This window comes from Taklimakanibacter lacteus (genome assembly GCA_003576695.1).
GTDB lineage: Bacteria > Pseudomonadota > Alphaproteobacteria > Rhizobiales > Aestuariivirgaceae > Taklimakanibacter > Taklimakanibacter lacteus.
Window position 1 is genome coordinate 114015 of the sequence record QOZQ01000006.1, and the last position, 55431, is coordinate 169445.

The 55431-nt window shown below is 63.2% G+C and carries 58 protein-coding genes and 1 tRNA gene (2 of these 59 running past the window's edge); 27 read left to right on the forward strand and 32 right to left on the reverse strand.

Annotation, left to right across the window (positions count from 1 at the left end; genetic code table 11):
- The 8 genes from DT068_RS13470 to DT068_RS13505 all read left to right on the forward strand — a co-directional run.
- Window positions 1-674, forward strand: the 3' portion of a protein-coding gene (locus DT068_RS13470; protein ID WP_119390367.1) for a LysR family transcriptional regulator. Its footprint begins 256 nt before the window's first position; the window shows 674 of its 930 coding nt (coding positions 257-930); the start codon falls outside the window, past its left edge; its stop codon occupies window positions 672-674.
- A 109-nt stretch (window positions 675-783) separates the two neighbouring features.
- Entirely contained in the window at window positions 784-1275 is a 492-nt protein-coding gene (locus DT068_RS13475) for a formate dehydrogenase subunit gamma (protein ID WP_119390368.1), read from the forward strand.
- Window positions 1272-2825: a formate dehydrogenase beta subunit gene (locus tag DT068_RS13480; RefSeq protein ID WP_119390369.1), complete on the forward strand. Its 1554-nt coding sequence runs from the start codon at window positions 1272-1274 to the stop codon at window positions 2823-2825. The genes DT068_RS13475 and DT068_RS13480 overlap by 4 nt, the downstream gene beginning before the upstream one ends.
- A gap of 11 nt (window positions 2826-2836) precedes the next feature.
- Window positions 2837-5722 (forward strand): formate dehydrogenase subunit alpha, encoded by a 2886-nt coding sequence (gene fdhF / locus DT068_RS13485; RefSeq protein ID WP_119390370.1) that lies wholly within the window; start codon window positions 2837-2839, stop codon window positions 5720-5722.
- A 4-nt stretch (window positions 5723-5726) separates the two neighbouring features.
- Entirely contained in the window at window positions 5727-6530 is an 804-nt protein-coding gene (fdhD, locus tag DT068_RS13490; RefSeq protein WP_119390371.1) for a formate dehydrogenase accessory sulfurtransferase FdhD, read from the forward strand.
- Window positions 6531-6597: 67 nt separating this feature from the next.
- Entirely contained in the window at window positions 6598-6813 is a 216-nt protein-coding gene (locus DT068_RS13495; RefSeq protein WP_119390372.1) for a formate dehydrogenase subunit delta, read from the forward strand.
- Between the two features lie 73 nt (window positions 6814-6886).
- Window positions 6887-7690: an SDR family NAD(P)-dependent oxidoreductase gene (locus tag DT068_RS13500; protein ID WP_119390373.1), complete on the forward strand. Its 804-nt coding sequence runs from the start codon at window positions 6887-6889 to the stop codon at window positions 7688-7690.
- Between the two features lie 100 nt (window positions 7691-7790).
- Window positions 7791-8504, forward strand: a complete 714-nt coding sequence (locus tag DT068_RS13505; protein ID WP_119390374.1) for a glutamine amidotransferase — start codon at window positions 7791-7793, stop codon at window positions 8502-8504.
- A 253-nt stretch (window positions 8505-8757) separates the two neighbouring features.
- Here DT068_RS13505 and DT068_RS13510 read toward each other — a convergent pair whose 3' ends face one another.
- Both DT068_RS13510 and DT068_RS13515 read right to left on the reverse strand, forming a co-directional pair.
- Window positions 8758-8967 carry a tautomerase family protein gene (locus tag DT068_RS13510; protein ID WP_119390375.1) on the reverse strand — a complete coding sequence of 70 codons (210 nt, stop codon included), beginning with the start codon at window positions 8965-8967 and terminating at the stop codon, window positions 8758-8760.
- Between the two features lie 9 nt (window positions 8968-8976).
- On the reverse strand, window positions 8977-9894 hold the full coding sequence (locus DT068_RS13515) for an SMP-30/gluconolactonase/LRE family protein (protein WP_119390376.1): 918 nt from the start codon (window positions 9892-9894) through the stop codon (window positions 8977-8979).
- A gap of 203 nt (window positions 9895-10097) precedes the next feature.
- On the opposite strand from DT068_RS13515, the gene DT068_RS13520 reads away from it, so the two are divergent.
- Entirely contained in the window at window positions 10098-11108 is a 1011-nt protein-coding gene (locus tag DT068_RS13520) for a hypothetical protein (RefSeq protein WP_119390377.1), read from the forward strand.
- Window positions 11109-11165: 57 nt separating this feature from the next.
- On the opposite strand, the gene DT068_RS13525 is transcribed toward DT068_RS13520, so the two are convergent.
- Together DT068_RS13525 and DT068_RS13530 are read right to left on the reverse strand one after the other, a co-directional pair.
- Window positions 11166-11984: a PfkB family carbohydrate kinase gene (locus DT068_RS13525; RefSeq protein ID WP_368904706.1), complete on the reverse strand. Its 819-nt coding sequence runs from the start codon at window positions 11982-11984 to the stop codon at window positions 11166-11168.
- Between the two features lie 160 nt (window positions 11985-12144).
- Window positions 12145-13158, reverse strand: coding sequence for an SIS domain-containing protein (locus tag DT068_RS13530; protein WP_119390378.1), 1014 nt, complete (start codon window positions 13156-13158; stop codon window positions 12145-12147).
- 152 nt (window positions 13159-13310) lie between these two features.
- Here DT068_RS13530 and DT068_RS13535 point away from each other — a divergent pair, with 152 nt between their 5' ends.
- Window positions 13311-13817 (forward strand): DUF1801 domain-containing protein, encoded by a 507-nt coding sequence (locus DT068_RS13535; protein ID WP_119390379.1) that lies wholly within the window; start codon window positions 13311-13313, stop codon window positions 13815-13817.
- A gap of 78 nt (window positions 13818-13895) precedes the next feature.
- Here DT068_RS13535 and DT068_RS13540 read toward each other — a convergent pair whose 3' ends face one another.
- The gene (locus DT068_RS13540; protein ID WP_368904707.1) at window positions 13896-16250 is read right to left on the reverse strand and encodes a DEAD/DEAH box helicase; all 2355 of its coding nucleotides are present in this window, start codon (window positions 16248-16250) and stop codon (window positions 13896-13898) included.
- Window positions 16251-16551: 301 nt separating this feature from the next.
- On the opposite strand from DT068_RS13540, the gene DT068_RS13545 reads away from it, so the two are divergent.
- Window positions 16552-16854: a type II toxin-antitoxin system TacA family antitoxin gene (locus DT068_RS13545; RefSeq protein WP_119390381.1), complete on the forward strand. Its 303-nt coding sequence runs from the start codon at window positions 16552-16554 to the stop codon at window positions 16852-16854.
- A gap of 102 nt (window positions 16855-16956) precedes the next feature.
- Window positions 16957-17367, forward strand: coding sequence for a GNAT family N-acetyltransferase (locus DT068_RS13550; RefSeq protein WP_438816432.1), 411 nt, complete (start codon window positions 16957-16959; stop codon window positions 17365-17367).
- Window positions 17368-17422: 55 nt separating this feature from the next.
- Here DT068_RS13550 and DT068_RS13555 read toward each other — a convergent pair.
- Window positions 17423-17498: transfer RNA gene (locus tag DT068_RS13555), tRNA-Ala, on the reverse strand.
- A 120-nt stretch (window positions 17499-17618) separates the two neighbouring features.
- On the opposite strand from DT068_RS13555, the gene DT068_RS13560 reads away from it, so the two are divergent.
- The 3 genes from DT068_RS13560 to folD are packed head-to-tail and all read left to right on the forward strand — an operon-like array spanning window position 17619 to window position 19107.
- Entirely contained in the window at window positions 17619-17906 is a 288-nt protein-coding gene (locus DT068_RS13560) for a YggT family protein (RefSeq protein WP_119390383.1), read from the forward strand.
- Window positions 17903-18229, forward strand: coding sequence for a DUF167 domain-containing protein (locus tag DT068_RS13565; RefSeq protein ID WP_119390384.1), 327 nt, complete (start codon window positions 17903-17905; stop codon window positions 18227-18229). Before DT068_RS13560 ends, DT068_RS13565 begins: the two co-directional genes overlap by 4 nt.
- Entirely contained in the window at window positions 18226-19107 is an 882-nt protein-coding gene (folD, locus tag DT068_RS13570; RefSeq protein WP_119390385.1) for a bifunctional methylenetetrahydrofolate dehydrogenase/methenyltetrahydrofolate cyclohydrolase FolD, read from the forward strand. The genes DT068_RS13565 and folD overlap by 4 nt, the downstream gene beginning before the upstream one ends.
- A gap of 27 nt (window positions 19108-19134) precedes the next feature.
- On the opposite strand, the gene DT068_RS13575 is transcribed toward folD, so the two are convergent.
- A complete protein-coding gene (locus tag DT068_RS13575; RefSeq protein WP_119390386.1) occupies window positions 19135-19566 on the reverse strand; it encodes an Lrp/AsnC family transcriptional regulator in 432 nt (143 codons plus the stop codon).
- Between the two features lie 121 nt (window positions 19567-19687).
- Here DT068_RS13575 and DT068_RS13580 point away from each other — a divergent pair, with 121 nt between their 5' ends.
- A complete protein-coding gene (locus tag DT068_RS13580; RefSeq protein ID WP_119390387.1) occupies window positions 19688-20791 on the forward strand; it encodes a saccharopine dehydrogenase family protein in 1104 nt (367 codons plus the stop codon).
- Here DT068_RS13580 and ppa read toward each other — a convergent pair whose 3' ends face one another.
- The gene (gene ppa / locus DT068_RS13585) at window positions 20792-21328 is read right to left on the reverse strand and encodes an inorganic diphosphatase (protein WP_119390388.1); all 537 of its coding nucleotides are present in this window, start codon (window positions 21326-21328) and stop codon (window positions 20792-20794) included.
- Between the two features lie 46 nt (window positions 21329-21374).
- Between ppa and DT068_RS13590 the strand changes: the two genes are divergently transcribed.
- Window positions 21375-21980, forward strand: coding sequence for a hypothetical protein (locus DT068_RS13590; protein WP_162914186.1), 606 nt, complete (start codon window positions 21375-21377; stop codon window positions 21978-21980).
- Window positions 21981-22291: 311 nt separating this feature from the next.
- Here DT068_RS13590 and DT068_RS13595 read toward each other — a convergent pair whose 3' ends face one another.
- From DT068_RS13595 to DT068_RS13615, 5 genes are all read right to left on the reverse strand, one after another.
- Window positions 22292-22561, reverse strand: coding sequence for a chaperone modulator CbpM (locus DT068_RS13595; protein WP_119390390.1), 270 nt, complete (start codon window positions 22559-22561; stop codon window positions 22292-22294).
- A 1-nt stretch (window position 22562) separates the two neighbouring features.
- Complete coding sequence (locus DT068_RS13600; RefSeq protein ID WP_119390391.1) at window positions 22563-23468, reverse strand: DnaJ C-terminal domain-containing protein; 906 nt, start codon at window positions 23466-23468, stop codon at window positions 22563-22565.
- Window positions 23469-23514: 46 nt separating this feature from the next.
- Window positions 23515-25347 (reverse strand): translational GTPase TypA, encoded by a 1833-nt coding sequence (typA, locus tag DT068_RS13605; RefSeq protein WP_119390392.1) that lies wholly within the window; start codon window positions 25345-25347, stop codon window positions 23515-23517.
- Window positions 25348-25548: 201 nt separating this feature from the next.
- Entirely contained in the window at window positions 25549-26775 is a 1227-nt protein-coding gene (locus tag DT068_RS13610; protein ID WP_368904708.1) for an SLC13 family permease, read from the reverse strand.
- 402 nt (window positions 26776-27177) lie between these two features.
- Window positions 27178-28755, reverse strand: a complete 1578-nt coding sequence (locus DT068_RS13615; RefSeq protein ID WP_119390393.1) for an alkaline phosphatase D family protein — start codon at window positions 28753-28755, stop codon at window positions 27178-27180.
- Between the two features lie 227 nt (window positions 28756-28982).
- Between DT068_RS13615 and DT068_RS13620 the strand changes: the two genes are divergently transcribed.
- Genes DT068_RS13620 through DT068_RS13630 form a run of 3 tightly spaced genes read left to right on the forward strand, consistent with a single transcriptional unit; the run spans window position 28983 to window position 31161 of the window.
- Complete coding sequence (locus DT068_RS13620; protein ID WP_368904709.1) at window positions 28983-30338, forward strand: selenium-binding family protein; 1356 nt, start codon at window positions 28983-28985, stop codon at window positions 30336-30338.
- Window positions 30335-30706: a 2Fe-2S iron-sulfur cluster-binding protein gene (locus DT068_RS13625; RefSeq protein WP_119390395.1), complete on the forward strand. Its 372-nt coding sequence runs from the start codon at window positions 30335-30337 to the stop codon at window positions 30704-30706. Before DT068_RS13620 ends, DT068_RS13625 begins: the two co-directional genes overlap by 4 nt.
- A 5-nt stretch (window positions 30707-30711) precedes the next feature.
- Entirely contained in the window at window positions 30712-31161 is a 450-nt protein-coding gene (locus DT068_RS13630; RefSeq protein WP_368904735.1) for a CoA-binding protein, read from the forward strand.
- 9 nt (window positions 31162-31170) lie between these two features.
- Here the strand turns inward: DT068_RS13630 and DT068_RS13635 are convergent, their stop codons facing one another.
- The 9 genes from DT068_RS13635 to DT068_RS13675 form a co-directional block, all read right to left on the reverse strand.
- Window positions 31171-32418: an NAD(P)-binding domain-containing protein gene (locus DT068_RS13635; protein WP_368904710.1), complete on the reverse strand. Its 1248-nt coding sequence runs from the start codon at window positions 32416-32418 to the stop codon at window positions 31171-31173.
- A 25-nt stretch (window positions 32419-32443) separates the two neighbouring features.
- The gene (locus DT068_RS13640) at window positions 32444-33001 is read right to left on the reverse strand and encodes an OsmC family protein (RefSeq protein ID WP_119390397.1); all 558 of its coding nucleotides are present in this window, start codon (window positions 32999-33001) and stop codon (window positions 32444-32446) included.
- Window positions 33002-33140: 139 nt separating this feature from the next.
- Window positions 33141-33662: a gluconokinase gene (locus tag DT068_RS13645; RefSeq protein ID WP_368904711.1), complete on the reverse strand. Its 522-nt coding sequence runs from the start codon at window positions 33660-33662 to the stop codon at window positions 33141-33143.
- A 334-nt stretch (window positions 33663-33996) separates the two neighbouring features.
- Window positions 33997-35493, reverse strand: a complete 1497-nt coding sequence (locus DT068_RS13650; RefSeq protein ID WP_119390640.1) for an alkaline phosphatase D family protein — start codon at window positions 35491-35493, stop codon at window positions 33997-33999.
- 77 nt (window positions 35494-35570) lie between these two features.
- A complete protein-coding gene (locus DT068_RS13655; protein ID WP_119390398.1) occupies window positions 35571-36251 on the reverse strand; it encodes a TerB family tellurite resistance protein in 681 nt (226 codons plus the stop codon).
- A gap of 79 nt (window positions 36252-36330) precedes the next feature.
- Window positions 36331-37230, reverse strand: coding sequence for an amidohydrolase family protein (locus DT068_RS13660; RefSeq protein WP_119390399.1), 900 nt, complete (start codon window positions 37228-37230; stop codon window positions 36331-36333).
- Between the two features lie 199 nt (window positions 37231-37429).
- Window positions 37430-40615: an efflux RND transporter permease subunit gene (locus DT068_RS13665; RefSeq protein WP_119390400.1), complete on the reverse strand. Its 3186-nt coding sequence runs from the start codon at window positions 40613-40615 to the stop codon at window positions 37430-37432.
- Window positions 40612-41781, reverse strand: coding sequence for an efflux RND transporter periplasmic adaptor subunit (locus tag DT068_RS13670; protein ID WP_119390401.1), 1170 nt, complete (start codon window positions 41779-41781; stop codon window positions 40612-40614). Before DT068_RS13670 ends, DT068_RS13665 begins: the two co-directional genes overlap by 4 nt.
- Before the next feature lie 648 nt (window positions 41782-42429).
- Window positions 42430-43653, reverse strand: coding sequence for an argininosuccinate synthase (locus tag DT068_RS13675; protein ID WP_119390402.1), 1224 nt, complete (start codon window positions 43651-43653; stop codon window positions 42430-42432).
- Between the two features lie 108 nt (window positions 43654-43761).
- Between DT068_RS13675 and DT068_RS13680 the strand changes: the two genes are divergently transcribed.
- Entirely contained in the window at window positions 43762-44433 is a 672-nt protein-coding gene (locus DT068_RS13680; RefSeq protein WP_119390403.1) for a 2-hydroxychromene-2-carboxylate isomerase, read from the forward strand.
- On the opposite strand, the gene DT068_RS13685 is transcribed toward DT068_RS13680, so the two are convergent.
- The 6 genes from DT068_RS13685 to DT068_RS13710 are packed head-to-tail and all read right to left on the reverse strand — an operon-like array spanning window position 44408 to window position 47968.
- Entirely contained in the window at window positions 44408-44896 is a 489-nt protein-coding gene (locus tag DT068_RS13685) for a hypothetical protein (RefSeq protein ID WP_119390404.1), read from the reverse strand. The two genes, DT068_RS13680 and DT068_RS13685, sit on opposite strands and share 26 nt — an antisense overlap.
- A complete protein-coding gene (locus DT068_RS13690) occupies window positions 44893-45324 on the reverse strand; it encodes a polysaccharide deacetylase family protein (RefSeq protein WP_119390405.1) in 432 nt (143 codons plus the stop codon). The genes DT068_RS13685 and DT068_RS13690 overlap by 4 nt, the downstream gene beginning before the upstream one ends.
- Window positions 45321-45800, reverse strand: a complete 480-nt coding sequence (locus DT068_RS13695; protein WP_368904712.1) for a GNAT family N-acetyltransferase — start codon at window positions 45798-45800, stop codon at window positions 45321-45323. The genes DT068_RS13690 and DT068_RS13695 overlap by 4 nt, the downstream gene beginning before the upstream one ends.
- Entirely contained in the window at window positions 45793-47004 is a 1212-nt protein-coding gene (rlmN, locus tag DT068_RS13700) for a dual-specificity RNA methyltransferase RlmN (RefSeq protein WP_119390406.1), read from the reverse strand. Before rlmN ends, DT068_RS13695 begins: the two co-directional genes overlap by 8 nt.
- A 54-nt stretch (window positions 47005-47058) precedes the next feature.
- Entirely contained in the window at window positions 47059-47436 is a 378-nt protein-coding gene (locus DT068_RS13705) for a hypothetical protein (RefSeq protein WP_119390407.1), read from the reverse strand.
- Between the two features lie 7 nt (window positions 47437-47443).
- Window positions 47444-47968, reverse strand: a complete 525-nt coding sequence (locus DT068_RS13710) for an invasion associated locus B family protein (protein WP_119390408.1) — start codon at window positions 47966-47968, stop codon at window positions 47444-47446.
- Window positions 47969-48137: 169 nt separating this feature from the next.
- Between DT068_RS13710 and DT068_RS13715 the strand changes: the two genes are divergently transcribed.
- The 4 genes from DT068_RS13715 to DT068_RS13730 all read left to right on the forward strand — a co-directional run bounded on the left by DT068_RS13715 (window position 48138) and on the right by DT068_RS13730 (window position 51344).
- Window positions 48138-49826, forward strand: a complete 1689-nt coding sequence (locus DT068_RS13715; RefSeq protein WP_119390409.1) for an acyl-CoA dehydrogenase family protein — start codon at window positions 48138-48140, stop codon at window positions 49824-49826.
- A 1-nt stretch (window position 49827) separates the two neighbouring features.
- Window positions 49828-50667: an SDR family oxidoreductase gene (locus DT068_RS13720; RefSeq protein WP_119390410.1), complete on the forward strand. Its 840-nt coding sequence runs from the start codon at window positions 49828-49830 to the stop codon at window positions 50665-50667.
- A complete protein-coding gene (locus tag DT068_RS13725; RefSeq protein ID WP_119390411.1) occupies window positions 50664-50852 on the forward strand; it encodes a twin transmembrane helix small protein in 189 nt (62 codons plus the stop codon). Before DT068_RS13720 ends, DT068_RS13725 begins: the two co-directional genes overlap by 4 nt.
- Before the next feature lie 141 nt (window positions 50853-50993).
- Complete coding sequence (locus DT068_RS13730; RefSeq protein ID WP_119390412.1) at window positions 50994-51344, forward strand: YkvA family protein; 351 nt, start codon at window positions 50994-50996, stop codon at window positions 51342-51344.
- On the opposite strand, the gene DT068_RS13735 is transcribed toward DT068_RS13730, so the two are convergent.
- The gene (locus DT068_RS13735; protein WP_119390642.1) at window positions 51341-51814 is read right to left on the reverse strand and encodes an Lrp/AsnC family transcriptional regulator; all 474 of its coding nucleotides are present in this window, start codon (window positions 51812-51814) and stop codon (window positions 51341-51343) included. The two genes, DT068_RS13730 and DT068_RS13735, sit on opposite strands and share 4 nt — an antisense overlap.
- A gap of 108 nt (window positions 51815-51922) precedes the next feature.
- Here DT068_RS13735 and DT068_RS13740 point away from each other — a divergent pair, with 108 nt between their 5' ends.
- The gene (locus DT068_RS13740) at window positions 51923-52459 is read left to right on the forward strand and encodes an RBBP9/YdeN family alpha/beta hydrolase (protein ID WP_119390413.1); all 537 of its coding nucleotides are present in this window, start codon (window positions 51923-51925) and stop codon (window positions 52457-52459) included.
- Here the strand turns inward: DT068_RS13740 and DT068_RS13745 are convergent.
- Genes DT068_RS13745 through DT068_RS13755 form a run of 3 tightly spaced genes read right to left on the reverse strand, consistent with a single transcriptional unit; the run spans window position 52454 to window position 54662 of the window.
- Window positions 52454-52864 (reverse strand): ACT domain-containing protein, encoded by a 411-nt coding sequence (locus tag DT068_RS13745; protein ID WP_119390414.1) that lies wholly within the window; start codon window positions 52862-52864, stop codon window positions 52454-52456. The genes DT068_RS13740 and DT068_RS13745 overlap by 6 nt on opposite strands.
- A complete protein-coding gene (locus DT068_RS13750) occupies window positions 52861-53832 on the reverse strand; it encodes an NADPH:quinone oxidoreductase family protein (RefSeq protein ID WP_119390415.1) in 972 nt (323 codons plus the stop codon). The genes DT068_RS13745 and DT068_RS13750 overlap by 4 nt, the downstream gene beginning before the upstream one ends.
- Window positions 53829-54662: a DMT family transporter gene (locus DT068_RS13755; protein ID WP_368904713.1), complete on the reverse strand. Its 834-nt coding sequence runs from the start codon at window positions 54660-54662 to the stop codon at window positions 53829-53831. Before DT068_RS13755 ends, DT068_RS13750 begins: the two co-directional genes overlap by 4 nt.
- 140 nt (window positions 54663-54802) lie before the next feature.
- Between DT068_RS13755 and DT068_RS13760 the strand changes: the two genes are divergently transcribed.
- On the forward strand, window positions 54803-55431 hold the 5' portion of the coding sequence (locus tag DT068_RS13760; RefSeq protein WP_119390417.1) for a tellurite resistance TerB family protein. The gene runs 103 nt beyond the window's last position; only the first 629 of its 732 coding nucleotides appear in the window; the start codon lies at window positions 54803-54805; the stop codon falls past the right edge of the window.

The window sequence follows — 55431 nt, forward strand, 5'->3', positions numbered from 1 at the left end:
AGGGTCGCAAGGAGCAGCTGACCGGCCGGCTGGTGATCGGCGCCGTACCCTCCGCTTTGCCGATGGCGCCCCTCCTCACCCAGACCATGCAGGCCCAGCATCCTGGCGTCGACTTCACCGTCTATTCGCATTCGACCGCCGAAATCCTGCGTGGCCTCAATGACTTCTCCCTCGATGTCGGCATCGCCTATCTCGACAATGAGCCGATCGACGGGCTTGTCGCCTCGCCCCTCTATCGCGAGCGCTATTGCCTGTTCGTCGCTTCGACTCATCCGCTCGCCCAAAGAGAGAGCGTCTCCTGGCACGAGGCGGCGCAGGAACCTTTGTGCCTCCTGACTCCTAATATGCAGAACCGGCGGATCATCGACCGCGCCTTCCGTTCCGCCAACTGCCAGCCGCAGCCGCGCCTCGAGACCAACTCCATCGCCAATCTCTGGTCGAATGTGCGCTTCACCGGCCTCGCCAGCATCATGCCGGAATATTTCCTCGATGCGCTGGGCCCGATCACCGGCATCTCCGCCATTCCCCTGACCCACCCCGATGTCGAGCATGCCGTGGGCCTCCTGGTGGTCGACCGCGAGCCGCTGGCGCCCATCGTCGCCGCGCTGCAGCAGGTCGCCCTTGGCTTCGATCCCGCCGCTTTGCGCAAATCGCCCCCTCCTCATCGGGACTAGCAATCAATCCATCGGAACTACCGATTTGCTGCCGGCTGGCTGTTCCGGCATGAAATGACTATATTATTTGTACCCGGCGCCGGTCATCCGGCCAGGAAGGTTTGGCTCGATGTTGACGAAGCCTGAAGCATCACCGGACGGCGAACGTGCCCGTGACGTGTGCAGCCGCCATGGCAACCGCCCCGACGAACTGATCGAGATCCTGCATGAGGTGCAGGAACAGCTGGGCTGCGTGCCGGAAGCCGTCATTCCGGTCATCGCCAAGGCGATTAACCTCTCCCGCGCCGAAGTGCATGGCGTCGTCACCTTCTATCACGACTTCCGGAGCGTTCCGGCCGGCCGACATGTGGTGAAGATCTGCCGGGCCGAATCCTGCCAGTCGATGCAGAGCGAGGCGTTGTGCAGCCACGCCAAGGCGAGCCTCAAACTGGGCTTCGGCGAGACCAGTGCCGACGGCCAGGTGACGCTCGAAGCCGTCTACTGCCTCGGCAATTGCGCGCTGTCGCCGGCCATGATGGTTGATGGCGAGCTGCATGGCCGTGTCGATGCCAGCCGCTTCGACGAGATCATGGCCGAGACCTTGAGCGAGGCCACGCAATGACGAAGGTCTTCATCCCCGGCGATGCTGCAGCTCTTTCGATGGGCGCCGACAAGGTCGCCGCCGCCATCAGGAGCGAAGCCGACAAGCGCAAACTGAAAATCGAGATCATCCGCAACGGCTCGCGCGGACTTCTTTATCTCGAGCCGCTGGTCGAGGTCGAAACACCGAAGGGCCGCATCGCCTATGGACCGGTTGCCGCAAAGGATGTGGCTTCCCTCTTCGACGCCGACTTCCTCAAAGGTGGCAAGCACCGTCTTGGCCACGGGCCGACTGAAGAAATCGACTATCTTAAGAAGCAGGAACGTCTCACTTTCGCGCGCTGCGGCGTTATCGACCCGCTGTCGATCGAGGACTACATCGCCCATGGCGGCTATGCCGGCCTCAAAACAGCGCTCGCGAAATCGGGCGCCGAGATCGTCAAGGACGTGACCGACTCCGGCCTGCGCGGCCGTGGCGGTGCCGGCTTCCCGACCGGCATCAAATGGAAGACCGTTCTCGACGCCAGGGCCGACCAGAAATATGTCTGCTGCAATGCCGATGAGGGCGACAGCGGCACATTCGCCGACCGCATGCTGATGGAAGGCGATCCGCTGACGCTCATCGAAGGCATGACGATTGCCGGCATCGCGACGGGCGCCACAAAGGGCCTCATCTACATCCGCTCCGAATATCCCCATGCCATCGCCAAGATGAAGCAGGCGATCACCAAGGCGGTGGCGGCACGCTTCCTTGGCGACAACATCCAGGGCTCGGGAAAGAATTTCTCGCTGGTCGTGCGCACCGGCGCCGGCGCCTATATCTGCGGCGAAGAGACATCCATGCTCGAAAGCCTCGAAGGCAAGCGCGGCATGGTGCGCCCCAAGCCGCCGATCCCGGCGCTCGAAGGCCTGTTCGGCAAGCCGACCGTCATCAACAACGTGCTGAGCTTCGCCGCAGTGCCGGATATCCTGGCCAAGGGCGCGGAATTCTACAAGAATTACGGCATGGGCCGCTCGCGCGGCACGCTGCCCTTCCAGCTCGCCGGCAATATCAGGCAGGGCGGTCTCGTCGAGAAGGCTTTCGGCATCACTTTGCGCCAGCTGGTCGAGGAATTCGGCGGCGGCACGCATTCGGGCCGGCCCGCACGCGCCATCCAGGTGGGTGGGCCGCTCGGCTCTTACGTACCCGTATCGCAATTCGACATGCCGATGGATTACGAGACCTTCGCCGCCAATGGCGCGATGGTGGGCCATGGCGGCATCGTGGTGTTCGACGACACGGTCGATATGGCTCGGCAGGCGCGCTTCGCCATGGAGTTCTGCGCCATCGAATCCTGCGGCAAGTGCACGCCCTGCCGCATCGGTGCGGTGCGCGGCGTCGAGGTGATCGACCGCATCATTGCCGGCATCGAGCGCGACAAGAACCTGATCGTGCTCGACGACCTCTGCCAGACCATGGTCGACGGTTCGCTCTGCGCCATGGGCGGGTTGACGCCCATGCCGGTGCAAAGCGCCGTCAAGCATTTTCCCGAAGATTTCGACCGGCCTCCCGTGGCCCGGGCCGCTGAATAGGAGAGCGCGACATGGATACGCTCATCAAGGAAATCGATTACGGCACGCCGAAGTCCGACAGCACCAGGATGGTGACGCTCGAGATCGACGGCCATCAGGTCACCGTGCCGGAAGGCACCTCGATCATGCGCGCCGCGATGGAGCTTGGCACCAAGATCCCGAAGCTCTGCGCCACCGATTCGATGAAGAGCTTCGGCTCCTGCCGGCTGTGCCTGGTCGAGATCGAAGGCCGCAAGGGCACGCCCGCCTCCTGCACCACGCCGGTTGCTCCCGGCATCAAAGTCAAGACCCAGACCGACCACCTGGCCGATCTCCGCCGCGGCGTGATGGAGCTCTATATCTCAGACCATCCGCTCGACTGTCTCACCTGCGCCGCCAATGGCGACTGCGAATTGCAGGACATGGCGGGAGCGGTGGGCTTGCGCGAGGTGCGTTATGGCTATGAGGGCGACAACCACGTCTTCGCCAGGAGCAACGGCTCGGAGAATTTCCGCTACAAGCCCAAGGACGAGAGCAACCCCTATTTCACTTTCGATCCGGCCAAATGCATCGTCTGCTCGCGCTGCGTGCGCGCCTGCGAAGAGGTGCAGGGCACTTTCGCGCTCACCATCGACGGGCGCGGCTTCGCGTCCCATGTCTCGGCCGGCATGGACGAGGATTTCCTCGCCTCCGAATGCGTCTCTTGTGGCGCCTGCGTGCAGGCCTGCCCGACGGCGACGCTGACCGAGAAGTCGATCATCGCCAAGGGTCAGCCCGATCATTCGGTGGTGACGACCTGCGCCTATTGCGGCGTCGGCTGCTCCTTCAAGGCCGAGATGAAGGGCGATGAGGTCGTGCGCATGATGCCCTACAAGGATGGCGGCGCCAATGAGGGCCATTCCTGCGTGAAGGGCCGCTTCGCCTGGGGCTATGCCACCCACAACGACCGCATGATGAAGCCCATGGTGCGCGACAAGATCACCGATCCGTGGCGCGAAGTGTCATGGGACGAGGCGATCGATTTCACCGCCAGGCGCTTCAAGGAGATCCAGACCAGGCATGGCGTGGGTTCGGTCGGCGCCATCACCTCCTCGCGCTGCACCAATGAGGAAGTCTATGTGGTGCAGAAGATGGTCCGCGCCGCCTTCCACAACAACAATGTCGATACCTGCGCCCGCGTCTGCCATTCGCCCACGGGCTATGGCCTGAGCAAGACCTTCGGCACCTCCGCCGGCACCCAGGATTTCAAGTCGGTCGACAAGGCCGATGTGATCATGATCATCGGCGCCAACCCGACCGATGGCCATCCGGTCTTCGCCTCACGCATGAAGAAGCGCCTGCGCGAAGGCGCCAGGCTCATCGTCGTCGATCCGCGCCGCACCGATATCGTGCGTTCGCCGCATATCGAGGCCGAGTATCATCTGCCCCTGCAGCCAGGCACCAATGTCGCCGTCGTCAATGCATTGGCCCATGTCGTGGTGACGGAAGGCCTGGTGAAGCGCGACTATGTGGCCGAGCGTTGCGAGCCGGATGATTTTGCCCGCTGGGAAAAATTCATTGCCGATCCGAAGAACTCGCCCGAGGCGCTGGAGGCCATCACCGGCGTCAAGGCGGAGGATGTCCGCGCCGCGGCGCGGCTTTATGCGACGGCCGGCAATGGCGCCATCTATTACGGACTGGGCGTCACCGAGCACAGCCAGGGCTCGACCATGGTGATGGGCATGGCCAATCTGGCCATGGCGACCGGCAATATCGGCCGTGAAGGTGTCGGCGTTAACCCGCTGCGCGGCCAGAACAATGTCCAGGGCTCCTGCGACATGGGTTCGTTCCCGCATGAATTCACCGGCTACCGTCATATTTCCGACAACACGGTGCGCGACCTCTTCGAGAAGGTGTGGAGCACCGCGCTCGATCCGGAGCCGGGCCTGCGCATCCCCAACATGTTCTCGGCCGCCATTGACGGCTCGTTCAGGGGCCTCTTTGTGCAGGGTGAGGACATCGCGCAATCCGATCCCAACACCAAGCATGTCAACTCCGCGCTTGAGTCGCTCGAATGCCTCGTCGTGCAGGATCTCTTCCTCAATGAGACGGCGGCCTTCGCCCATGTCTTCCTGCCCGGCACCTCCTTCCTCGAGAAGGACGGCACCTTCACCAATGCCGAGCGCCGCATCAACCGCGTGCGCCCGGTGATGGCGCCGAAGCAGGGCATGCAGGAATGGGAAGTCGTGGCCCGGATCGCGACCGCCATGGGCTATCCGATGAGCTATTCATCGGGCGCCGAAATTATGGACGAGATCGCCAAGGTGACGCCGACCTTCGCCGGCGTCAGCTTCGAGAAGCTCGATCGCCTGGGCTCGGTGCAATGGCCGTGCAATGACGCAGCCCCCGAGGGAACGCCGACCATGCATGTCGGGAAGTTCGTGCGTGGCAAGGGCCGCTTCATGCTCACCGAATTCGTAGCCACCGATGAGCGCACCAACCGCTCCTTCCCGCTGATCCTGACGACGGGCCGGATTCTGAGCCAGTACAATGTCGGCGCCCAGACGCGGCGCACCGCCAATGTCGCCTGGCATCCCGAGGACGTGCTCGAGATCCACCCGCATGATGCCGAAGTGCGCGGCATAAGGGAGGGCTCGATGGTGTCTCTCACGAGCCGCATCGGCGCCATCACCTTGCGCGCCGTCATCGCCGACCGCATGCCGCAAGGTGTCGTCTACACCACCTTCCACCATCCGGTCACCGGCGCCAATGTGATCACCACCGAATATTCCGACTGGGCCACCAATTGCCCGGAATACAAGGTGACCGCGGTGCAAGTGACTCCGTCCAACCAGCCCTCCGACTGGCGGACGGAATGGGAGCAGCGCGAGACCGAGCACAAGCGCGTCGCCATCAAGCCGCTGGTCGCGGCCGAGTAGGCTGATGACCGTGCGGCCCGATCTTCCCCGCGATGCCGAGCGCGCGACATCGCGCCCGGCCGAGGGGCGGCTGTACCGCGCCGATGGCTCGAATACGGGCCTCGTCTGGCAATTGCCGGAGGAAGTGCCGGTGGCGATCATGCACAATTCGGTCTCGACCGCGGTGATGATGGCGACTCCTGCCGATCTGGAGGATTTCGCCGTCGGCTTCTCGCTGTCGGAAGGCTTCGTCACCGACGCGGCCTCCATCCGCAATGTCGTGGCGCTGAGCGTCGAGAACGGCTTCTGCGTCGATATCGCGGTCGATGAGAAGGCTCTGAAGCCCCGCACCGCCCGGGCACTCGAAGGCCGCACCGGTTGCGGCCTGTGCGGTGTCGAGGACATTGCCGATGTCGTCAAGCCGACGGCGCCCGTCAAGCAAGCCTTCGCGCTCGATCCTGTTTCGGTCCAGAGAGCCTTCGCCGGCCTGCCGGTCCTTCAGCCGATGAATCGCGTCAATCATTCCGTCCATGCCGCCGCCTGGGTGACGCCCCAAGGCGAGATCAGGCTGGTGCGCGAGGATATCGGCCGCCACAATGCGCTCGACAAATTGCTCGGCGCGGTGACGCGCCAGGGCCTCGATCGCAATTCAGGCTTCGTCGCCATGACCAGCCGCTGCAGTTTCGAGCTGGTGCAGAAATGCGCGCAAATGGGAATTGCCCATCTGGTCACCATCTCGGCGCCGACCGGTCTTGCCCTCCATCTGGCGCAAGGGGCGGGCATGACTCTCGCCAGCCGCTCGCCCGACGGCATTGTATGCTTTCACTAGCATCGGCCCGAAAAGTTGCAGACTTTTCGGAAAAGCCGATGCGACGAGTAAATGAACAGGATTGAATATGAGCGATCACAAAGAGATCCAGCGCATGGCGAACCAGATCGCCAAGGCTTTCGGGGCCTATCCCGAGGAGCAGGCGATCAAGGAAACCGCCAATCATATCAAATCCTTCTGGGATCCGCGCATGCGCAAGCAACTGGCCGAGATCATCGCCAGGGACAAGACAGCCCTGAACCCTGTGGCTCTCGCTGCCGGCAGGCAACTCGGTCTGGGCTGAGACGAAACCCCTTCGGAATCGGCCTCCAGGCCATCTTTTCTCCGCCTCAATTGCCGGTTAGACAGTTCCGGCGATGGGCGAACAATCTCCTTTTCCGACGGTCCTGATCACCGGCGCCTCGGGCGGCATCGGCGAGGCCTTTGCCCATGTGGCGGCGGCCGAAGGCCATCCTTTGATCCTGGTGGCGCGCACCGAGGCCGAATTGCACCGGGTGCGCGGCGTGGTCATTGCCCGCTATGCGGTGCCGGTGTCGATCATCGTGCTCGACCTCGGCAAGCCCGGCGCCTGCGACGAGCTCGCCAATGAGCTGGAAGCCCGCAAGCTCGTCCCCGACATCCTCATCAACAATGCCGGTTTCGGCCTCATCGGCAAGGCGGCCGAGCTGTCGCGCGCCGACCAGCTGCAGATGATCGACCTGAATGTCCGTGCACTGACCGATCTCACCTTGCGCTTCCTTCCCGGCATGATCGCCAAGGGGTCGGGCGGCATCATCAATGTCGCCTCGACCGCAGGCTTCATGCCCGGCCCCAATATGGCGGTCTATTTCGCCACCAAGGCCTATGTCCTTTCCTTCACCGACGCGCTCTATGAGGAGACCAAGGGCTCGGGCGTGACGCTGACCAATTTGAGCCCCGGCCCGGTCGAGACCGGCTTCCAGCGCCGCGCCGGCATGAAGCAGGCACGCTCCTTGAGCCGTGTGGTGCCCAAGACCGCCATGGCTGTCGCCCAGGCGGGCTGGGCCGGCTTCAAGGCAGGTGAGCGCGTGGTCGTGCCGGGCACCATGAACAAGCTGGCCGCCTATGCGCTGAGGGGCGCGCCGCGCCGGGTGATCCTGCCGGTCCTCAAGCGCGCCATGGGCATGGCGAAAGCGCGCTGACGCGACGGCCGCGGATAAAATTCCGCCAATTTTGCGCATGCCAGCCATCGGCGGGCCTCCTCTCGACGCTTGCCGGAATTTTGTGTCACCCTTGCGAATCATGGCTTCCGGCAAGATCCTGATCATCCTTCATTCCGAGACCTCCTCGCCCGGCCGCGTCGGGCACATGCTGGAGGAGCGGGGCTACCTGCTCGACATCCGCCGGCCCTGTCTGGGCGACAGCCTGCCCGAGACACTGGCCGAGCATGAGGGCGCCGCGATCTTCGGCGGTCCGATGAGCGCCAATGACTGCGACGCCTTCATCCGCGATGAGACCGACTGGATCGCCGTCCCGCTCAAGGAGAAAAAGCCCTTTCTCGGCATCTGCCTCGGCGCCCAGATGCTGGCACGCCATCTCGGCGGCAAGGTTGGCCCGCATGATGAGGGCCTGGTCGAGATCGGCTACTATCCGCTCGTCCCCACTGATGAGGGCCGCAAGCTTGGGCCCTGGCCCGCCACTGTCTATCACTGGCATCGCGAGGGCTTCACTCTGACACAGGGCTGCGAGCTCCTCGCCCAGGGTGAGACCTTCGCCAACCAGGCCTTCCGCTATGATGATGTGGCCTATGGCTTGCAATTCCATCCCGAGGTCACGCGCCTCATGATGCATCGCTGGTCTGTCAGGGGCGCCCATCGTTTCGCGCTCAAAGGCGCACAGCATGGCGCCGAGCATCTCTCAGGTCAGATTCAATATGACGCGCCGGTGCGCCAATGGCTCACGGGTTTCCTTGATCACTGGCTGAAACCCTCGCCCGCCAAGCAAGCCATGGCTTGACTTGCCCCCAGGTTATAGGACAGGCTCTTCACCATCTATTAACTATCTGAAAAAGTTCAATTTTTAGCTATTTGGAAACTTCGCTGCGCCATCATCCTCGGCAAGGCTCTCGAGGGTGAATTTGAGCGGGGCCGCGGCCGGGATAGGGTATTGCGTACCCGGCGGAAATTCTGGAACGGGGAGCGCCTGTGGCCTCCCCGTTTTTTCTTCGTGGCCAGGCCCGACCCGGCCATCCAGTTCCTGACGCGGCCGGTCAGCCCTTGCTTCGCAGCGTCTCGACATCGGTTTCGCCCACATACCAGTCGCGGGCGAGAACCTCCTCGAAGACGACCCAGACATCATTCTTCGTGAGTCCGGTCTCCCTGGTGATCGCGTCAGTCACCGCCTGGCTGATCCGGGCTTTCTTGCCCTTCGGATCGGCGGCGATGACCTCCTTGACGATGCGGATATTGACGAAAGGCATGGCCGCACCTCAGCAGAGCTTGACTCCATTGACCATCAGGCGCACCGCATAGAGCGACGTCGTCCCGCAGATATAGAGGACATTGCGCTTGTTCCCGCCCCAGGCGCAGTTGGCCACCACTTCCGGCACCTTGACCTTGCCGATCAGCGTGCCGTCCGGGTCGTAGCAATGGATGCCGTCGGCGGCACTGGTCCAGATGCGCCCATCGGTGTCGAGCCGGAAGCCGTCGAACAGACCGGCTGTGCAATCGGCGAACACTTCACCGCCCGAGACCTTGTTCTTGTCGCTGACCTTGAACACCCGCATATGGGCCGGATTCTGCGCGCCGTGGGTGCGCCCGGTATCGACGACATAGAGCAGCTTCTCGTCCGGCGAGAAAGCGATGCCGTTGGGGCGCACCATGTCGGTGATCACCGCCTCGATCTCTCCCTTCTTCGGATCGATGCGATAGACATGACAGGCGCCGATCTCGCTTTCGGCCTTGTTGCCCTCATAGTCGCTGTCGATGCCATAGGCGGGATCGGTGAACCAGATCGAGCCGTCCGATTTCACCACCACGTCATTGGGTGAATTGAGGCGCTTGCCCTTCCATTTGTCGGCGAGCGTGGTGACCGAGCCGTCATGCTCGGTACGGCTGACGCGCCGCCCGCCATGCTCGCAGGTGATGAGCCGGCCCTTGCGGTCGGTGGTGTTGCCGTTGCTGTTGCCGGCAGGCTGGCGGAAAACCGAGACCGAACCATCGGTCTCGTCATAGCGCAGCATGCGGTCGTTCGGGATATCGGACCAGACGAGGAAGCGCCCGGCCGGGAAATAGACCGGCCCCTCGGCCCAGCGGCAGCCGGTATGGAGCTTGTCGACATGCGCATTGCTGTTGAACAGGCGCGCAAAGCGTGTGTCGAGGACCTCGTAATAGTCGGAAGTAGCCATCTTTCCACCTTTTGAAGTTCTGATTGCCCGGAGGGAAAAAACGGGAAAGTCGGGAGGGATAACGCTCAATCTGGCAAGAATCACCCGCTCTGTCACGCTGGATAGCTCGAAAAAGAACAGAATCCACCCCAAATGGGACATGACGGCATATCGCCGTGCTCCTCAAATCCCGCCCTAAGCCTGGATGGGGAAGGGTGAGCATCATGAGTTTGGCAAAGTGGCGCAAGGGCCTGTTGCTGCTTGTATCGATGGTCTGCCTGGGAGCCTGTACCGGCCGGCCGTTGCAATCGGTGTCGTTGGATGGCGAGGAATTGCCCTATTTCGGGATAATCTATTCTCTCCCGCGGGGATATCTGCCGGTGTCGATCAAGACGGACGCAAGCAACAACGTAGTCATCACCGAGCCGACGCAGAAAATTCTGCCCGATCCGAATACGAAATTCTCGCTTACCCTGAGAAACAGCGCCTTCGCGCATGACGACCAGACCGTGACAACGACGGCTGATGGCTTGCTGTCCACTGTGAATGCCATCAACGAAGACCAGAGCGTGGAGATCGTCAAGAAGATCATCGAGCTCGTTACCAACGTAGCGAAGGTCGGCGTGGTCAGGCTGGCAGCGCCGAGGCAGTTCTCGGTCACGACGGTCATCGACCCGTTCAATCCACGCGGCGAATTGCACCGGCTGGAAGAAATCACCGGTTTCAAGTTCGCCATCACGGATTTGTCGGGCGCGAAACTGCCACGCTACGACGAAGAATACGAGCGGCAGGTCACGGCCAGTTGCGATGCCAGTGTGTGTTTCAGAATTCTGACCCCGGTGATGCTGACGATTTCGGGTCAGAGCAAGGAAAGTGAGGTCCTCGCCCGCTTTGTCGTTCTGGTGCCGAATCCCCGCCTGATTGGAACCTATGATGTGAGAAGGGGGCCCTGCATCAAGAAGACCAACGAGCTGGCATTCACGAACGGCGTCCTGACGAAGATCCGCGTCGACAAGCCGAGCGAAGTCCTGGGCTGCCTTTCGATACCGATCGATGTCGCCAAGGCGATCGTTAGCATTCCGGCTGAGCTGTTCAAGGTCAAGCTCGAGAATATCGGCCGCGACACGCAATTGGCGCAGGCGCAGACACAGGCAATCAATGCGCAGATCGCCTTGCTCAACGCCCAGGCTGCCTATCTGGCGCGCCAGCCCGCCCCGCCGCCTGCGCAGAATTGATCGGTGACGGCCGTATCAACTGTTCACGCCTTCGCGTCTCGCGATCCTGCGGTTGAATCAATCCTGCGCGAAGCCGCCGAATATCCGGCAGGTCTCGGCGGCCGCGGCATGTCCCTCCACCAAGCATTCCGCGACGGGCCTGCCCGCGAGATGCGCCGACAGGAATCCGGCAATGAAGCTGTCGCCGGCGCCGGTCGTGTCCGTGACCGCAACCGGCAGCGCCGCGCCGCGGAAGAATTCACCACCTGAGGTGGCGAGCGATCCAAGCGGGCCGCGCATGATGACGGCAAGCTTTGCACCGCCTGCAAGTGTTCGCTCGGCAAAGGCGCGCGCTTCGGCTTCGCTGCCGTCGGAAGAGATGAAAGCGATGGTGAGAGCGTCGGGCGTGATGTTCCGAGGCTCGGCATTGACCGAAAGGTCCTGCGAGACGCTCACCCCTGCCTGCACGAGCGCCCGCTTGGTGATGCCCGCATCATCGAGCCAGCCTATATGGACATGGCGCATCTTCATGAGCCGGATCATGTCTCTTTCATCGGGACGGTAGCCGCGGCAGACGCCGAAATCCTCCGACACGAAGTGACGGTCGCCGTCAGCGCCGGTGGCGATGACCGTGTGCGAGGTGCGTCCGCCGGCGATCGTCCTGAGCGAGGTCACATCGACGCTCTGCGACGCGAGGACCTCTCGGGTTCGTCGCCCCTCCGGGTCATCGCCGACGGCGCCGAAATAAGCGGTCTCATGTCCGGCGCGGGCCAGATTGACCGCCACATTGACCGCATTGCCGCCGACCAGAGCGCGGTCGATCGGCGGCAGGTAGCGGTCGATGCAATTGTCGCCGACAGTCGCGATGCGGGCGATCATGCGGCGTTGCCGAGGCATGATGAATTCGCGCCGCGCGGTCTCCCCCATTCGTCATGGCCGGGCCTCGACCCGGCCATCCAGACTTGACGCCATCTGGCTGTTGTATGGAGGGACTGGATGGCCGCCTCAAGGGCGGCCATGACGAGCTGGGTAAGTGATCGCCTCAGAACACTGCCTTTCAATAGGCGACGCGCTTGTAATAGCGCCGGGTGGTCAGCGGATGATTGCGCAATTGCTCGATATGCGCGGAGAGGCGCTCGAGCTGGGTGGCGAGGATGACCGGCGACAGCAGCGCCCGCAGCGCCGGCGGGATATCGGGCAGGCTGGCTTCGCGCGGATCGATGACGGTGAGCTTGTCCGTATATTGCCGGGCGAATTGCTCGACGCGCTCGCCCACGGGCCGGTACTCGTCCTCACTCTTGAACAGGACGACGCTGACACCTTTCTCGACCAGCTCGAGCGTGCCGTGGAAGAAATCGGAGGCATGCACCGGGCGAGTGCGGATCCACTGCATCTCTTCCAGGATGCACATGCCGTAATAGAAGGCCTGCGGCCAGGCGGAGCCGGCGCCGGTGATGATGTGATAGGGCTCGTCCTTGAATTTTGCGGCAAGCGCCCCGGCGCGCGCCTCGAAGCCTGACTTCGCCGCGAGCAGCGCCTGCGGCAGCCGCGCGAAGGCGGGCGCCAGCACCTTGTGGAGATTGGCTTCGCCGCGATGCTGCAGCAGGGACAGAGCCAGCAGCAGGCCCTGGATATAGAAGGATTCCGACGACGTATCGTCCTCGGCGAAATTGACGAAGGCGCGGTCGGCCTGTCTGCCGAGCGGCGTGTCGGCATGGCCGACAAGGGTGAGGATGCGCGCCCCGCGGGCGCGGCAGAAATCGAGCGCCGCGATGCTTTCCCTGGTGGTGCCCGAAAGCGACGGGATCACGACCAGCGAGCGGGGGCCGAGCGAGCGGTGATCGGTGAGCACGAGCTCGGCCGATCGTTCGGTGAAGACTTTCAGGCGCGAATGGCTGGCGAGGAAGGAGGCGGCCGGATACATGAGGATGGCGGCCCCGCCGGTGCCGAGGAAGAACACGCTGTCGATGCCTTCCGCCACGTAGCGCGCCGCGGCCGCGTCGATTTCGGCTGCGAGCGCAACGGCTCCGGTCTCGATCTTGAGGAAACGCTCGGCGTCGAAATTCAGCATGGGATCTCTCGGCAATCTTACGTTGGGACCGCCCGGATTTAATGAAAGCGGTTCTGTTTCAAACGGTTGCAGCCAGCGGGGCTCCCTGGTCGGCCCCGATGTGCTACACGAAGCCTTCCGTCGGAATCAAGTGACATAAGGGGGGCAACGAAATGCCCGGCAAGACGTCCAAAAAGCCGAAGAAGGTCGCAAAGAAAGCCGCTGCCAAGAAGACAGCGGTCAAACCGAGGAAGCCGCTGGCAAAACCGAAGTCCGGGGAGCCGGTCCTCCTCTCAGGCGGCAACCCGCAGATCGCCAAGGCCTATGGCGACGCGCCCGTCCAGGCCTATATCGCGGCCATGCCGGGCTGGAAGAGCGGCGTCTGGCGCCATCTCGACGCGCTCATCACCCGCACTGTCCCCAATGTGCGCAAGGCGGTCAAATGGAACTCGCCGCTTTACGGCATGGAGGACGACATCTGGTTCCTTGGCGTCCATTGCTTCGACAAATATATCAAGGTGGCCTTTTTCCGCGGCGCGTCGCTGCGCCCCGTCCCTCCGGACCCCTCCAGGCAGAAGGAGGTCCGCTATCTGAACATTCGCGAGGACGCCGATCTCGATGAAGCCCAGTTCGCCAGCTGGGTTAAGCAGGCCAGCCGATTGCCCGGCGAAAAGATGTGACGGCCATGACCTTGCAGAGCTTTGCTGCAAGGTCCTCGTCCCGGAAGAGTGATCTTCAAGACGGTGTGAAGCGATGCGCTAGCCGCGCAGACGATCCGCCAGAACGGACAGCGCATCGGCAAGCCGGCGCACCGTTTCCGGTGGAGGAAGCGGGATCTTGAGACTCCTGGCCCCGGTGGCGGGATCCTGCTCGATTCGCAACTGTGCCTGAGCGCCTGAAGCGGCGGGCATCGTCAGGAGATCGATGAGCTGAACGCCAAGCCGCGCCACGGCGAGCCATGGATCGGCATCACCGTCACGCGACGACGCTTCGGCGGCACCAGCGGGCGCGATTGTCGCGGCCATCGCGGGTTCGGCATCTTTGCTTGCCTCATCCGCAGGCATCGTGATGCCATTGGTCATTTCCTCGGTCGGCGCCACCGTCTCGCCTTGCCCCATTCGTCCGGTGACATTCTCCACTTCCTTCATGAACCGGGTGAGGCGCGAGCCGCCGAGCGAGATTTCCCCGCTGCCGCCGTCGAGAATCCCCGCCGACAGGGAGCGCTTGAATGCCAGCACCGAAAGCATGCCTTCCTCGATGGTTCCCTTGGCCACGAGATTGACGATCTGCACCGGCCGCGTCTGGCCCATGCGATGGATGCGCCCGATACGCTGCTCGAGGATCGCCGGATTCCACGGCAGATCGAAATTGACGAGGGTCGATGCGTGCTGCAGGTTGAGTCCGGTGCTGCCGGCATCGGTGGACAGGAATACGCGGCAGGCCGGATCGTCGCGGAATCGCTCGACCAGTGCGGGGCGCTTATCGGAAGGCACGCCGCCATGGAAGCTCACATGGCCAAGACCGCGCGCATTCAGGCGGCGAGCGATGATCTCGTGGGTCCTGGTCCATTGTGAAAACACCACCACCTTGGCTTGCGGTCCTGCCAACAGGCCATCAAGAAGCGCCGCCAGCTCGTCGGCCTTGACGCCATGGTCGGTTTCCTGGTCGAGCAGATACGTGCTGTTGCAGGACATGCGCATGTTCTGCAGGGCGCAGGTCATGCGCCGCTGGTCACGCTCCGACAGATAGCGGGTCCGGCGCCAGCGCTGCACGATCTTTGCGACCTCATCGGCATTTTCACGATGATAGCGCATTTGCGCCTCGGTCATCGGCACCAGGAGATTCTGGTCGATCCGGCCCGGCAATTGCCGCAGCACCTCGGCCTTGCGCCGGCGGATCATGACGGGGGCCAGCGTCCGCCCGATCTTCTCAAGCCCGGTATAGCCGGTGACGCGGCCGGCTTCGTCCTTCACCTGATGCTCATGCAAGAGCTTCCAGGTCGGTCCCAGCCGGTATTGATCGACAAACTGGACAATCGAGATGAGCTCCTCCAGCTTGTTTTCCAACGGCGTGCCGGTGAGCACCACCGCGAAGGGACTGTCGATCCGCTTCAGGGCGCGCGCCGCGATCGTATTCCAGTTCTTCACCCGCTGCGCTTCATCGACGATCACCAGCTCGGGGGCCCACGCGGCGATCAGATCGAGATCCGTGTCGAGCTTCTCGTAGTTGGTGATCTTGCAGAAGTGCTCCAGAGCATAGTCCTTTTGCCTTTGCGCCCGCCCGCCGGAAAGGACGCGAATGGTCTCCGTATCCCGCCCGGAGAACCGCGTGATCTCATTGTGCCACTGATATTTGAGCGATGTCGGACAGACGACCAGGACCTTCGAGATGCCGAAATGCCGTGCCAATATCTCCATCGCCGCGATCGCCTGAACGGTCTTGCCGAGGCCCATATCGTCGCCGATCAAGGCCCGTCCGGCGCGCACCGCAAACAGCACACCTTCGGCCTGATATGGAAAGAGCGGCACCTTGAGCAGCTTGGTCAGTCCCGGATCATCGACGCCACGTGGGAAAATCCTGTCCAGCGCGAGTGCCCGGTTTTCCGCATCGCGGCAACCGGCGATGAAATCGAGAGCGTCGTCATAGGCCCGCAACTCATGCCCGCTTCTGGAAGCGAGGGCCATGAAGCGATCCAGCGCAACGAAGCGCTCAGGCGGCAGCAGGCCATTCCTCCCGGCGTCGAACAACTCTCCGGCGGCCTTGCGCAAAGCCGGCGGACAATCGGTCCCGGCACGAAAATGTATGCTGCGCCGACCGTCATTGCGCAGATACAATTCGGAAAACATCGGCTGATAGCCGCGCGCGAACGCTTTCTTTGCACCTCTTTTCTTCTCCAGCCGGGCGAGGGTGAACTCGATATGCTTGCAGGTGCCGAGCTCGCTGGTGGCGTAATCGGGGCATGAGCAGAAGTTCCCGCCCGGTCCCTTTCCGCGGATCGCCACGCGATAGCTGGACTTCGACGCGGGATTGCTGATGCGGAACTCCGAGAAGAAGGGCTCATCGCCGAGATTCTCCATGCCGAAGCTCTGTTCTCGACCGAACTGGCGGCGCAAGCCGCGCTGCCATTCCGCGGGAGAAAGACCGGAAGGCGAGTGACTGCGAGAGAGCTTAGCCTCTCTGCTCCTGATCGGCCTGGTTTGGGCCGCCACCGACTTGCGTTCGAGTCTCACTTGTCCCCACTCGCTTGATTTGACGGCTCGATTTTGCCACGCGCGGGGCATGCCGGTAGACTCAAACGAGCCGATTTCAACAGATTCTCACGATGCGCGTCCGGCGGAGCGGTCCCCGGAGCGCCCATCGTATTGCAAAACGCGCTACACTCGTCTACATACCGTCTCTAACAGGAGACTTGCCATGGCTCGCGCCGTCAAACGTAAGGAACACCCTCTTTCGATGAGGCTGCCCGAAACAGACATTGCCATTATCGACCGCGCGGCTTCCTTGCGCGGCCGTTCGCGCACCGACTTTGTGCGCGAGGCAGCAGTACGAGCGGCCGAGGATGTGTTGATGGAGACGTCGCCCATTCGAATGAGTTCCGCCGGTTTCAAGGCTTTCCTCACCGCGCTCTCCGGTCCGGCCAAGCCGGTTGCGGAAATGGTTGACCTCCTTCGGCGCAGGGCTCCATGGGAGACATCTGGTTCAAAAGCCAAAGGTTGAAACTTGCCGATCTCCGGCCCCGAGCCCCTGACGGCCGCCCATGATCTTTCCGAGTTTTCGTGCGGCAAGCCCTCTCTCGACCGATGGCTGAGGACGCGAGCGTTGTCCAATCAGGAAAAAGGCTTTACCGCGGTTCTTGTTGTTCACGAGGACCAACACGTCATCGGCTATTACGGCCTTGCCCCCACCGCCGTCATACCGGCAACGCTGCCACGCTCCGTCCGGACCGGACAACCGCCCGACCCCGTTCCCTGTCTCCTACTGGGTCAACTTGCGACAGACCAGCGCTGGACTGGCCAGGGGATTGGCACCAGCCTGCTCAAGCATGCGCTGCAACGCTGTGTCACTGCCGCGGGCCTCATCGGCGGTCGCGCCTTGATCGTCAACGCCGTCGACGTCGAAGCCGCGGAATTCTGGCGTCGGCGCGGCTTCATTCCATCGCGTGATGATCCGCTGGTTCTGTTCCGGTCGATTGCCGATATCGCGGCGTCAATTGGCGCTTCCGCTGCCTGACGGCAATCGGCACCGCATTTCACGAAACCACGTCTTTTCAAGAGCTTACAGGGACTGGTGGAGCAGAGGGGGATCGAACCCCTGACCTCGGCATTGCGAACGCCGCGCTCTCCCAACTGAGCTACTGCCCCTTAGCTAGGACGGGGCTGTGTAGGGTCCGACAGCGCCACTGTCAAGCTTTGGCCGCCTTGCATGGGGGGCTTCGGCCCTTTACATCAGACACCAGCTTTCCTCAGGCCTAGGATCCCAGCATGCACCCCATTTTGTGGCTCATCCTCACCATTCTCGACATCTATTTCTGGATCCTGATCGCCATGGTGGTGATGAGCTGGCTCGTCGCCTTCAACATCATCAACAACCACAACAATTTCGTCCGCCAGGTCAATTATGCGCTCTACCGGCTGACCGATCCGGTGTTGCGGCCGATCCGCCGCTTCCTGCCCGATCTCGGCGGCCTCGATATATCGCCCATCATCGCCATCATCGCTCTGCAGTTCATCCGCTATCTCGTCGTCTATTACGGTGTGCGCCTGCTTTGACGCGGCTGCCCTTCAAGCCCGATCGGGAAGGGGGCCTCCTCTTCCTGCGCGTGACGCCCAAATCCGCCCGGGCGGAAGTCTCGGGTCTCCATGAAGGCGCCGATGGCCGCGTGTCGCTCCAGGTCAAAGTCAGGGCGCAACCGGAAAAGGGCAAGGCCAATGAAGCGGCTATCGAGCTTCTGGCCGACGCTTTCGGCTTGCCCAAGAGGGCTTTCACCATCACCGCCGGTGAGACCGACCGCCTGAAGACGGTCAGGATCGCCGGCAACGCCACCGAAATCGAGCGACGGCTCGCAACACTCGTTCAGGACCAGACGACATGACCGCAAAAATCATCGACGGAAAGGCCTATGCCGAGGGCCTGCGCGCCCGCATCGCCAGGGCGGTGAAGGAGCTCGAGACCAGGCACGGTCTCAAGCCCGGCCTCGCGGTCGTTCTGGTCGGCGAAGACCCGGCGAGCAAGGTCTATGTCGCCAACAAGGCGAAGCAGACGGTCGAGGTCGGCATGAATTCCTGGGAGCATCGCCTCCCCGCCACGACCTCGGAGAAGGATCTCCTCGCCCTCGTCGACAAGCTCAACACCGATCCCGCCGTGCATGGCATATTGGTGCAGCTGCCGCTGCCCAAGCAGATCGATTCGACCAAGGTGCTGAGCGCGATTGATCCGGCCAAGGATGTCGACGGCTTCCATGTGGTCAATGTCGGCAAGCTCGCCACCGGCCAGGACGCGCTCGTCGCCTGCACCCCGGTCGGCTCGGTGATGCTGGCCAAGGATGCGATGGGCTCGCTCGAAGGCCTCGAGGCTGTCGTCATCGGCCGCTCCAATATTGTCGGCAAGCCGGTGGCCCAGCTTCTGTTGCAGGAGAACTGCACCGTCACGATCGCGCATTCGAAGACGAAGGATCTTCCCGGTGTCGTGCGCCGCGCCGATCTCGTCATCGCCGCGGTCGGAAGGCCCGAGATGGTGAAGGGCGACTGGATCAAGCCCGGCGCCTGCGTCATCGATGTCGGCATCAACCGCATCGAGCGCGACGGCAAGGGCAAGCTCGTCGGCGATTGCGACTATGCGTCCTGCGCCAGGGTGGCGGGCTCGATCACCCCGGTGCCGGGCGGTGTCGGCCCGATGACCATTGCCTGCCTGCTGCACAATACGGTGCGCGCCGCCTGCGCGCAGAAGTCGCTGCCCGTTCCCGACATGTAGGCGCGAAGCGCGTCGGCGACAGCAAGGTCACCGCGCGATGCGCGTCGAGAGGATGATCGAGGACAAGGTGCGCTCGACACCCGGAGTCTCGCCGATGCGGTCGATCAGCCGGTCGAGATCGGCGATCGAGGGTGCCGCGATGATGGCGATCAGGTCATAGGGACCATTGACCGAATAGAGCGCCGTCACCTCGTGGATCGCATTGAGCTCGGCCGTCACCGCGGTGAGCGATTTGGGCGCGATGGTGACCAGCACATGCGCGCGGATGAGATTGCTCAGATAGGCATCCGACAATCTGACGCCATAGCCGGCAATGATGCCTTGCTGCTCCAGCCGCTCGATCCTGGCCTGGACCGTGGTGCGCGACAGGCCGAGCTTGCGGGCCAGCGTCGCGACCGGCATGCGCGCATCCTCGCCAAGCAGCGCCAGCAATTGCCGGTCTTTGTCCGTAATTTGCATTCTGTCCTGTCTCAATGGCGATTTGCCTAGATTTATACTGCAAACTGGATAAATCGACACTGGAAATCGAAAGGCATGGCCTGCATCCTGTTACCCGACGAACAGGCCAGGAGGTCACGCCATGAAAGACATCGTGGTCATGGGGGCCGGCAAGATCGGCGGCGCCATCGCCAGCATGCTGGCGGCAAGCGGCGATTACCGCGTCACCATCGCCGACCGCAACGAAGCGCAATTGGCAACCATCACGCCCCATCGCGCTTTGTCGACGGCCAAGGTGGACATCGCCGACGGCGCGGCACTCGCTACGCTGCTCGCCGGCCGCTATGCCGTCCTCTCCGCCGCACCCTTCCATCTCACCCGCCAGGTGGCCGAGATCGCCGCCCGCGCCGGCGTGCATTATCTCGATCTGACCGAGGATGTCGCCACCACGCGCAAGGTCGAGGCGATGGCGGCGGGCGCCGCGACGGCGCTCATTCCGCAATGCGGCCTGGCGCCGGGCTTCATCTCGATCGTCGCCCATGATCTCACGCGCCATTTCGACACGCTCGACAGCGTGCGCATGCGCGTCGGCGCGCTGCCGCAATATCCCTCGAATGCGCTCAATTACAATCTCACCTGGAGCACCGACGGGCTCATCAACGAATATATCGAGCCCTGCGAGGCGATCGTCGAAGGCAGGCTGGTGACGATGCCGGCGATGGAAGAGCGCGAGGAGTTCTCGCTCGACGGCGTCACCTACGAGGCCTTCAACACTTCGGGCGGCCTCGGCACCCTGGCGAAGACGCTGGAAGGCCGGGTGCGCACCATGAACTACCGCACCATCCGCTATCCGGGCCACCAGGCCATCATGAAGGCGCTGCTGAACGATCTCAACCTGCGCAACCGCCGCGAGGTGCTGAAGGATCTGTTCGAGAACGCGCTTCCCGCCACGATGCAGGATGTCGTGGTCATCTTCGTCACCGTCTGCGGCTGGAAGGACGGGCGCTATCTCCAGGAGACCTATGCCCGGAAAGTCTATGCCGGCACCGTCGCCGGCGAAGAGATGAGCGCCATCCAGATCACCACCGCTTCCGGCATCTGCGCCATCCTCGACCTTCTCGCTTCGGGCAAATTGCGCCGCCAGGGCTTCGTGCGCCAGGAAGAAGTGGCCCTCGCCGACTTCCTCGCCAACCGGTTCGGGCGACACTATGACCCGCAGCCGGTCAGGCTTGCCAAGGCCGGATAGCTAGGCCTTTTCTTTCTTCGCCCGTTCGATCGCCTCGACGATCATCTGCTCGGCCTGCGCCGCATCGCCCCAGCCCTTGACCTTGACCCACTTGCCACTCTCGAGATCCTTGTAGTGCACGAAGAAATGCTCGATCTGCTGCAGCGTGATCTCGGGCAGATCCTTGTAGCTATGCACATTCTCATAGCGGCGCGTGAGCCTGGGCACCGGCACGGCGACGATCTTCTCATCGCCCCCCGCTTCGTCCTGCATGAACAGGACGCCGACCGGGCGCACCGCCACCACGGCACCCGGCACGATGCCGCGCTGATTGGCGATGAGGACGTCACAGGGGTCGCCATCGAGCGACAGCGTATGCGGGATGAAGCCGTAATTGCCGGGATAGCGCATCGACGTATAGAGGAAGCGGTCGACCACCAGCGTGCCCGCCGCCTTGTCCATCTCATATTTGATGGGTTCGCCGCCGACCGGGACTTCCACCACGACATTGACTTCCTTCGGTGGATTCTTGCCGATCGATATGGCATCAATACGCATGCGGGAGATACTCCGTAAAAAGACAAAGACGATGGGCCTACATGACATGAAAAGGCTGCTCTTTCCAATAGTCTTGGCCCTCCTGCCGGTTGCCGCAGCGGCGGATGATATAACGAGCCTCTATAGCGAGCTCGATCTCAAGGCCTGCCAGCAGCTCGCCCTCTTCGAGGACGAGGGCGGAGGCGGCGAATGGCTGTGCAAGGGCATCAGGGATCACGATGTGCGCGTCTGGGAAGGCGATCTCAGGAGCTATGTCGGTTTCGGCAAGGACGCACCGGCCCAATGCGCCGCGGCGCAGACTTTCGGCGCCTTCAATTCACTGGGCCCCCGGGTCGAATGGCGCATGAAGGACGGCAAGCCTTTCGCCACTATTTTGCGCTGGCTGACCCAGCCCTCGGACGCCAATGGCAATCCGGGCAAGCAGAACTGGCTGGTCGTCACCAGGCTCGCCGGCAAGGAGGTCTGCCACATCGCCTATATCGACACCAAATATACCGATGCCAATGAAGTGGCGCGCCAGCGCGCCGACGAGAAAGCGGCGACCTTCGACTGCGCCAAGGACATGCCGGAGATCTTCTCGTCATTGGGTGGCACGGCGACCGACTATGCCAGCGGCATGCCTTGCCCCGGCGGGCCTTATCGGGAAGAGTGACCTCAATTCCGTCATCCCGGCGAAAGCCGCTATTGGATTCACACATCTTTTCGGCGTGGAAAAAGGACTCTTCATCAAAGGCTTAGCAGACGCTCTGCAACGATATTCGGCTAACAGGGGCCAGTGAAAATGAGCCATTTTTCTGCATTCTCGCACCACCTCACTGAAATGACTCAAGAAGATGTGTGCATATGATAGCGGCGAAAGCCGGGACCCATTGAATAAGCGCAAGCGGGCGGCGCTGCCCGCGTTTCAAGAATTTATTGGGCCACGGCTTGCGCCAGGGTGACAGCAAGAGGAGGGTTTGCGAATTATCCGCGCTTGGGCTGATCGAGCGTTTCGCGCAAGACCCGGCGCAGCCCGTGGATCTGGTCGAGGAGATGCAGGATCACATCGATGCCGTCGTCATTGACGCCCATATTCTGCTTGAGGTCGCAGATGAGGTTGCAGCGCGCCTCATCGGCTTCCGACAGGGGCTCGCCGATGGCGCTTTCCTCGATCGTGATCCAGCCGGCCGCGACCCATTCGCGCAATGTTTCCTCATCATAGCGCGCGGCGAAAAGGATTGTCTTCCGGGTCATCTCACACCTCCATCGCCCGGCGTGGATCATAGGCCTTGGCCTTGCTCCAGCGCGCGATGAATTCCTCGAGCTCGGGATCGGGCTTGTCGGGCAGCAGCACTTTCAGCGTCACATACTGATCGCCATGGCTGCCATCGGCCTTGGCCACGCCCTTGCCCTTGAGGCGCAGAACGGTGCCGGTATTGGCGCCCTTGGGGATGTTCAGCATGACATCGCCCGAGGGCGTCGGCGTCTTGACCTTAGCCCCGAGCACGGCTTCGGCAAGCGAGACCGGCAGCTCGATGCGGATATTGTCGTCCTCGCGCTTGAACAAGGGATGCGGGCGCACCTCGATCTCGATCAAGGCGTCGCCCGGCTCGCCGCCATTATAGCCTGGCCTGCCCTTGCCCTTGAGGCGCAGGGTCTGGCCGTCGCGCGTGCCGGGCGGGATGGTGACGGTGATCCCGGAGCCGTCGGGCAGCGCAAGCTGCGGCCTGGCTCCGTTCACGGCGCTGAGGAAATCGACGGCGAGATGATAGCGCACATCGCCGCCGCGCATCTTCATATTGGCGCCGCGCCGGCCGAAGATCTCCGCCAGCACGTCCTCGTCGGTGAAATCGCGGAAGCCCGATTCGAAGCCCTGCCCGCTGCCCTGGCCACTCTCGGCGAAATCGCGGTAATAGCGCCGCTGCGGCTGCGGCTTCTCGGCGCCCGAGGCATCGATCTCGCCACGGTCATAGCGGCCGCGTTTCTCGGCATCGCCCAGGAGATCATAGGCCGCCGTCACGTCCTTGAACTTCTCCTCGGCCGTCTTGTCGCCGGGATTGAGGTCGGGATGGTGCTTCTTGGCGAGGCGGCGATAGGCCTTCTGGATATCGTCCGCCGAGGCGGTCTTGCTGACGCCCAGGACTTGATAAGGATCGGTCATGCCGGAATGTTAGCTTCGTTCCGGCAGGCCGACAACAATCCAGACCTTACGCCGCGCTCTCGGCTTCCTTGGCGCGGCTGGCGCGCTTCCTCTCATGCGGGTCGAGCAGCGTCTTGCGCAGGCGGATCGATTGCGGCGTCACCTCGACGAGCTCGTCTTCGCCGACATAGGCCAGCGCCTTTTCCAGCGTCATGCGGATCGGCGGGATGAGGAGGAGCGCGTCATCCTTGCCGGCGGCGCGGACATTGGTGAGCTTCTTGCCCTTGAGCACGTTGAGCTCAAGGTCGTTGCCGCGCGTGTGCTCGCCGATGATCATGCCGGCATAGACCTTCATGCCCGGATCGATGAACATCGGACCCCGGTCCTGCAGGTTGAAGATCGCATAGGCGACCGCCTCGCCATCGCCATTGGAGATGAGGGCGCCGGTATGGCGGCCGGGGATCTCGCCCACATGCGGGGCATAGTCATGGAAGATGCGGTTCATGATCGCGGTGCCGCGCGTATCCGACAAAAGCTCCGACTGGTAGCCGATGAGGCCGCGGGTCGGCGCGTGGAACACGATGCGCTGGCGCCCGGCGCCCGAGGGACGCATGTCCTTCATCTCGGCGCGCCGTTCCGACAGTTTCTGCACCACGATGCCGGTGAAATTCTCATCGACGTCGATGATCACTTCCTCGATCGGCTCGAGCTTCTGGCCCGTCGCTTCATCGGTGCGGAACACCACACGCGGCCGCCCGACGGTGAGCTCGAAGCCTTCGCGCCGCATGGTCTCGATGAGAATGCCGAGCTGCAATTCACCGCGGCCCGCCACTTCGAAAGCATCGGTCTCAGTGACGGATGCGGTCACGCGCAAAGCGACATTGCCTTCGGCCTCGCGGAACAGGCGGTCACGGATGACGCGGCTCTGCACCTTGTCGCCTTCCTTGCCGGCCAGCGGCCCATCATTGATGCGGAAGGTCATGGTCAGCGTCGGCGGATCGATCGGCTGCGCCGCGATCGGCTCGCTCAAGGCGGGATCGAGGATCGTATCGGCCACCGTCGCCTGGGTAAGCCCGGCAATGGCGACGATGTCACCGGCCTGGACCTCGTCCACCGGCTGGCGCTCGAGGCCACGGAAGGCCAGCACCTTCGAGATGCGGCCCTGCTCGATGAGCCTTCCATCGCGCGCCAGCGCCTTGACCGGCTGGTTCGCCTTGACGGACCCTGAGCGGACGCGCCCGGTGAGGACGCGGCCGAGGAACGGATTGGCTTCGATGGTCGTCACCAGCATGCGGAACGGGCCTTCCTCGACCTTGGGCGGCGCCACATGGCGCACCACCAGGTCGAACAGAGGCGACATGGAATCCTGCGGCCCTTCCGGCTTGTCGGCCATCCAGCCCTGCTTGGTGGACCCGTAGAGGATCGGGAAATCGAGCTGCTCATCGCTCGCATCGAGCGCGGCGAACAGGTCGAACACCTCATTGACCACTTCGACATGGCGCTGGTCGGGCCGGTCGATCTTGTTGATGGCGACGATCGGCTTGAGGCCGATCTTCAGCGCCTTCTGCAGCACGAATTTCGTCTGCGGCATCGGACCCTCGGCAGCATCGACGAGCAGCACCGCGCCGTCCACCATATTGAGGATGCGCTCGACCTCGCCGCCGAAATCGGCATGGCCCGGCGTGTCGACGATATTGATGCGGGTGTCCTTCCAGACGAGCGAGGTCACCTTGGCGAGGATGGTGATGCCGCGCTCGCGCTCGAGATCGTTCGAATCCATGGCGCGCTCGGCGACCTTCTGGTTGTCGCGGAAGGCGCCCGACTGGGCGAGGAGGCGGTCGATCATGGTGGTCTTGCCATGGTCGACATGGGCGATGATGGCGATGTTGCGCAGTGACATGGCGCGCCGGTCTTTCTCGAAACGGGTTATGGATCAGGGGCGGCTTCGGACCGCCCGAAGCCTGGACCATGAGTCCAACAATAAGAGCGGGACAATCATGTGACAGGTTCCCCGGCCACATTCCCGCTCTGGATTCGGGGCGGCAATAGCACGCCCGCCGGGCAAAAGCGAGCCCCTTAGTGAGGTGAAATATGCCTGATTTTACAGCACCATAAGGCACATGACCCACAGCCACAGGCCGGTCACGGCGAGGCTCGTGAGCGTCATCGGGATGCCGGAACGGGCGAAATCGGCGAAGCCCAGCCGGGCGCCGGCGGCTTCCGCCCGCTCGGCGACGATGATGTTGCACATCGATCCGGTCAGCAGCAGGTTGCCGGCAAAGGTCGAGAGCAGAGCAAGCCCGGCCAGCACCCCTTCCGGCAGGCCAGGCAGGAGCTTGAGGATCAGGATCACCGCCGGGACATTGCCGATGGTGTTGGAGGAGGCGAGCGTCACCGGCAGCATGACGGAAAGCCGCTCCGGCAATATGCCTAAGGCGGCGAGCCCCTGCAGCGCCTCTTGCGCAAGCCCGGTCTTGGCGAAGGCGGCGGTCACCCCGAAGAGGCAGGCGAAGAGCAGCAGCAGGTGCCAGTCGACCGCGCCGATCATGTCGCGCGACGACAGGCGCTTCGACAACAGCAGGAGGCCGGCGACCGCGAGCGCGCCAAGCTCGCGCGGCAAGGGTGTCAGGAAAAGCCCGATCAGCACGACGATGGCGATGAGGCCCTTGCCCGTCTGGAAGCGGTCGATCGTCACGGGCTCGACCGGTTGCGCCGCGATGGGGGCGGCGAGCGCCTTGCGCCAGGTGAAGAGCACCGCCCCATAGACGAAAGCGAGCGACAACAGCACCGGGGGTGCTGCGATGGCGAGATAGCGCCAGAAATCGAGCCCGCCCGCCTGGCCGATCAGGATATTCTGCGGATTGCCGATGAGGGTGAGGGCGGAGCCCGCATTGGCCGCCCCCGCAAGAGCGACGAGATAGGGCCGGGGATCGAGCTTCTGGCTGAGGAGCCCGGCGCAGATGAGCGGTGTGAAGGCGAAGGCGATGACGTCGTTGGTCAGAATGGCGGAGAGAATGCCGGTGACGATGATGAGGATGGCCAGCAGCGTTTTCGGGTTGCGTGCGGCATGCGTCACCCGCGCCGCCACCAGGCCATAGAAGCCCGACTGCTCGAACTGCGCCGAGAGGATCATCAGCGCGAAAAGCAGCGCCAGTGTCGGGATATCGACGGCCTGGGCCGCTTCATTGAGGCTGAGATCGCCGGAAGCCAGGAGCACGATGAGGCCGAGCAGCGCAACGCCGGTGCGATCGACCGCGAGTCCCGGCACGCGGCCAAGCGCCATGCCGAGATAGACGAGGATGAAGACGATGACGGCGAGTGTGGCCAAGGCGAGGAATCGCGTGAGGACGGATCACGCCGATGTAACATGCCTCTCAAGCTCCGTCATCCCGACGAGAGCCGGGACCCCTTGAATAGGCACAACCGGGCGGCGCTGCTCGCGCTTCACCAGTTTAATGGGTCCCGGCTTTCGCCGGGATGACGGGAATTTGGGAGAGCGAGCTCACCCCATCCGCTCGGGATCGAGCGTCACCTCGTAGAGTTCCTTGTCGACGATATCGACGATGCCGAAGAAATGAATCCGTTTCCCCTCCCCCTTGTGGGGAGGGGTTAGGGGTGGGGGTCTGGTGGTAGTGCAAAAATGGCTTATGCCTGATCACGGCAAGACCACCCGACCCCCACCCCGACGCTTCGCGTCGACCCTCCCCGCAAGGGGGAGGGTAAACTCAAACTACCCCATCCGCTCGGGATCGAGCGTCACCTTGTAGAGTTCCTTGTCGTCGCGATCCATCAGCCGGACCGTCATCTGCTCGGTCTTGTCGTCGATATCGACGATGCCGAAGAACTGCAGGCCGGCGGAAGGCGGCAGATTCTGGCCCTGCTCCTTCGTCGGCGCCTTCACGAATTTGAGATCGGGTCCGAAGGTCATGTCGAGATCGCCGGGGCCGAAGGTGCCGGCATGGATGGGGCCCGAGACGAATTCCCAGAAGGGCGCGAAATCCTGGAACTGCGCCTTGTCCGGCGTGTAGTAATGCGCGGCGGTGTAATGCACGTCCGCCGTCAGCCACACGACGTTCCGGATATTCCCGACCTTGATGAATTTGAGCAGATCGGCGATCTCGAGCTCGCGGCCCTTGGCGGATCCCTGCTCGCCATTGGCGATGGCCTCGGCGCCCTTCTTCTCCTTGGCATTGTCCCACACGATGATGCCGATCGGCATGTCGGAGGCGATCACCTTCCAGGTCGCCTGCGAGCTTGCCAGCTCGCGCTTGAGCCAGCGCGCCTGCGCCTCGCCCAGGATGCGCGAAGCGGGCGTCATCTCGGTCTCGAGCGCCGGACCGTTCGGCCCGCGATAGCTTCTGAGATCGAGGAAGAAGATGTCGAGCAGCGGCCCATAGGAGACCTTGCGATAGACGCGGCCCGGCTCTTCCGGGATGTAGCGGATGGGCGTCATCTCATGGAAGGCGCGGCCCGCCCGGGCGGAGAGCACCCCGACCGACTTCTCCGTGTAGCGGTCGTCCTTGCTCAGGTCCTTCGATGCCGACCAGTTGTTGGTGACTTCGTGATCGTCCCACTGGAAATAGGTCGGCACCTGCGCGTTGAACGCCTTCAGATTGGCGTCAAGCATGTTATATTTCCAGCGCCCGCGATATTCATCGAGCGTCTCGGCGACCTTCCCGACTCCTTCCGCTACGATATTCTTCCACACGCCGCCGCTCGCGATCTCGGCTTCCGCCTTGATCGGGCCGTCGGAGTAGACGGTGTCGCCCGAATGGATGAAGAAATCGGGATTGTGCTTGCCCATGGTGGTATAGGTCCACATGCCGCCGTCATCGGCATTGATCCCCCAGCCCTGGCCGGCCGTATCGCCCGACCACACGAAGCGGATGGGGCGCTTGCTCATCGGCGCGGTGCGGAACTGGCCGACAACGGGCTCACCCAGCACATTGACATCGGCGAGATCGGCGAAGCTGACGCGATAGAAGATCGTCTGGTCGGGCGGCAGGTCGGTGAGCAGCCGCTTCACCGCCAGATCCGATTCGGGGAGGGCGACGAGCGGCGGAAGCCGTTGCGCATCGGTGAAGCTCTCGGTGGTGGCGACTTCGACGAACATGCGCGCCGGCCGGTCGCTCCTCGCCCAGATCATGCCCGATGTTGCATCGACATCGCCCGACTGCAGGCCGTGGCTGATCACGGGGCGGTCGGCAGCGCGGCTCAAGCCCGGCATGGCGAGGCCGCCGCCCGAAAGGGCGAGCGCACCTGCGGCGGACGATGTGAGGAATTTGCGGCGATTGACGGTGAAGCGCATGGCGGGCCTCCTCTCTTCTGGATAGGGAGGCGCAACCTTGCCGACTCGCATCACAAAGCGATGACAGATGCGTGAGGCCAGCACGATTGTTGACCATGTGGGTAACCGGCCCCGCCTGTCGCCCTGTGCATAAATGCATTGCTCACAACGACTTGACGTGGCTGGCCCCGGGTATGAAGCTGATGCAGGCGGGGCGGCTGTCGATGCGGACCGGAGCTTGATACTTGATGACCACACACTGCTGCGGACCGGGCTATGCCTCTCCCCTCGAGGCGATGCAGGCGCCGCGCGAGAAGCTGCTCTATACGATTGCCATCTATACCGGGACGGGCATCCAGAAGCCGGACTATCTGTGCACCATCGATGCCGACCCCGAGAGCGCGACCTACAGCCAGGTGATCGCGCGCCTGGAGATGCCGGGCATTGGCGATGAGCTGCACCATATGGGCTGGAATGCCTGCTCGTCCTGCCATGGCGATCCGGAGATGGAGCGCAAATATCTGATCGTCCCCGGCGTGCGCTCGTCCAACCTCCATATCGTCGACTGCGCCAGCGATCCGCGCAAGCCGGCGCTGGTCAAGGTCATCGAAGGGACCGAAATCAAGGCCAGGACCAACCTGTCGGCGCCGCACACCGTGCATTGCCTCGGCTCCGACATCATCATCTCCATGCTCGGCGACGCGAAGGGCAACGCGCCCGGCGGCTATCTGCATCTCGACAAGAATTTCGAGATCGTCGGCCGCTGGGAAAACTCCATGGGCAAGCTGAAATTCAGCTACGACTTCTGGTATCAGCCGCGCCACAATGTGATGGTGAGCTCGGAATGGGCGGCGCCCAACACTTTCATGCCGGGCTTCGATCTCGAAGAGGTCGGCCATCTCAAATATGGCCGCGAGATCCATCTCTGGGATTTCGAGAAGAAGACGCCGAAGCAGAGCTTCTATCTGGGCGAGGACGGGCTGATCCCGCTGGAAGTGCGCTTCCACCATAATCCCGACAGCAGCCACGGCTTTGTCGGCGCAGCCCTTTCGGCCAATATCATCCATTGGTGGAAGGATGCGGCGGGCGAATGGCAGTGGGAGAAGATCGTCGATGTCGAGAATGAGCCGCATCCCGAATGGCCCATTCCGGTGCCGGGCGTGATCTCGGTCATCCTGCTCAGCATGGACGACAGATTTCTTTACCTGTGCAACTGGCTGCATGGCGATATCCGCCAATATGACATCTCCGACCCGCATAATGCGAAGCTCACCGGGCAGGTGTGGATGGGAGGCCTTCTCGGCCGGGCGCCTGAAGTCAATGGCGTGAGGGTCACCGGCGGGCCGCAGATGATCCAGCTCTCGCTCGACGGCAAGCGTCTTTATGTGACGACCTCCTTGTTCTCGACCTGGGACAACCAGTTCTATCCGGAGATCCGCACCAATGGCGGGTGCATGCTGATGGTCAATTGCGATACGATCAACGGCGGCATGGAGATCGATCCGCGTTTCGTCGTCGATTTCGGCAAGGAGCCGAACGGACCCAGCCGCTGCCACGAGACCCGCTATCCGGGCGGCGATTGCACAAGCGATATCTGGCTGTGACCCTCCACACCATCACTCTCGCCAATCGCGGCGGCGCTGCCTTCAAGGTCGATCACCGCAGGCCGATCTTGTTGAGCCTGCTCGACCAGGGCGTCGACCTGCCCTATGGCTGCCGATATGGCGGCTGCATAACATGCGCGGCCAAGCTGATCAGCGGCAAGGTCGACCAGAAGGCGCAAGTGGCGCTGAACAACCGTCAGATCAACAATGGTTACATCATCCTGTGTGTCGCCCGCCCGCTGAGCGATTGTGTGCTCGAGGTCGGCGTCGAGAGTCATGACAAGCTTTATCGCAATCCTTTTCTTGATCCCCTGGCCGCGCATGAGCTGAAGGCGGATATCGCCATTCCGTTGGAAAAACCGAAATGACCCATATGAATCACGATGAGCCCTACCCGGAAGCCTATCTGCAGGGCATCCTGAAGTCGGTCAAAACCATCGCGATGGTGGGGGCGAGCCCCGACAAGACCAAATTCTCCTATGGGGTGCTGAGGGTGCTGCATGAAACAGGCTTCGACATGATTCCCGTCAATCCCACGCCGGGCCTCGAGGAAATCCGCGGGATCAAAGTATATCCCACCCTTGCTTCCATCGACCGGCCGGTCGATATGGTCGAGGTGTTTCGCCGCTCCGAGGACCTGATGGAGGTTGCCAGGGAGGCCATTGCCATTGGCGCGAAAGTTCTCTGGGGCCAGATCGGCGTGCGCGATGATGCTGCCGCGCGGCTGGCGGAAGATGCGGGGCTTAAAGTGGTGATGAACCGTTGCCCCAAGATCGAGCTGTTCCGGCCGTTCTGGAAGCCGAAGCTGCATCTGGGGATATGACGGCGGGTGTTAAATCGAAGCTTGTTTCAGATACGCTGCCAGATGATCGCTGAGATCGCGCGCATCATCGCCGGCGCCATCGATTAGAGCGGACTTGCGGCGGCGCAGGAACTGCATCCCCATCAGATAGAGACCCGGATGTTCGGTGACGCCGCCATCGTGACGCACCTGGCCCTTGCGGTCAAGGATCGGCACCTCAAGCCATGAGTAATCCGGACGATATCCGGTGGCCCAGAGAATGGTCCTGATCCTGCCGGCCTGGAGATCGAGGCCCAGCGGCGGCGCGCTCTCCACCTCGGTCGGCGCCAGGCGGTGCGGTGGATCGACCTCGCCATCGAGGCCTTTGCTGGTTGCCCATTCATCGATCGTGCCGAGCAATCGGTTCATCTTGAGATCGGCCATGGCGCAGTTGTTGTGCAGCGAGCCCGAGAATTGCGCCTTGCCTTCCGAGATGCCGGCGATCCGGCCGACCAGCCTGACGCCGATGCCGGTCAGCGCATTGAGGTCGAGCGTCCGGCGCTCGGGCGAGCCCGCGAGCTGCAGCGACGGCAGCCGCCGCACCCGGTCGATGTCGTCGACCGCATCATAGCGCTCGTCATGCAGGCCGGTGGCGTCCATCCACCACTGGATATCCTTGCCGCGATAGACCCGCGGCGCCCGCACATGCTCGCCGACCGAGAGCGTGACGGGACGGCCCGAACGATGGATCTCATCGGCGAGCTGCGTTCCGGTCGCCGAGGCCCCGACCACCAGCACGCCGCCCTCATCGAGCTGGCGGGGATTGCGGTAGTCCATCGAGCTGATGGTGGCGACATGGGGCGGAACCGCTGCGGCGATGGCGGGAACCCGCGCGATATTGCAGGCGCCGGTCGCCAGCACGACGGCGCGGCAGCGCCAGCTGCCAGTCTGCGTCACGACGGCGAAGCCCTTGTCCGCCGGCGTGAGCGAGCTCACGCGGCTCCGGGTCTGGACAGGCGCTGCGATCATCTCCGCATAGCGGCTGAGGAAATCGACGACCTCCGGGATGGTGCGATACCCGTCGGGGTCATCGCCTTCATAGCCGAAGCCCGGCAGGCGGCTTTGCCAGTTGGGGGTCAGCAGGCGAAGCGAATCCCAGCGTTCGGTGCGCCAGGAATTGGCCACCTCACCGCGCTCCAGCACGACATGGTCGATGGAGCGTTCGGTGAGGCAGCGGCTCATCGCGAGCCCGGCGTGACCGGCGCCGATCACAACAGCTTCTATGTTGCGAATAGCCAACTCTGTGATCGCGCGAGTGGACCGATCAGTTCACCTTGACGGTGACATTGGTCGGGTTGGTCACGATGTCATAGACCGCCGAGCGCTTCTGCGATTGCGCCACCAGCGCCTTGATATCGTCCTCGCTGGCATCGGCATCGATATTGAAGGCGACCTTGATGCCGTCGAAGCCGTTGCGCACATCCTTGTCGATGCCGAGGATGCCATAGAGATTCATGCCGCCTTCCAGCGTCGCGGTGACCGAGCGCAGCTGGATGCCGCGGTTCTGCGCCACCGCCGCAACGCCCGCCGTCAGGCAGCTGGCGAGGCCGACAAGCACCATCTCGACGGGCGTGGCGCCCTTGTCTTCGGAAGCGAAAATTTCCGGATGATCGGCATCGAAAGTGAAGGTCTTCTTGTGCTTCTGTTCGCCGCCGAGGCCATAGAAGCCTTCGACGGTCGAATGGCTGTGGGTACCATTCTTCCAGTTGCAGGTTGCCCGCCACGTGAAGTTGGCCGCTTCGGGCGCGCCCTTCAGCGCCTCGCGGGCTTCGAGCAGTGCGGCAACGTTAACGCCATTGTCGGCTTGGACTTGGGAAGCCATAAGCATTCTCCTGTCTAGCGCCCCGCATTATCGTATGGGCACACAGACCTTACTTCAAGTCGATTTGCGCCAAGACATGACTCCAGTGCGCGCGAATATGTTCCCGGCGCACAGTTGCCTATCCCGGAACGAAGATTTCTCACTGGTCTTGCGACAGCAGCCAGCTCCCGGCTTGCGCAGCAAGGGCCGATACGGATTGCTCGATGTCGAGTCGCAGTGCGTGCTCATGCGCGTCCGGCGGTTCCAGGGTCTCGAGCTGGCTGGCGAGCAATGCCGGGGGCATGAAATGATCCTGTCGCGCGCGCATGCGCCTTTCCAGCGTCTCGCGGCCGCCATCGAGAAAGATGAAAGAGACCGGCCTCCCCGCAGCCTCCACGATTTTCTCGCGATAGCTGCGCTTCAGAGCGGAGCAGGAAGCGATCTTACCCTGTGTCCCCGCAAGCGACGTGCCGACCAGCGCCAGCCAAGGCCAGCGATCCGCATCGGTGAGCGGAATCTGCGCCGACATCTTCGCGACATTGGCGGAGGGATGCAGATCGTCGCCCTCGATGAATTGCGCCTTGAGCTGGCGCGCCAGCGCCTTGCCCAGCGTGGTCTTGCCGCTGCCCGCGACCCCCATGACGACGACAGCGCCGTGGAAAATGTGTTCCCGATTCTTCATCGCCGACAGGTCTAGAGCGTGCCGGCTTTGGAGGGAATCACTCTCACGCTTTTTGCTTTCCTCTGGCGGTGACGGCGGCCCTCGAGCCTTCAGCGATATCAGGGAAAATACAGGGAATTACAGGGAAATACAGGGAATTACAGAGAGAAAAAACGCGGGCTCAATGATTTCAGCAGGTTAACGAAAGGCAGCAGGGAATTCAAAACCTGGAACAGGGATTCTTCCCCGATCCGTGCCGCCGGCGCGCTTCATACGGCTTCGGCCAGATTTTTTTGATAGTGAAATCTCACGTTCTGGCCCGCAATGGCAAGACCGCCGCCAGCTGAAATCCCACCTATCCCCTGGTCGCCGGATCGAGCGTGACCTTGTAGAGCTCCTTGTCGTCGCGATCCATCAGCCTGACCGTCATCTGTCCGGTCTTGCCCTCGATATCGACGAGGCCGAAGAATTGCATGCCCATGGAAGGCGGGAGATTGACACCCTGCTCCTTGGTCGGCGCCTTGATGAACCTGACTTCCGGCCCGAAGGTCCGGTCGAGCTCATTGGGCCCGAAAGTGCCGGCATGGAGGGGCCCCGAGACGAATTCCCAGAAGGGCGCAAAATCCTGGAACTGCGCCTTATCCGGATTGTAATAATGGGCCGCGGTGTAATGCACATCCGCCGTCAGCCACACGACATTGGCGATATTGGACGCATTGATGAATCTCAACAGGTCGGCGATCTCGAGCTCGCGGCCCTTGGCCTTCCCCTGATCGCCATTGGCGATGGCTTCGACGCCTTTCTTCTCCTTCCAGTCGTCCCACACGATGAGCCCGATCGGCATGTCGCAGGCGATCACTTTCCATGTCGCCCTGGACAGCGCCAGCTCGCGCTTCAGCCACAGCATCTGGGTTTCGCCGATGATGCGCGATGCGGGCGTCATCTCGGTCTCGAGCGACGGCCCGTTCCCGCCGCGATAGCTTCTCAGATCGAGGAAGAAGACATCGAGCAGCGGGCCATAGGGAATCTTGCGATAGATCCGCCCCGGCTCCTCCGGGAAATAGCAGATCGGCGTCATCTCGTGAAAAGCCTGCGCCGCCCGCTCGGCCAGGACGGCGATCGATTTCTCCTTGTAGCGGTTGTCGCTCTTCAGGTCCTTCGCCGGCGACCAGTTGTCGATCACGTCATGATCGTCCCACTGGACGAAGGTCGGCACTTGGGCATTGAAGGCGCGCAGATTCTCATCGAGCAGGTTGTATTTGAAGCGCCCGCGAAATTCATCGAGCGTCTCGGCGACCTTCCCTACCCCTTCCTTGACGATGTTCTTCCACCGGCCGCCACCCGGCAGCCTGGCTTCCGGCTTGATCGGCCCGTCGGCATAGATGACATCGCCCGAATGGATGAAGAAATCGGGATCATGCCGGCCCATGGCGGCATAGGTCTTCATGCCGCCATCGTCCGGATTGATGCCCCAGCCCTGTCCCGCCGTGTCGCCGGACCATACGAAGCGGATATCGCGCCGGCTCCTGGGCGCGGTGCGGAAGCGGCCGATGACCGGCTCTCCTTTGACGCTCGGATGCGAGAGATTGGCGAAGCGCAGGCGATAGAAGATCGTCTGATCGGACGGCAGATTGATGAGCAGGCGCTTCACCGCGAAATCGGATGCCGGCCGCGCATCGATGGCTTCCAGCCGCAGCGCATCCTTGAAGCTTTCGGTGGTGGCGACATCGACCTGCATTCGCGCCGGGCGATCGCTGCGCGCCCAGATCATGCCCGATGTCGCATCGATATCGCCGGATTGCAGCCCGTGGCTCACCTTCGGGCGGTCGGCGGCGCGGCTGAGGCCCGGCATGGCAAGAGCAAATGTGCCGGCGGTGGCGGAGGTCAGGAGTTTTCGGCGCGTGATGGTGATGCGGATGGCCGGCCTCTTCACTTCTGCGTTCTGGACGTGCCCTGCTCGAACAGGGCCCTGAGCGTCGTCATCGATTGCCGTTCTTCCGGCGCGATCCGCCCATCGATCTCGGCCACGATGGCGCACGCTTCCCACACGACCGGCAGTGCTTCCGGCCGCGTCTTTCTCAGTCTCTTCACGATCCCGGCGACGTCGAGCATATTGGGCGCGTGCCGGCGCGCCCAGCGCACCGCATGGGAAATCTCGGCCTCATCGGGAACAAGGCCGAGCTCGCGCGCGCGGACAGCGGCAAATTCTTCCATCACGCCGCGTTCGGCGGGCTCGAGCCGGCCATCGGCGGCGCCCACCATGGCGAGAATGCGCAATTCATCACCGATCTCGGAAATGACCGAGCGGATCGCCGGCCGTTCCGCCAGGGCCTCATCCGGCAGGGCGACCGCGATCTCGACATGCGCCAGCCTGCCGGCCGGATCGGTGTCGAAGCCGGTCACCGTCACCTCATGGCGCCCGCCCTCGGCGAGGAGACGGGCAACCCAGTCCCGGCTCGCCGGTATGTGGCCGATCCGCGCGTTGCCGCAGAAGCAGGCGACGGCATCCTGAGGCTCGGGCCCCGCGGCAAGCGTCAGCCGGTCGCCTTCGCGCATATTTTTCGTGGCATCGGGCGCCAGCCCGACGACGACACAAGGATGGGATCGCATGCGGAACTCTTCAGACGGTGATTCATTGTCACCGCCTGATCCTGCGCCTCGTCCGACGACGGGTCAAATCCCGCCGCGCTCACATCCGGTAGAAGCGCACCGCATTGTCATGGAAGAGCGCCCGCTGCGCCTTGTCGCCCAGATGCGCCGACGCGCTTTTAAAATTCCCGTAGATCTGGCCGAAGGTCATCTGCAGGTCGGCGACCGGGAAGTCGGTGCCGAACATCGCGCGCTCCGTCCCGAAGGCGTTGAGGCAGTCATCGACCACCATGCGGATGCTCTCCGGCGTCCATTGCGGGTCATAGGCGCCGGGATTGGAGATCTTGAGCGCGATATTGGGACGGGACGAGATGAGCTTGAGCGCGTCGCGCCAGCGCTGCAGGCCTTCCGCGTCGCGGTCGATCGGGCTGGCGCAGTGATTGACGATGATCTGCAATTTGGGAAAGGTTTGCGCCAGGTCGAACACCGCCTGGCCCTGATAGGGATACATCATCAATTCGAGATGGAGGCCCGCCTCGCCGATGAGCCCCACATCGCGCCGCCAGTCCTTGTCATAGGCAATGTCGGGGCGCTGCACGAAGCATTTCTTGGGATCGGGGTGATAGCTCAAGACACCCCTGATGCCGACGAGCCGGTCGAATGCCGCCTGTCTGGTGATGACATCGGCCGCTTGCGCCGTGCCGAGCGGGGCGGCGCCGACATAGCGCACAGCAACGCCTTTCGACTTGTCGAGCGTCTCGAGCCAGCGTGTCTCGCCCAGCGCATCGCCATATTGCCAGAGCGCTTCGATATGGACGGTGCCGACGACATTATGCCCGGCTGAATCCCTGACATAATCCTCGACGAGATAGTTCCGCCGCAGCTTCTCGAGACCGCCCAGTGCCGTCACCGCATTGTCGGCCGGCATCAGCCAGTGATGCTTGCCCATCCTCAGGTCCCACAGATGATGGTGTGGATCGATGACCGGTCCATCATACATATCGAGCGCTCTCCCTCGTCTTTAGGCGCAGGTTAAAATTCACCCGTCTCCCCCCTCACCCTGAGGTGCGAGCGCAACGAGCCTCGAAGGGTCTGCTGCAACTCGCTCTATCCTGAGGGATGCTTCGAGGGCCGCTACGCGGCCACCTCAGCATGAGGGTGTTGTGAGAGGTGAATCGCCTGGCACTCGTTACTCTTAGTTAGATCTTATTATCCGTTGCGACGGCTTCCGAATAAGTCGGCCGGCTGGCAATACGATAGGGGAACAGTTTGCGCAAGGCGACGAAGAAGACCGGCGTCAGGAACAGGCCGAAGAAGGTGACGCCGAGCATGCCGGAGAACACCGCCGTGCCGAGCGATTCACGCATCTCGGCGCCGGGGCCCGTCGCCAGCATCAGGGGCACGACGCCCAGGATGAAGGCGAAGGCCGTCATCAGGATCGGGCGCAGCCTGAGCCGGCAGGCCTCGACCACCGCATCGACCGCATTCGCCCCGCGCTCTTCGGCCTGGCGCGCGAATTCGACGATGAGGATGGCGTTCTTGGCGGCCAGGCCGATCAGCACGATGAGGCCGACCTGCGTCAGGATGTTGTTGTCGAGCCCGCGCAGATTGACGCCGATCAGGGCGGCCAGGATGCTGAGCGGCACGATCAGGATGATGGCGAAGGGCAGCACCCAGCTTTCATACTGCGCCGCCAGCGCCAGGAACACGAACAGCACCGAGAGGCCGAAGATGAAGATGGCGGTATTGCCAGTCTGGCGCTCCTGATAGGCAAGCTCCGTCCATTCATAGGACGTGCCCTGCGGCAGCGTCCTGGCGGCGAGATCCTCCATCAGATTGAGCGCCGTCGTGGTCGACACGCCGGGCGCCGCATTGCCCTGCAAGGGCACCGACACATACATATTATAGCGCTGGATGAGCGCCGGGCCGGTCACATCGCGGATTTTGACCAGCGTGCCCATCGGCACGAGCGCGCCCGCGGCGGAGCGCACCTTGAGCCGCAATATGTCCTCGCGCTCGACCCTATGCGCCTGGTCGGCCTGGGCGCGCACCTGGTAGACGCGGCCGAAGGCGTTGAAGTCGTTCACATAGGATGTGCCGAGATTGATCGACAGCGTCTCGAAGATATTGGGGATCGGCACATTCAGCATGCGCGCCTTGTCGCGGTCGATCTCGAGAAAGAGCTGCGGCGCCGAGGCCGAGAAGGTGGTGAACACGCCGGTGAGCCCCTGCGTCTGGTTCGCCTGCTGCATCATGCCGTAAGCGAGACCGAGCACGCGGCGCACATCGGCGGTGTCGCGCTCCTGCAGCTGGATCTTGAAGCCGCCGGAATTGCCGACGCCGCGGATGGGTGGCGGCGGGATGGCGATGATGAAGGCCTCCTGGATCTCCTGCAGGCGGCCATAGAGCTGGCCGATGATGGCATTGGCGTTATGGCCTTCCTTGAGGCGGTGCTCGAAGGAATCGAAGCGCGCGAAGACAACGCCGGCATTGGAGGCATTGGTGAAGGTAGCGCCCGAGAAGCCGGCGAAGGCGACCGCATCGGTGACGCCGGGGGTCGAGGCGATGATCTTGGAGGCGCGCTGCACCGCGGCGTCGGTGCGCGCCAGCGCCGCCCCCTCCGGCAGCTGGATGACCACGATGGCATAGCCCTGGTCCATGGTCGGGATGAAGCCCCGGGGCGTCGTCTGCAGCGCGAAGACGGTCGCCGCCATGAGGCCGGCGAACACCGCCAGCATGCCGAGAAGCGCCACCCATTTGCCGACCAGGAAGCGCACCAGCCTGCCGTAATAGTCCGCCACCTTGTCGAAGCCGCGGTTGAAGCCGTCGGCTGCCGCATTGATCCAGCGCGTCACGATGAAGCGCGGCTTCTCGTGATTATGCGGCCGGAACAGCAAGGCGGCGAGCGCCGGCGACAAGGTGAGCGAGTTGACGGCCGAGATCACCGTCGCCACCGCGATGGTGATGGCGAATTGCAGATAGAACTGCCCCGAAATGCCGGGGATGAAGGCCGTCGGCACGAAGACCGCGATCAGCACCAGCGAGATCGCGATCACCGCCGCGCCCACTTCGTTCATGGTGCGGTGCGAGGCCGAGGCCGGATCGTAGCCCAGCTGGATATTGCGCTCGACATTCTCGACGACGACGATCGCGTCATCGACCACGATGCCGATGGCGAGCACCAGCCCGAACAGAGTGAGCATGTTGAGCGAGAAGCCGAAGGCATAGAGCACGGCGAAGGTGCCGATGAGCGACACCGGTATGGCGACGATGGGCACGATCGCGGTGCGCCAGGATTGCAGGAAGATCAGCACCACGATGACGACCAGGATCGCCGCCTCGAAGATGGTCTTGTAGACTTCCGTGATCGATTCCGAGATGAATTCGGTCGGGTTGTAGACGATCTGATAGGCGAGGCCCGGCGGGAAATCGGCCTTGAGCCGCTCCATCGTCGAGATGATCTCGTCCGCCGAGGCGAGCGCATTGGTGCCGGGGCGCTGGAAGATGCCGAGCGCCACCGCGGGCTTGCCGGTGAGATAGGAATTGGTCACATAGTCCTTGGCGCCGAGCTCGATGCGCGCCACGTCCTGCAGCTCGATCAGCCGCCCGTCCTCGGTCGATTTGACGATGACATAGCGGAACTGGCGCGGATCCTCGAAACGGCCCTGCGTCGTCACCGTATATTCGAAGGCATTGTCGCCGGGCGTGGGCGGCGCGCCGATCGAGCCGCCGGTGACCTGCACATTCTGGTCTCGGAGCGACTGGACGACGTCGCCCGCCGTCATGCCATAGGCGGTGAGCTTGTCGGGATCGAGCCAGATGCGCAGCGAATATTCGCGCTCGCCGAAGATGATGAGATCGCCCACGCCGTCGAGGCGCAAGAGCACGTCGCGCACCCGCGAGCGCGCATAGTTCGACACATAGAGCTGGTCATAGCTCTCATCGGGCGAGAGCATATGCACGACCATCATGAGATCGGGCGAGCTCTTGGCGGTGACGACGCCGAGGCGGCGCACCTCTTCCGGCAATCTGGCTTCGGCGATCGCCACGCGGTTCTGCACCAGCACCTGCGCCTGGTCGAGATCGGTGCCGAGCCTGAAAGTGATGGTGAGCTGCATCGAGCCGGTCGAGGTCGAATAGGATGACATATAGAGCATCCCTTCAACGCCGTTCACTTCCTGCTCGATCGGCGTCGCCACCGTCTTGGCGACGGTATCGGCGTCCGCACCCGGATAGGTGGCGCGGACCACGATGGTGGGCGGCGCGATCTCGGGATATTGCGCCACCGGCAGTTGGGTATAGGCGATGCCGCCGACGATCAGCAGCACCAGCGACAGGACGGTCGCGAAGATCGGCCGGTCGACGAAGAAATGCGAGAACCTCATTGCGAGGCCCCGTTGGCGGCCTTCTCGGGCGGCAGGACTACCAGTTCAGGCTTCACCGTCACACCCGGCCTGATCCGCATCAGTCCGTTGATGACGATCGTCTCATCGCCGGTGAGGCCGTCGCGCACCACCCTGTAGCCATAGATGCGGGGGCCGATGCGGACCGGCTTCGGCGTCACCTTGCCGGCCTCGTCGACGACATAGACGATGCGCCGGTCCTGGTCGGCGCCCACCGCGTCGTCGGGAACGAGGATACCCTGATAGGGCAGCGAGCCCGGCATGTTGACGCGCCCGAACAGGCCGGGCTGCAGGATGAGATCGCCATTGGGGATCTGGGCGCGCAGGCGCATCGTGCCGGTGGCCTGGTCGATGCGGTTCTCGGCGAAATCGAGCTTGCCCTTGACGGGCGATTCCATGTCGTCGGCGAGCCTGACCGTCACATCGACGCCGCCCGCCCCTTCCTGCAGGCTCTCGTTGCGCGTGCGCGCATCGCGCGCATAGGCCAGGAACTGGCGCTCATCGACATCGAAATAGAAATTGATCGGGTCGAGCGACACGATGGTGGTCAGCGCCGTCTGGTCGGCCTGGACGAGATTGCCGACCGAGACGAGGCGGCGGTCGATGCGCCCCGACAGCGGCGCCTTGATTTCCGTATATTGCAGGTCGAGCTCGGCCCGCACCACCGCGGCCTGGGCGCCGTCGACCTGCGCCACGGCGGACAGATATTCGCGCCGCCGGTCGTCGAGCGTCGCCACCGGGATATTGCCCGTTTGCGACAGCCTTTCGGCGCGCTCGAACTGCACCTTGGTGAATTCGACCAGCGTCTGCGCCACCGCCAGGCTGGCCTTGGCCTGCTCCAGCGCCGCCTGGAACGGGCGCTGGTCGATGGTGAACAGGAGGTCGTCCTTCCTGACGATCGAGCCGTCCTTGAAATGCACCTGGTCGAGATAGCCGCCGATGCGCGAACGTACCGTCACCTGGTCGACCGCCTCGAACCGGCCGATGAACTCGTCGTCCTCGACGATCTCGCGCACCACCGGCTTGGCCACGGTGACCGGCACCGGGCCGCCCGGCGACTGGGCCTGCGCGGCCGTGGCGAAAGCCGGCAGCGCCAGCAGATACAGGAGTGCGGCTGATCGCGTGAAGAGCGAAGCGGTCTTGGTCATGGCAAACTGTCCCAGAGGGCCCGAGGCGAGGCATTAACGATCGGACATGGATAAGTGTGCAGTCGCACAATCAAAGTCAACAGGCCCATTGTATCAAAACTTCTCGCCACGGCGACTATACGAGCTAAATCTCTCAGACGGTTCGATTTTTGTGATGCGCCCGGTCGCCTGACGCACGCGTCAAGTCCGGCTCCGGCGCCAATGAAGCTGTGTGGCACCGCAAAAGCGCTCTCCGGACCATCGAATGATCCGCATACTGATGATATTCCCTTCCCCGCCAGCGTTTCGCTTGCAGGGCGAGGGTAAGATGCAGGGCGCCATTGTCGGCATGGTGTGGCCGCAGATCGCTGGCTGATCTCGGCGATGATCCTGCTCTTCACGCTGGGCTATGTCGTCTTCCGGCGGCAGGAAGTGCGGGCTTAATTCTAGAGCCAGCGTCCAGCTCTCCGCAGGTTCCCCCTCTCCCGTCGCGAAGCGATGGGAGAGGGTGCCCAAAGGGCGGGTGAGGGCTCTTCGTTTCAGGATTGCGCGAAAGAGCCCTCATCCGGCCTTCGGCCACCTTGTATGGAAGTTTCGTGTCATATTGGTTCCGTTCCACCTTCTCCCATGCTACGCACGGGAGAAGGGAAATTTTGGGGAGGATCGAGTTTACGTCGCCCGCTTCCTGGCCGCGAGCGTCCTGAGCCTGAGCGCATTCAGCCGGATGAAACCCTCCGCATCCTTCTGGTCATAGGCGCCGCGGTCGTCCTCGAAAGTGACGAGCTCGTTCGAATAGAGCGACTTCGGCGACTTGCGGCCGGTCACGATGACATTGCCCTTATAGAGTTTGAGCCTCACCGTGCCTTCGACATTCTCCTGGCTCTTGTCGATCATCGCCTGCAGCATCTCGCGCTCGGGCGCGAACCAGAAGCCGTAATAGACGAGCTCGGCATAGCGCGGCATGAAGCTGTCCTTCATATGCGCCGCCTCGCGGTCGAGCGTGATCGATTCGATCGCCCGGTGCGCCGCATGCAGGATGGTGCCGCCCGGCGTCTCATAGACGCCGCGCGATTTCATGCCGACGAAGCGGTTCTCGACCAGGTCGAGCCGGCCGATGCCATTGTCGCGGCCGAGATCGTTGAGCGCGGTGAAGAGCGTCGCCGGCGACATCGCCTTGCCATCGAGGGCGATAGGATCGCCCTTCCTGAATTCGATCTCGATCGAGGTCGCCTTGTCGGGCGCCTCTTCCGGCGCGATGGTGCGCTGATAGACATAAGGCGGCGGTTCGATCCAGGGATCTTCCAGCACTTTGCCTTCCGAAGACGAATGCAGCAGATTGGCATCGACCGAGAAGGGCGCCTCGCCGCGCTTGTCCTTGGCCACCGGTATCTGATGCTGCTCGGCGAAATCGATGAGATCGGTGCGGCTCTTGAACTGCCATTCGCGCCAGGGCGCGATGACCTTGATGTCGGGATTGAGCGCGTAGGCGGTCAGCTCGAAGCGCACCTGGTCATTGCCCTTGCCGGTGGCGCCATGGGCGACGGCATCGGCTCCCGTCTCCCTGGCGATCTCGATCAGCCTTTTGGCGATGAGCGGGCGCGCGATCGAGGTGCCGAGCAGATAGACGCCTTCATAGAGCGCATTGGCGCGGAACATCGGGAAGACGAAATCGCGGATGAATTCCTCGCGCACATCCTCGACGAAGATTTCCTTGATGCCCAGCATCTGCGCCTTCTTGCGCGCCGGCTCGATCTCGCCGCCCTGGCCCAGATCGGCGGTGAAGGTGACGACCTCCGCCCCATATTCGGTCTGCAGCCATTTGAGGATGATCGAGGTGTCGAGGCCGCCGGAATAAGCGAGCACGACTTTCTTGACGCTGCCGCGTTTGGACATGGGGTCTTATCCGCTATGCTTTGAGGAAAATTCGCGCGCACTATACTCAGGACCGGGACAAACACAATGCGGTGGAGCGCTCCCCGCCAAAGTTGCTAGACTTTGGCGATGAGGGAACGCTCCCATGATAGTGGCCGAGCCTTTTTATCCCATTCGGATTCGAAGAATCCGAATGGGAAAGGCTCGCGGCTCGATTTCTGGTACGAATTCGCATCCACCTATTCCTATCTTGCAGCGCTCAGGATCGAGGGGCAGGCCCGGGAACGAAACATAGACATTTCCTGGCGGCCCTTCCTGCTGGGGCCGCTTTTCAAGGCGCAAGGCTGGGAGACATCGCCCTTCAACCTCTATCCGGCCAAGGGCGCCTATATGTGGCGCGACCTGGAAAGGCTCTGCGACGCGCAGGGCCTCGAATTCCGCAAGCCCGATCCCTTCCCGCAATCGAGCCTCATGGCGGCGCGCATGGCGCTGACCGACCAAGTGGCGCCCCAGCTTGCCGAATTCTCCCGCCGGGTGTTCCTGGCCCAATTCGCGGACGGCGCCCGCATCGATGACGAGGCGGTGCTCAAGGCCATTGCCGGCAGCCTGGGGCTCGATGGCGCCGCGGTCATCGAGGCCGCCCGCAGCGATCAGGTGAAATTGCGCCTGCGCCAGGCGACCGAGGAGGCCATGCGGCTCAGGCTTTTCGGGGCGCCGAGCTTCGTGACGCCGGATGGCGAGATCTTCTGGGGCAATGACCGCCTCGAAATGGCGCTCAGCTGGGCTGCGCGGAAACCGTGACCGCGGCTTCGCGCCGGAAGCCGGCGCGCTGGCCGGCGATCGCCCAATAGACGAGGCCGGCGATCCAGGCGGAGAGCAGGATCGCCATGGTGACAAGCCAGCGGTCGCGATTCATTTCTGAGAACCAGACCGGCACCAGCAGCAGGCCGGCAATGCCGGCGAGCAGCGTGGCGATCAGGAGATGCAGCCACAAGGCGCGCAAGCCGAAGATCTCGGTGAGCCCGTTGAGGATCGCCGCCGGGATGATGGTCAGGATCATCACGATCCACAGGACATAGAAGAGGATGATCGGCATCATGATCAGCGCATAGGGCGCGAAGCCCGCCAGTTGCCAGAGCTGGCTGTCGGGATTGAACGTGCTCATGAGGATGAGAAGGCTGGGAAAGGCCGCCGCTCCCGCCGCGAGCCCGGCGAAATAGCCCAGCACGACAAAGGCAATGCGCTTGGCGATGTGGGCGATCATGCAGCGATGCTCCTCATTGACCAGCCCGCCTGCCGGCCGGCGATGGCCCAATAGATGAGGCCGCCCACCAAGACGGATAGATATGCGACCACCATAGCAAGGGGCGAGTACGGAGGTGACATCAAGAGGATGGAGACGGCGAGAACAAGCACCCAGCCGATCAGATAGATCCAAAGACGCCGCCAGCGAAAAGTCTCCGCAGCCGAAATAAATGCCAGAGCCGGTAGGAACGGGTAGATAAGCATTTCGGTCAGCGAAAAGATGAGCGCCGTATATTCAGGGCCAACAATATGACCCTCGCTGGTCCAATAATATGCAGTAGGTCCAGTCACCAAGGTGACCCGCCAGACTGGCAGGGCGCTCACCACCATGGCCGCCGCATAACCCACCATGATGAGCCCGATGCGCTTGGCGATATGAGCGATCATGCGAGGTCCTTCGTCATGAAAACGGAATTGGGATCTTCCTTATATTTTCCGAAGGGATCGCGCAGGCAATAGCCCCGGGCAGAGTAAAGCCCGCGCGCCGCGTGGCTGTCGGCGCCTGTTTCGAGATCGATGCGCGTGAGCTGCAAGTCTCGCGCTTTCGCCTCGACGATCTCGAGCAATGCTTTCGATAGTCCAAGCCCGCGCGCGGCGGGACGCAGGAACATGCTCTTGAGCTCGCCCGATCCATCATCATGGCGAAGCAGCGCCGCGCAGCCGACCAGCGCGCCATCGAGCCTTGCCGTCCAGAAGGTGATTTCCGGCCGGTCGAGCTGATCGAGCGGCAGCGCATGGACGCTTTCGGGCGGCGAATGGGCATAGGAATGCGCCAGACGTTCCCTGATCAATTCGGCGATTTCAGTGCCCCGCGGCGCTTCGGCGGTGATGGTGAGACGGGCCTGGGCCAAAGCCTCAGGCACTGGCAGGTGCCGCGTCGAGCGCCTGGCGCTCCTTGGCCCTGAGGCGCTGGCTTTCCGACTTCAGCTGCCCGCAGGCCGCCATGATGTCGCGCCCGCGCGGTGTCCTGACCGGCGAGGCATAGCCGGCGCGGTTCAGCACTTCGGCGAAACGCTCGATCGTGTCCCAGTCGGAGCATTCATATTGCGTGCCGGGCCAGGGATTGAACGGGATGAGATTGACCTTGGCCGGAATGCCCTTCAAGAGCTGCACCAGCCGCCTGGCATCGGCCAGCGTGTCATTGACGCCCTTCAGCATCACATATTCGAAAGTGATGCGCCGCGCATTGGAGAGCCCCGGATAGGCGCGGCAGGCAGCGAGCAGGTCGCTGATCGGATATTTCCTGTTGAGCGGCACCAGCCCGTTGCGGATCTCATCCGTCGTGCCATGCAGCGAGATGGCGAGCATGGTGCCGATCTCCGCCCCGGCACGCACGATCTCAGGGACGACGCCCGAGGTCGAGAGCGTGATGCGCCGCTTCGACAGCGAGATGCCCTCGCCGTCGGAGACGATCTCCATCGCGGCTTTCACATTGTCGAAATTATAGAGCGGCTCGCCCATGCCCATGAGCACCACATTGGTGACATAGCGCCCGCCGAGGGGCGGTGTCGGATGGACTTCGAGCTGATGCGGCCATTCCTCCAGCCGGTCGCGCGCGATGAGCACCTGGCCGACGATCTCGCCCGCGGTGAGGTTGCGCACCAGCTTCTGGGTGCCGGTGTGGCAGAAGGTGCAGGTGAGCGTGCAGCCGACCTGGCTCGAGATGCACAAGGTGCCCCGGTCTTCCTCGGGGATATAGACCATCTCGACTTCATGGCGCTGGCCGCGATCATCGCGCGGCAGCTTGAGCAGCCATTTGCGCGTGCCGTCGCTCGAGATCTGCTCGGTGACGACTTCCAGACGGTCGATCGAGAACACCTCGTCGAGCTTCTGGCGCAGATCCTTGGAGATGTCGCTCATCTGGGCGAAGGAGGTGACGCCGCGATGATAGACCCAGCTCCAGATCTGGCGCATGCGCATGCGCTGCTGCTTCTCGGGGATTCCGGCCTTCGCCAGGGCCTCGCTCAGCTCGGCGCGCGTCAGGCCGATGAGCGGCAGCTTCGCCGCCCCGGGAACCAGGGGTTCCGGGCGCCCTTTATGCGCAATATCGAGCGTGATCGCGGTCATGATGCCGGCCTCATAGCATAGATGCTCAAAAAATGGAAAATGGGCGGTTTTCCCTCACAATCCGCCCGTTTTCTCGTATGTAATGGCCACTCCGCCGCTAACATCCAAGCGCTTATTTTCATGGGCGCCGTCTGGGACGGTAACGGATAAAGACGTATCGCTCGCCCAGCGAATGCCCAGCTCCTGTTTGTCCTTGAGAACCAGTACGGGCGGATACTCATCCCGATCAAACGCTGCGTCCGACGGCAAGACGCTCAGCTGGGTGTTGAAGCCTGTCGTCGCGCCGCAATCGACACCGAATACGACTGCCACCATCTTCCCGTTCGGCGAGAGCACAGAATTTCGTCTATCGACGTCGCAATCGGGCAGACAGGCGGCCAGCAGCAAGGTTATCCCGGCAATCACCGACGGGGCGAGCCATCGGATCTTCATGGATAGCCTATTTGCAGGCGGCGTCGATCTTGGCCAGCGCCTGGGCGAGGCCCTTCAGCGAATAGGAATCGAGGGTCTCGGTGCCGCGCCAGGACGCGCCCTTGATGGTGAGCTTCTGGCCCTTCTTCATCGCGCCCACGATTTCCTTGTCCTTGGCCGCCGTGTCGGCCCAGGCGCCGTCGCCATTGGCGAAGAGCTCGAAATCCGTGGCATCGATCGTGAGCTGAACCGGCGTGTCCTTCTTGAACGGATAGCCGATGATGGTCGACACCTCGTTGCGGACACTCTGGGAAGGCCTGTGGGTGACGAGCAGGAAGGCCGGGTCGCGCTTGGCGTTCTTGGGCGACTGGACCTTGGGCTGAGAGGAAATGTAGCAGACCTTGCCGCCCTGGGCCTTGTAGGTATAGGCGGCCCAGTCGCCGAACTTGCCGAGATCGGTCGGCTGGGGAGCCTGTGCCAAAGCGGGAACGAGCCCGGCCAGAACCGCCAAAGGCGCCAAAACAACGGACCATGCCGCCGGCTTGCAAATCATGTCGAAAACCTCATTCCCACCGCCCGCTGGGGCCAGTCCGGCCCTAACTGCTTTAACAATCTGACCGGATTTGGGCGGCGAGCCCGTGACTATTTGGTCAGATTGCGCCGGCAGTTGTGCTCATGTAACCGGATATTCACGATGCAGGCTAACCTGTGGAGCTTGACGAATGGTTGCTGTGGCCGAAATCAGCCGGGAAAGCCCGGTGCTCGCCGACCTCCCCCATCTCCTTGCGGAAGCGCATGACGCCGTGGGCACCCTTTACGGTCAGGCCAGGGCCCGCATCCATGCCCGCGTGGCGCCCGGCGGCAAATTGTCGGGCCATCTCATCGACCGCGAGCAGCATGCGGTCCATGGGCTGGCCTGGCTCGCCACCTATGAGGCGGTCCTGCGCGAGCTTTCGGCCTATGCCGCCCGCCTCGCCGGCCAGGGGAAATTCGCCGAGACCGAGCAACTCCTCGTCCAGATCGCGGTGGGCGAATATCTGAACCAGGTCTGGGGCGGCATCCCGATGAACCAGGCGGAGTTCGCCAGACTCGCCGATCTGGGCCTCACCCGTAGCGACCTCTCGGCCTTCGACCGGCCGGGCGTCCAGGCCCTCCTCGCCTCGGGCAGCACGGCGCCGGCCCGCGCGCGCCTCGTCGAGCTCATGGTGGCGGCACAGGGCCAGGCGACCTTAGGCGATTGCGGCCTCGACAGCACGCTGGAGGAGATGCGCCTGAGCATGCGCCGCTTCGTCGAGGACAAGGTGAAGCCTCATGCGCATGAATGGCATCTCGCCAATGACTATGTGCCGATGGAGATCGTGGACGAGCTGGCGGCACTCGGCGTCTTCGCGCTGACCCTGCCCGAGCAGCATGGCGGCCTGGGGCTCGGCAAGGAATCCATGTGCGTCGTCTCGGAGGAATTGTCGCGCGGCTGGATCGCCGTCGGCTCGCTCGGCACCAGGGCCGAGATCGCCTGCGAGCTCATCATGGGCGGCGGCACCGAGGCGCAGAAGCAATACTGGCTGCCCAGGATCGCGACGGGCGAGATCCTGCCCACCGCCGTCTTCACCGAGCCCAATACCGGCTCTGATCTCGGCTCCCTGCGCACCCGCGCCGTGAAGGACGGCGATGTCTACAAGATCACCGGCAACAAGACCTGGATCACCCATCCGGCGCGCGCCGATATCATGACGCTGCTTGCCCGCACCGATCCGAATGAGCCGGGCTATAAGGGCCTCTCGATGTTCATTGCCGAGAAGCCGCGCGGCGACGATGCCGATCCCTTCCCCGCCAAGGGCATGTCGGGCAGCGAGATCGAGGTGCTGGGCTATCGCGGCATGAAGGAATATGAGATCCGCTTCGAGGATTTCGAGGTCAGGGCCGCCAATCTCTTAGGGGGCACGGAAGGCCACGGCTTCAAGCAGCTGATGCAGACTTTCGAATCGGCGCGCATCCAGACCGCGGCACGCGCCCTGGGCGTGGCGCAGAACGCGCTCGATGTCGGGCTCGATTATGCGACGACGCGCATCCAGTTCGGCAAGCCGATCATCGCCTTCCCGCGCATCGCCGACAAGCTGGCGCTGATGGCGGCCGAGATCATGGCCGCCCGCCAGCTCGTCTATCATTCGGCGCGCGAGAAGGACGCCGGGCGGCGCTGCGATCTCGAAGCCGGCATGGCCAAGCTCCTGGGCGCCCGCGTCGCCTGGTCGGCCGCCGACAATGCATTGCAGATCCATGGCGGCAATGGCTTCGCGCTCGAATTCCAGATCTCGCGCATCTTGTGCGATGCCCGCATCCTCAACATCTTCGAGGGCGCCGCCGAGATCCAGGCGCAGGTCATCGCGCGCCGCCTGCTTGAAGGCGGCAATTGAGATGGCGGCCAATGACCGGACCGTGCTGATCACCGGCTGCTCTTCCGGCATCGGCCATGCATCGGCGAAGCTCTTGAAGCAGAAGGGCTGGCGCGTTTTCGCCACCGCCCGCAAGGATGCCGACATCATCCGCCTCGAAGGCGAAGGCTTCGAGGCTTTCCGCCTCGATTATGCCGAGCCCATCAGCATTGCCGAATGCGTGAGCGAGGTGGCCGAGCGCACGGGGGGCAAGCTCTTCGGGCTCTTCAACAACGGCGCCTATGGCCAGCCGGGCGCGGTCGAGGATCTGTCGCGCGCGGCGCTCACCGCCCAGTTCGAGGCCAATGTCTTCGGCTGGCATGAGCTGACGCGCGATTGCCTGAAGCTGATGCGCGCCAATGGCGGGGGCCGCATCGTCAACAATTCCTCGGTCCTCGGCCTCACCGCGATGAAATGGCGCGGCGCCTATTGCGCCTCCAAATTCGCCATCGAGGCCTTGTCCGACACGCTACGGCTCGAGCTCAAGGGCACCGGCATCCATGTCTCGCTGATCGAGCCGGGGCCGATCGCCACGCGCTTCGTCGAGCACGCGCTGGCCGCTTTCGAGCGCAATATCGATGAGGACAGTTCGCACTACAAGGATGTCTATGCCCGCCAGCGCCAGCGGCTGAACGGCGGCGGCGCCAAGCGCTTCAAATTGCCGCCGGAGGCGGTGGCGCTGAAGCTTCTGCATGCGCTGGAAAGCCGCAAGCCGCGGCGGCGTTATTATGTGACAGTGCCGACCTATGTCATGGCCTGGGCCAGGCGGCTCCTGCCACCGCCGGCGCTGGACCGGCTTCTCGATAAGGCGTCCGATCAATGAGCTTCTTCGACTATCTCGTTCCCCTGGCCATCGCCGCGGTCTTCATCGTCCTCTGCCTCGGTCTGTGGAACATGATGCGCGGCGGGCCGGGCAACGTCTCCCAGCAGTTCATGCGCTGGCGCGTCATCCTGCAATTCGCGGCGATCATCATCATCATGGCGGCGATCTGGTTTGCGGGGAGGTAGTCACACTCTTCTCCTTCCCCGTTTGCGGGGAAGGTGGCGCGAAGCGCCGGATGGGGTCGGGCATCAGGCGAAACCCTTGAAAACGCGGCGTCCGATCACCACATGAACGCGCGATTTCGGCAATGAGGGGGTGCGCTTCCCATGGTCATCACCAGCAACGAGCAGAAAGTACGGTCCGGCTTCTGGCCCAAACTGGCCCGCGTCTTCGCGGCGATTCCCTTCGCCGAGGACGCTGTCGCTGCCTATTACTGCGCCTTCGACCGCGCGACGCCGCTCAAGGTGAAAGGCATCCTGCTCGGCGCGCTCGCTTATTTCGTGCTGCCGGTCGATGCCATTCCCGATTTCGTGCTGGGGCTCGGCTTCACCGACGACATGGCGGTGCTCCTGACCGCGATCAGCATGATCCGCACCCATCTCAGACCTGAGCACTATGACAAGGCGCGCGAGACCCTGGCGCGGCTGAAGAAGGGCGAGAAGCTCGCTGCCGACTAGGCCCGCGCCATCAGCTTGCGCCCGACAGTCTTCGGCTTTTCCGCCCTGAGCACGACCGAGGTCGTCACCGCGCCGAAACGGCCCAGCGCATCGACGATGCTCTCGAGCCCCAAAGGCGACGGCACGATCACCTTGAGAAAGAAGCAGTCCTCGCCGGTGAGCCTCAGCACCTCGATCACTTCCGGCATGCTGGCGAACTGCTTGAGGCAGGCCGCGATATGCTCATGCGTGGTGCGCAGGCGGATGACCGCCATGGTGCCGAGTCCGAGCTTCGCCAGATCGACGGTCGCTCTATAGCCGGTGACGATGCCGCGCTCTTCGAGCCGCTTCACCCGCTCCGACACGGCCGGTTGCGACAGGCCGACCCGCCGCCCGAGCTCGGTGATGTTGATGCGCCCGTCTTCCTGCAGGATCTCGATGATCGCGAGATCGGTGGGATCGAGGCGGATGGACCTGGCGCTGTTCTTCATGGTGACCTTTGATTCATCGGCTGTGGCGGCTCTTTTCCGATGCGCCGCCATTCTACGCGGAAAATTCCTGCCTACAATTTCCCTCGTGAATTGCTGGAAGGAGCATGCATGACCGACTTCATCGTCCTGCCGGGCATCGGCGGATCGGACGACCATCACTGGCAGAGCCTTTGGGAGGCCGACAACAAGGCGATGCGCCGCTTTGCGCCGGCAAGCTGGGATGCGCCCGATTTCACCAACTGGATGGCGGCGCTGGAGCTTGCGGTGGCGACGGCGCCCTCACCGCCGGTGCTGATCGCCCACAGCCTGAGCTGCCTGCTCGTCGCCCACTGGCAGAGGAAATCGGGCCTCCCGGTCAAAGGCGCCTTCCTCGTCGCCGTGCCGGATCCCGCGTCCCCGCCTTTTCCGGCCGCGGCACATGCTTTCGCTTCGGCCCCCCGGGAACGTTTCCGTTTTCCCTGCCTGATCATCGCCAGCAGCAACGATCCTTATGGCTCGCTGGATTATGCGCAAGCGCGGGCGGCGCAATGGGGCGGCGACTGCCGCTTGGTGGGCGCGCTCGGCCATATCAGCTCAAGCAGCAATCTCGGGCGCTGGCCGGAAGGCCTGGCCATGCTGACGGCCTTCCACTCGGCCTGCTTATGACGAGCGTTCCTGCAACTCCTTGAGCACGGCGATGGCGCGCTCCGTCATCGCCGCCGGAACGAAAACATGATCATGATGATAGGCGGCGACCATGTTGCAGGGAATTCCCGCCGCTGCGAGCGCGGTCGCTACGCCGGCGGTCAGCCCGACACCGTCGAGCGCCGAGAACACATCGAGCGTGATGCGCCGCATCGGCATGGCTTCATCGAAGCCCAGGGCTTTCGCGTCGGACCGCGCCAGGATGAATGTCGTTCCTTCCGCTTCCCGGAACGAGCCGAGCGCCACCGGCATGGCCCGCGCGATCACGCTCGCATCCTTGGTCGTGCAGAAGACATATTCGCCGTCGGTGAGGACCGGCGTCATCCCGGCGAGCATGGCGCGCGTGTCGCTCACGATCTTTGTCATGGCACCAGGATCGTCTTGCCCTTGACCTCGCGCCGCGCGATCGCTCCCAGGGCTTCGCCGATCTCCTCGAAACGATAGGTGGCATGGATATGCGGCTTGAGCTGGCCCGCCGCCGCCCAGGCGAGGAGCTGGTCCATATTGGCGCGGTGCAGCTCGGGCTCGCGCTCGGTATGGGCGCCCCAGAACACGCCCAACAGGCTGGCATTCTTCAAGAGGATCAGATTGAGCGGCAGTTTCGGAATGTCGCCTTGCGCGAAGCCGACGACCAGATGCCGCCCGCCCCAGCCAAGGGTGCGCACCGCGGGCTCAGTGAGATCGCCGCCCACCGGATCATAGACGACATCGACGCCGTCCTGGCGCAAGCTGCGCAATCCGTCCTTCAGATTCTGCGTCCGGTAGTTCAGGACCTCATCGGCCCCAAAGCTCTTGCAGAAAGCAAGCTTGTCGTCGGAGGAGGCGCAGGCGATGACATGGGCGCCCATGAGCTTGCCGATCTCGACCGCCGCCTGGCCGACGCCGCCCGATGCGCCGAGCACCGCCAGCGTCTCGCCCGGCTCGAGCCGGGCGCGGTCCTTGAGCGCATGCAGCGTCGTGCCATAGGTGATGGAAAGCCCGGCGGCGATCTCATCGCTCAAGCCCGGCGGGATGAGCGACAATTGCCGGGCCGCGACGACCGCCTCTTCGCGCGCGCCACCATGGCCGATATAGCCCATCACCCGGTCGCCCGCCTTGAGGTGACGGACCTGGGCGCCGGTCTCGCTGACGATGCCGGCGATCTCGCCGCCGGGCGAGAACGGCATGGGCGGCTTGACCTGATATTTGCCCTCAATGATCAGCGTGTCGAAGAAATTGAGGCCGACCGCCTTCACCGCGACCGCCACTTCGTCAGGCCCGGGCTTCACCCGCGCGATGGTTTCGACGCTGAGCGACGAAGCTCCCCCGGCCGCCTTGCATAGAACTGCTCTCACTTGCCCGCTCGCGTCACGATGAAGACACCTACTGCGCAGACCAGCATCCCCGCGATCTGCACCAGCGTCAATGTCTCGTTGAACAGGAGCCAGGCCATCAGCGCCGCGACCGCCGGCACCAGGAAGATGAGCGCCGACACTTTCGAGACATCACCATGCCGGATGAGCGCCATGAACAGGAGGATGGCGCCGATCGACAGCACGACGACCGACCAGGCGAGCGCGATCCATGCATCGCGCGTCGCATCGAAGCGGAAATTCTCGGTGATGAGCGCGCCCAGCGCCACGAAGACGAAGGCGCTGGCATATTGCCAGGCCGTGCCGGTGAGGAGATCGACGCGCGCGACATGACGCTTCTGATAGATGCTGCCGATTGTCATCGACAGCGCGCCGAGGAACATGGCGCCGGCGGTGACGGGCGTGATGCCGCCGACCACCGCGAAACTGAGCTTGGGCGCCAGCACCAGCGCCACGCCGATGAGCGCCACCGCGAGCCCCAGCCAGTGGCGCATCGTGATGCGCTCGCCGAGCAGCCGGCCCGCCAGGATCGCGGTCAGGATCGGCTGCAGGCCGGCGATCAGCGCAGCGATGCCCGAGGGCAGGCCATGCGCCACCGCCCAGTAGCAGGCGCCGAGATAGCCGCCATGCAGGAAGGCGCCAGCGACGATCGCGTGTAACGCCGCGGAAGGGCTTGGCCAGCGCGCCTTGAAGATCAAAGCAAGAACCGCCAGCAGAAGGCCGGCGATGGCGAAGCGCACCGTCAGGAAAGTCAAAGGATCGACATGGGGCGCCGACAGCCTTGCAACGATGAAACCCGTTGCCCATATCACGACGAATGATGCAGAGGCCGCGGCAATCCAGGGTTCGGTATTTCTTTCAGAGGCCATGTGTCGGGACGGTTGGGTGATGACGGACAAGTCTCTTGCCCGCCGGAATGCGGTTTGGCGAGTTAGACTTGGGAAAGGCAGATATGTTCGATCCGCAGAAGCTTCTTGATCAGTTCATGGGCGGTGGCGCGCGCGACGGCCAGAATGCCCCGCAGAAAAGCGGATCGGGATTTTCCCCTGATATGTTGAAGGGCCTCGCCGGCGGTGCCGCCGCGGGCGGTCTTGTTTCGATATTGCTGGGGTCCAAGGGCGGCAAGAAGCTGGCCGGCAACGCGCTGAAGCTCGGCGGCGCTGCCGTGCTGGGCGGCATCGCCTATCGCGCCTGGCAGAATTACCAGGCGACCAGGGGCGCCCGGACGACCGTGCCGGTCGAGCCCCCGAACGGGTCAATGAAGGATGTGACGCCGAAGGTCGAAGGCACGGTGTTCCTTCCCTCGGGCACGGCCGAGCGCAACGAGCTGTCGCTCGTGCTCCTGCGCGCCATGATCGCGGCCGCCAAGGCCGACGGCCATATCGATGCCAGGGAGCAGCAGGCGATCTTCGCCAAGCTCGACGAGCTCAGCCTCGACAATGATGCCAAGGCCTTCGTCATCGACGAATTGCGCAAACCTCTCGATATCGATGCGGTGGTCAGGAGCGCCACGAGCCCCGAGCGCGCCGCCGAGATCTATGCCGCTTCCGTGCTCGCCATCGATCCCGACGATCCGGCCGA

Excerpts from the sequence above, each read along its gene's own strand:
- DT068_RS13475 (WP_119390368.1), top strand. The coding sequence starts at position 784 with ATGTTGACGAAGCCTGAAGCATCACCGGACGGCGAACGTGCCCGTGAC.
- DT068_RS13480 (WP_119390369.1), top strand. The coding sequence starts at position 1,272 with ATGACGAAGGTCTTCATCCCCGGCGATGCTGCAGCTCTTTCGATGGGC.
- fdhF (WP_119390370.1), top strand. The coding sequence starts at position 2,837 with ATGGATACGCTCATCAAGGAAATCGATTACGGCACGCCGAAGTCCGAC.
- fdhD (WP_119390371.1), top strand. The coding sequence starts at position 5,727 with ATGACCGTGCGGCCCGATCTTCCCCGCGATGCCGAGCGCGCGACATCG.
- DT068_RS13495 (WP_119390372.1), top strand. The coding sequence starts at position 6,598 with ATGAGCGATCACAAAGAGATCCAGCGCATGGCGAACCAGATCGCCAAG.
- DT068_RS13500 (WP_119390373.1), top strand. The coding sequence starts at position 6,887 with ATGGGCGAACAATCTCCTTTTCCGACGGTCCTGATCACCGGCGCCTCG.
- DT068_RS13505 (WP_119390374.1), top strand. The coding sequence starts at position 7,791 with ATGGCTTCCGGCAAGATCCTGATCATCCTTCATTCCGAGACCTCCTCG.
- DT068_RS13510 (WP_119390375.1), bottom strand. The coding sequence starts at position 8,967 with ATGCCTTTCGTCAATATCCGCATCGTCAAGGAGGTCATCGCCGCCGAT.
- DT068_RS13515 (WP_119390376.1), bottom strand. The coding sequence starts at position 9,894 with ATGGCTACTTCCGACTATTACGAGGTCCTCGACACACGCTTTGCGCGC.
- DT068_RS13520 (WP_119390377.1), top strand. The coding sequence starts at position 10,098 with ATGAGTTTGGCAAAGTGGCGCAAGGGCCTGTTGCTGCTTGTATCGATG.
- DT068_RS13525 (WP_368904706.1), bottom strand. The coding sequence starts at position 11,984 with ATGCCTCGGCAACGCCGCATGATCGCCCGCATCGCGACTGTCGGCGAC.
- DT068_RS13530 (WP_119390378.1), bottom strand. The coding sequence starts at position 13,158 with ATGCTGAATTTCGACGCCGAGCGTTTCCTCAAGATCGAGACCGGAGCC.
- DT068_RS13535 (WP_119390379.1), top strand. The coding sequence starts at position 13,311 with ATGCCCGGCAAGACGTCCAAAAAGCCGAAGAAGGTCGCAAAGAAAGCC.
- DT068_RS13545 (WP_119390381.1), top strand. The coding sequence starts at position 16,552 with ATGGCTCGCGCCGTCAAACGTAAGGAACACCCTCTTTCGATGAGGCTG.
- DT068_RS13560 (WP_119390383.1), top strand. The coding sequence starts at position 17,619 with ATGCACCCCATTTTGTGGCTCATCCTCACCATTCTCGACATCTATTTC.
- folD (WP_119390385.1), top strand. The coding sequence starts at position 18,226 with ATGACCGCAAAAATCATCGACGGAAAGGCCTATGCCGAGGGCCTGCGC.
- DT068_RS13575 (WP_119390386.1), bottom strand. The coding sequence starts at position 19,566 with ATGCAAATTACGGACAAAGACCGGCAATTGCTGGCGCTGCTTGGCGAG.
- DT068_RS13580 (WP_119390387.1), top strand. The coding sequence starts at position 19,688 with ATGAAAGACATCGTGGTCATGGGGGCCGGCAAGATCGGCGGCGCCATC.
- ppa (WP_119390388.1), bottom strand. The coding sequence starts at position 21,328 with ATGCGTATTGATGCCATATCGATCGGCAAGAATCCACCGAAGGAAGTC.
- DT068_RS13590 (WP_162914186.1), top strand. The coding sequence starts at position 21,375 with ATGAAAAGGCTGCTCTTTCCAATAGTCTTGGCCCTCCTGCCGGTTGCC.
- DT068_RS13595 (WP_119390390.1), bottom strand. The coding sequence starts at position 22,561 with ATGACCCGGAAGACAATCCTTTTCGCCGCGCGCTATGATGAGGAAACA.
- DT068_RS13600 (WP_119390391.1), bottom strand. The coding sequence starts at position 23,468 with ATGACCGATCCTTATCAAGTCCTGGGCGTCAGCAAGACCGCCTCGGCG.
- typA (WP_119390392.1), bottom strand. The coding sequence starts at position 25,347 with ATGTCACTGCGCAACATCGCCATCATCGCCCATGTCGACCATGGCAAG.
- DT068_RS13615 (WP_119390393.1), bottom strand. The coding sequence starts at position 28,755 with ATGCGCTTCACCGTCAATCGCCGCAAATTCCTCACATCGTCCGCCGCA.
- DT068_RS13620 (WP_368904709.1), top strand. The coding sequence starts at position 28,983 with ATGACCACACACTGCTGCGGACCGGGCTATGCCTCTCCCCTCGAGGCG.
- DT068_RS13630 (WP_368904735.1), top strand. The coding sequence starts at position 30,712 with ATGAATCACGATGAGCCCTACCCGGAAGCCTATCTGCAGGGCATCCTG.
- DT068_RS13640 (WP_119390397.1), bottom strand. The coding sequence starts at position 33,001 with ATGGCTTCCCAAGTCCAAGCCGACAATGGCGTTAACGTTGCCGCACTG.
- DT068_RS13645 (WP_368904711.1), bottom strand. The coding sequence starts at position 33,662 with ATGAAGAATCGGGAACACATTTTCCACGGCGCTGTCGTCGTCATGGGG.
- DT068_RS13650 (WP_119390640.1), bottom strand. The coding sequence starts at position 35,493 with ATGCCGGGCCTCAGCCGCGCCGCCGACCGCCCGAAGGTGAGCCACGGG.
- DT068_RS13655 (WP_119390398.1), bottom strand. The coding sequence starts at position 36,251 with ATGCGATCCCATCCTTGTGTCGTCGTCGGGCTGGCGCCCGATGCCACG.
- DT068_RS13660 (WP_119390399.1), bottom strand. The coding sequence starts at position 37,230 with ATGTATGATGGACCGGTCATCGATCCACACCATCATCTGTGGGACCTG.
- DT068_RS13665 (WP_119390400.1), bottom strand. The coding sequence starts at position 40,615 with ATGAGGTTCTCGCATTTCTTCGTCGACCGGCCGATCTTCGCGACCGTC.
- DT068_RS13670 (WP_119390401.1), bottom strand. The coding sequence starts at position 41,781 with ATGACCAAGACCGCTTCGCTCTTCACGCGATCAGCCGCACTCCTGTAT.
- DT068_RS13675 (WP_119390402.1), bottom strand. The coding sequence starts at position 43,653 with ATGTCCAAACGCGGCAGCGTCAAGAAAGTCGTGCTCGCTTATTCCGGC.
- DT068_RS13680 (WP_119390403.1), top strand. The coding sequence starts at position 43,762 with ATGAGGGAACGCTCCCATGATAGTGGCCGAGCCTTTTTATCCCATTCG.
- DT068_RS13685 (WP_119390404.1), bottom strand. The coding sequence starts at position 44,896 with ATGATCGCCCACATCGCCAAGCGCATTGCCTTTGTCGTGCTGGGCTAT.
- DT068_RS13690 (WP_119390405.1), bottom strand. The coding sequence starts at position 45,324 with ATGATCGCTCATATCGCCAAGCGCATCGGGCTCATCATGGTGGGTTAT.
- rlmN (WP_119390406.1), bottom strand. The coding sequence starts at position 47,004 with ATGACCGCGATCACGCTCGATATTGCGCATAAAGGGCGCCCGGAACCC.
- DT068_RS13705 (WP_119390407.1), bottom strand. The coding sequence starts at position 47,436 with ATGAAGATCCGATGGCTCGCCCCGTCGGTGATTGCCGGGATAACCTTG.
- DT068_RS13710 (WP_119390408.1), bottom strand. The coding sequence starts at position 47,968 with ATGATTTGCAAGCCGGCGGCATGGTCCGTTGTTTTGGCGCCTTTGGCG.
- DT068_RS13715 (WP_119390409.1), top strand. The coding sequence starts at position 48,138 with ATGGTTGCTGTGGCCGAAATCAGCCGGGAAAGCCCGGTGCTCGCCGAC.
- DT068_RS13720 (WP_119390410.1), top strand. The coding sequence starts at position 49,828 with ATGGCGGCCAATGACCGGACCGTGCTGATCACCGGCTGCTCTTCCGGC.
- DT068_RS13725 (WP_119390411.1), top strand. The coding sequence starts at position 50,664 with ATGAGCTTCTTCGACTATCTCGTTCCCCTGGCCATCGCCGCGGTCTTC.
- DT068_RS13730 (WP_119390412.1), top strand. The coding sequence starts at position 50,994 with ATGGTCATCACCAGCAACGAGCAGAAAGTACGGTCCGGCTTCTGGCCC.
- DT068_RS13735 (WP_119390642.1), bottom strand. The coding sequence starts at position 51,814 with ATGAAGAACAGCGCCAGGTCCATCCGCCTCGATCCCACCGATCTCGCG.
- DT068_RS13740 (WP_119390413.1), top strand. The coding sequence starts at position 51,923 with ATGACCGACTTCATCGTCCTGCCGGGCATCGGCGGATCGGACGACCAT.
- DT068_RS13745 (WP_119390414.1), bottom strand. The coding sequence starts at position 52,864 with ATGACAAAGATCGTGAGCGACACGCGCGCCATGCTCGCCGGGATGACG.